The following is a 57,671-nucleotide window of genomic DNA, read 5'->3' as shown; positions in this document are numbered from 1 at the left end:
AATCTCAAGTACGCCACCTGAGACATAAATCACTTCTTCGTTACCTTCTGCGGTTTGTACACGCATTGCGCCAGGTTTGAGCAAAGTAATGAGCGGTGTGTGTCCTGCTAGCACACCAACTTCGCCTTCAGTACCCGTAGCGATCAACATGCTAATTTCCCCTGAATACAGCTCTTCACGGGCACTTACGACGCGACATTGAAACGTTGCCATCCCTAACTCCTTACAATCAAAACTGCGATGCGAATTAGCAAATAGTACATTAAACCAACCATTTGCTAATTAGCGATTACTTTTTTCGCTTATGCCGAAGCAGCTTTCATTTTTTCTGCTTTAGCCACGACTTCGTCGATACCGCCAGCCATATAGAATGCTTGCTCTGGTAAGTCATCATATTCACCAGCGATGATGGCTTTAAAGCTAGCAATGGTGTCGCGTAATGAGACATATTTACCAGGAGCGCCAGTAAATACTTCTGCTACGTGGAAAGGCTGTGATAAGAAGCGCTGAATCTTACGTGCACGATAAACAACCAGCTTATCTTCTTCTGATAGCTCATCCATACCTAGAATAGCAATAATGTCCTTTAGCTCTTTATAGCGCTGCAGAACCTCTTGCACACCACGAGCAACGTTGTAATGCTCTTCGCCAATGATTTGTGGATCTAGCTGACGTGAGGTTGAGTCTAGTGGATCTACTGCAGGATAAATACCTTGTGAGGCGATATCACGGCTAAGTACGACAGTGGCATCCAAGTGAGCAAACGTCGTTGCTGGCGATGGATCCGTCAAGTCATCCGCTGGTACATATACAGCTTGTACTGAAGTAATAGAGCCTGACTGAGTTGAGGTAATACGCTCTTGTAGCAGACCCATCTCTTCTGCTAGCGTTGGCTGGTAACCAACCGCTGATGGCATACGACCAAGTAGAGCTGATACTTCAGTACCCGCTAGTGTATAACGGTAGATGTTATCAACGAATAATAGTACGTCACGACCTTTACCCGTTTCAGGATCTTTAGTATCACGGAAATACTCGGCCATGGTTAGACCAGATAGTGCCACACGTAAACGGTTACCTGGTGGCTCATTCATCTGACCATATACCATCGCAACTTTAGACTTACTAAAGTCTTCAGTATTGACAACGCCAGCTTCTTGCATTTCGTGATAGAAGTCGTTACCTTCACGAGTACGCTCACCAACACCAGCAAACACTGACAAACCTTCGTGCTTAAGGGCGATGTTGTTAATCAATTCCATCATGTTGACGGTTTTACCAACACCGGCACCACCAAACAGACCAACTTTACCACCTTTAGCAAACGGGCAAAGTAAGTCAATAACTTTAATGCCTGTTTCTAGTAGTTCAGTACTGTTTGACTGATCGGCATAACTTGGTGCTTCACGGTGAATCGACCATTTTTCGTCAGCGACGACAGGGCCTTCTTCATCGATAGGACGACCAAGAACATCCATAATACGTCCAAGTGTACCAGTACCCACAGGTACAGTAATTGGAGCACCAGTATTGGTCACTGGAAGGTTGCGTTTTAGACCTTCAGTTGAACCCATAGCAATGGTACGAACGATACCATCACCTAACTGCTGCTGTACTTCTAAAGTGGTTTCAGTACCATCTACTTGTAGGGCATCAAAAACTTGAGGGACTTCGTCACGGTTGAATTCAACGTCAATAACCGCGCCAATAATCTGTACAATACGACCGCTACTCATTGCGCTCTCCTTGAAATTCTATATTAGGTATAGTCAATTATGAAACAGCAGCAGCACCGCCAACGATTTCCGAGATTTCTCGGGTAATCGCCGCTTGACGCAGCTTGTTATAAACCAACTGTAAATCGTTAATTAGGTCACCAGCATTATCTGTTGCTGCTTTCATAGCGACCATCCGCGATGACTGTTCAGAGGCAATATTTTCCATTACCGCTTGATAGACAATCGACTCAATGTAGCGCCCTAGCAGACCATCAACTAGTGTCTTGATGTCAGGCTCGTAGATATAATCCCAGCTAAGATCAGTACGCACACCACTGTCGTCTTCAGTCAAAGTACCTTCAGGTAAAGGAACTAACTGAGTGACTGTTGGCTGTTGCGTCATAGCGTTAACAAACTTGTTATAGACCACATAGATACGGTCAATTTTACCGCTGTCGTAGTCATCTAACATTGCTTGTACAGATGAATTCAACTGCTCAAACGTTGGATTATCACCATAATCAGTGATTGCTGATGTGACTTTACCGCCAAAGTTTTTGAAGAAGCTGACGCCTTTTGCACCAATAACAGAGAATTCAGCCTTTACAGACTGGTTTTGATAGTCTTCAATACTATTGGTCAAAGCTTTGAATAAGTTAATATTCAAACCACCTGCTAAGCCACGGTCAGAGGTGATAACGATATATCCCACAGTATTTACAGGACGCGTTACCATATATGGGTGTTTGTAATCTGATGAAGCATGCACCAAATGTGAAATAACCCGGCGCATACTATCAGCATACGGGCGACCCACGTCCATGCGCTCTTGAGCACGGCGCATCTTACTTGCTGCTACCATTTGCATAGCACGAGTAATTTTTTGGGTGCTTTTAATACTGGTGACTTTGGCACGTATTTCTTTTAAGCTTGCCATAATGATTCCAATATAAGAGGGTTAAAAAAGCATTGGCGAATGCAACAATATCTGTAGCACTACGCGGTCAAATGCCGTTGATTGTGGCTATAACGGCACGATTGTCATCAGACACCGTGCCACTATTTGACTAAAAGTTAGCCTAAAGCTACAACCAACCAAACCGGCTTAACCCGTTAACTTAGTCTTTATTAACTTAGTAACTGTGGTTTTGTTTGAAAGTCTCAACTGCTGACTTTAAACGACCTGCAATGTCGTCATTATAATTTGCAGTGTCATTAATCTCACGCATCAGCTCACTTTGCTCATCATGCATATAGCGCAAGAAAGACTCTTCAAAAGAACCGATTTTTTCGACAGGAACGTCTGCTAAGTAGCCTTCGTTTGAAGCATAGATAACGGCCGCTTGTTCTGCAATCGACATCGGCTGATACTGTTTTTGCTTCATGAGCTCTGTCACACGCTCACCGTGGTCTAGCTGTGCACGTGTAGCGTCATCTAGGTCTGAGGCAAACTGCGCAAATGCAGCAAGCTCACGGTACTGGGCAAGTGCCGTACGGATACCACCAGACAGCTTTTTGATAATCTTAGTCTGGGCCGAACCACCAACACGTGATACCGAAATACCAGCGTTAACCGCCGGACGAATACCTGAGTTGAATAGGCTTGATTCTAAGAAAATCTGACCATCAGTGATCGAGATCACGTTCGTCGGTACGAATGCCGAGACGTCACCTGCTTGAGTTTCAATAATAGGTAGTGCGGTTAATGAACCAGTTTTACCTTTTACTTCACCGTTGGTAAATCTCTCTACATAGTCTGCGTTGACACGTGAGGCACGCTCAAGAAGACGTGAATGTAGATAGAATACATCACCTGGATACGCTTCACGACCTGGTGGACGACGTAATAGTAGTGAGATCTGACGATAGGCGACGGCTTGCTTTGATAAGTCATCAAATACAATCAGCGCATCTTCACCACGATCACGGAAGTATTCGCCAATGGTACAGCCTGAGTATGGAGCAATATACTGAAGCGCTGCTGGCTCAGAAGCAGACGCAACCACAACCGTGGTGTACTCTAAAGCGCCAGTCTCTTCAAGCTTACGCACAACGTTAGCGATGGTAGAGCGTTTTTGGCCAACAGCCACATACACACACTTAATACCAGATGTTTTTTGTGCAATGATGGTATCAATCGCTAATGCCGTTTTACCTGTCTGACGGTCACCAATGATCAGCTCACGCTGGCCACGACCGATTGGAATCATGGTATCGACAGCTTTATAACCAGTCATGACTGGCTCATCAACGGATTGACGGTCGATAACGCCTGGGGCGATTTTTTCGACTTTATCCGTCATTTTGGCATCAATAGGACCTTTGCCATCAATAGGATTACCCAAAGCATCAACAACACGGCCTAATAGTTCAGGACCAACTGGTACTTCAAGAATACGACCAGTACAATAGGCTTTTTGACCTTCTTGTAATTGTAAGTAATCCCCAAGGACTACTGCACCGACAGAATCACGCTCTAAGTTAAGCGCCATTCCGTAGATTTCGCCTTCAAACTCAATCATTTCGCCGTACATGGCATCTTCAAGACCATGAATCTGCACGATACCGTCAGCTACTTTGACAATCGTGCCTTCATTCTTTGCAGTTGCACCCGCATCAAGGTCTTGAATACGCTGCTTAATCAGACTACTGATTTCCGCTGGATTCAATTGTTGCATTGCCTTGTTTCCTTTAATTTATGATAACCCGCCCACTGACTTAAATGCTCTTATTTCGCACAGACTTTATCAAGACTGAGCTTATGAATGGCATTAGGCAGTTAGCTGTGTTTTTAACTGTTGTAACTTGCCGCGCATTGAATCATCAATGACCTTGTCACCGACTTTGATCATCGCGCCTGCCAAAAGACTAGGATCGACCGACTCGTGAATCACCACACTTGCGTTCAGCGAGGCTGCAAGACGTGCTTGCAATGTCTCACGCTGTGCATCAGTCAATGGATAGGCAGTGGTCACATAAGCGTCAAGCTGCTTTAAGCTTAGCGCCTTATGACGACGATAATGCTCATAAACTTCAGGAAGCAGCGCCAGACGCTCTTGTTCTGATAGCTGATTAACGAAGTTGCTAAGCGCTGTTGATACTTTAGGGTAGCTAACGTTGGTATTGCTATGCCCACGAGTGGCACTCAATGATTGCTTAAAAGCAGAATCATTAGCGCCTGCTACTTGCGTATCATAGAGATCGACCAAAGCGGCTGACTTATGCTCAGCAGCAACGGCTGGATTGTCTAGCAATGTGTGGAACGACTTGTCATTGACAATCATACTGGCAACAAATAGGAAGTCTTCCCACTCATTGACCACTCCATTTTCATTGGCATAGTCAAACGCGGCTTTAGCGTAGGGTCGTGCTAAGGTTGATAAGTCAGCCATTATATCCTCACAATTACAGCTTAGCCGCCAGTTGGTCTAGCATACTGGCATGTTTTTGCACATCGACTTTATCTTGCAAAATCTTTTCAGCACCAAGCACAGAAAGTTCAGCGACTTGGGCACGTAACGACTCACGTGCTTGATTGATCTCTTGATCGATAGAAGCTTGTGCTTGTTGACGAATACGCTCGCCTTCTATTTGTGCTTGCGACTTGGCGTCTTCAACCAATTGGTTAGCGCTTTTATTCGCTTGCTCAATGAGTGCAGCAGCTTTAGCCTTTGCGGCATCAAGCTCTTGCTGTGCATCTTGCTCAGCGGTTGCCAAATCTGCTTTTGCTTTTTCAGCGGCATTTAAGCCATCAGCGATTTTACGCTGACGTTCATTGATGGCGCCAATAAGTGGTGGCCACACGAATTTCATGCAAAAAACCACAAATATTGCAAAAGCAATGGCTTGACCGATGATGGTAAAATTGATATTCACGTGATCACCTCTTTGTTAATGAAAAATCAGTTTCATTGATCATGTTTGGTTGTCAAAAGATGAGAACCAAACATTTATAACTGAGCTTTCTGATTAACCTGCTAGAGGGTTAGCGAATAATAGTAGCATCGCAATACCAACACCAATCATTGGAATAGCATCCAGTAGACCTGCTACGATAAACATACGAGTTTGCAACTGTGAACCAAGCTCTGGCTGACGTGCAACACTTTCTAGGAACTTGCCACCTAAAAGAGCAAAGCCAATACCAGTTGCAAGGGCGCCTGCGCCGATAAGCAATGCAACTGCGATAACTGTAGAACTACCTAATACTGGATCCATTGATGTATCCTCTTTACCTATTTATTGATGAGTGTCTAATTAATGTTCAGTTGATGAAGCTAGTGATAAGTAGATTATCGTCAGCATCATAAAGATGAACGCTTGAAGGGTAATAATTAAAATATGGAATATTGCCCATGGTACTGATAGTGCCCACTGAATCCAGAATGGCATCAAGGCAATCAGAATAAATACAAGCTCACCTGCATACATGTTTCCAAACAGACGTAAGCCAAGTGATACTGGTTTTGCAATCAAAGTCACTACTTCTAGAATGAAGTTGATAGGAATTAAAATAATTTTTAGAATAAGGTTGTTCGAGCTAAATGGATGTAGCGTCAGCTCACCAATGAAACCACCAATACCTTTTTCTTTGATGCTATAGCCGATAATCAAAGCAAATACTGAAAAAGCCATACCTAAAGTGATATTAGGATCGGTCGTTGGTACAATTTTGAAAAAGACGTGATGTGGATCACCGCCACCCGCTCCCATGGCAGCGCCGATTTTGCTAGCTAACCCTGGTATGAAGTCGATTGGCATAAGATCCATCAGGTTCATGAGCCAAATCCAAACAAAGATGGTTAGTGCTAAAGGCGCAATCAGCTTCGAGTTACCACTATAAGAATCACGAACGTTGTTATCAACAAACTCAACGATCATCTCAACTGCTGCTTGAGTCTTGGTAGGCACATCTGAAGTGACTTTTTTGCCCACCATCCAAAAGAACCAACAAAACAAGATACCGAGACCGATTGACCACAGCATGGAGTCTAGATGGATAGCATTGAAGCCCATTTGCCCCGCTTCTTCTGCAGTATAGGCAACCTTCCAGCCTTCGCCTGGCAAATAGCCATACGTCCAGTTCGTTAAATGGTGAGAGATATAATCTGTTGATGATTGTTCGGCTGCCATAATGTAAGCTTCTTATTAATCAAATATTTAATCAATTACCAAAAATATGGTTGTTATCTGATGAGTAGACCAGCATGATTATCTACATAATTTTAAATACGCTGCCTCTATAACGCCATCAGCTTAAATAGAGTTCTGTTTATTATGTAAAAGTTATAATGCTAGAATGCTCATGTCATCAATAACATCCAGCCCAATTGTGCTGTAGTACTAGCCTGAATAAATTTTGGCTACCAAAAAAGGGCTTATGAGTATTCATTACTAGCCCTTTGTACTTGCATATAACATGATATCTGAGTCTTTGCTTGTGGTTTTAGAAAACCAGCGCTCAATGCAGCGCCTATAAGCGAATTTATTAGCTGCCTATCTTAATGCAGCGTTGCATTCATGTAAAGTCTATTATAAATTTTTTATCAGCTTTATGAGTAAGTTAGTCGATTTCACGTGTGTTTATATGAATCTGATGGCTAAGATCAAATTGTAATAATTTATTTTTATAGCCATTGCGCTGGTAATTTATGATTAGCACGATGATATAGCTAGCGTACGTGCCACAGCATCCAGCTGTTACTAACCTGCATTACGATAAAACCTATGAATAGTGCTGGCGCTGATAAAGGTCGTATGGTAATAAAAATTAGGGCAAAACCAAACACTGTCAATAGCCATTTGATCACTTGACCACGATACATCTGACTGACAATATGCCGGCGGGCGCGGTAACCTGTATACCAAAAGACAAAGCTAGCAAGTATGACTTGACTGCTAAAGCTCAATAAGGCACCTAATGCAGTGCTTTTTGCGACTACCAAGCCACTATGCAGCCAAAAACTATCCAATATTGCAATACTGACTATCAATACGAACAATATCCAAGCTTGACGCCTAATGTAGGTTGCTATCTTGTCTTTTTGCGTGCGTGTAGCAGGTTTGGTCATCAGCTATCCCATGATATAGCGGTGGCATTATAGCAGTAGATTGCAAACATCATAGGCCGCAAAAATACTTCGCTATCCAGAGTCAACCTTTTTAACCAAAATAAAACGCCACTTATTATAAGGAGCAATTTGGTATTAAGCAAGCAAAATATGACCTTTGTTTGCTTTTTTGCCTTAAGCTGTCTTTTGTGCCTCGAGGACTGCTGAATGATACCTATGACTGACTCGAAATAAAGCGCTTATATCACATGAACGATATTACTGATATGACTATCACTTGCAGGCAACCTCTATGTCGATAGCGGTTGCGTAAGCTCGGTTGTTATTTTAAACAGCCAGGTGTCGCCCTTGGCGCAGTCGTTCAGGACAGCCATTTAACCTATGCAGTTGCGTATCTGCTGAGCCATAGCACGCCAGCCGCTTACAAATGTTTTGCTGCCGCTCATGTCTTCAGCTTGTATAGTCGTATTTACAGGTTTTAATTTGGCAAGCAGTCCTTTCGCAGGAGTGCCTTGAGCCACCAAACACATTGTCTTAGCAGGGCGCTTCTCGTTAAGCCATCGCAGCTGACTGGCTTTTGGAGACAGATGATGATCGGCACTTAAGCTCCCAACCATTTTTAGCCCTAAACTGGCTTCAATATACTGATAAGCATCATGGTAAGCCCAATAAGGATAAGACTTTTGATTACCTTGCTGCATTAGTTGTACTGCTTTGTCCATGCGCTGAGCGAAGCGTTTTGCATTGTCATGATATAAATTTTTGTGTTGCGGATTGGCATGGCTATGGATAACTGCCAATGCACGGGTAATGGCTTTGGCGTTTTCAGGGTCTAACCAAATGTGGGGATCTAGTGTATTCGAAACGGCCTTTCCTTTGACATCACGTAACGGATGACGATTAAACGCATTAAACTCAAATAAGGAGATGGCATTAGGCGCACTATTTAAAGTTGAGGCCAGATTATTCTCTAGCGACTCACCAAACCAGACCACAAAGGTGCTGTCCTGAATGGACTTGATGTCACCAGGACTGACACTACCGTGATGTCCCACCTCCCCTGCTTGTAGCAATTGATTGGCAGAAGGTGCACCTTCTGTCACCGCCTCGCTTAATAAAAATAGCGGATAGTTACTGACGCTGACAGTGGCTGCTTGTGCACTCATCATTATTGAGCCACATAGTATTAATGTCGCTGCTATCCAATATTTGGACCATTCAAATATCTTTGCTACAACGTCAGACGATGTAACAGCAGCAAAACCTTGTGGATTATTTCTTTTATTAAGTAAGCGGATACAGCGATGATCATTTGCATACATGCGATGTGTGTCCTGTTCGTTTTATTTTAGACCTGTTTTTTAGAAAAGCCTAACAAGTTACCAGTAGTAGTATGTTATACTATAACAATTAAAAACGCACTATTAATTTTGGGAGTGGCTGTTGTGTCAATGATCTCATCTACTTGTGAACACTTACATGATGTTCAGCACTTTACGCCGGATGATGTGGCTAAGCGTTTAGAGGCAGCAAAAAAGCAGTCTCGATTGCGTGGCGTACGTTTTACGCCACTCCGTCAGCAAATATATCAATTGGTACTAGAGGCAAACAAACCTGTAGGCGCTTATGATTTGATCACTCAGCTCCAGCAAATACGCTTAGAATCAACAGATAAGAGCGCAAATCACCAAACCTCAAAAAACGTCGCACCACCAACGGTCTATCGCAGCTTGGAGTTTTTATTGAGTGAAGGCTTGATTCATCAACTCACCTCACTCAACGCTTATGTTCCCTGCTGCCATCCGCGTACTCAACATACCGCTGCGTTTTTTATCTGTCAGCACTGTCAACGTGTGCAAGAATGTAGCAGTTTGCCTATACAAGAGATGGTGAGCTTTGCTGAACAGGATGTAGGGTTTATGGTTGAGCACAGTGTCATTGAGCTGACCGGACGCTGCTTGAGCTGCCAATAGAGTCGCTCTTTTTTTAGTGACTCTCAAAGACGACTTCTAAAAACTTACCATCTTTAAGAAAGATAGCATTATAATTTTTATTACTTCAAACAACCTATTGTGAATGTATGAGCCTTTTATTCTCTTCTTCAAATCAGCAGCCAGTCATGGGTATGAGTCATCATACGCCACTGCTCAGCCTAACGGATGTGAGCTATCATATCGGTCAACAAGGCTTGGTTACCAATATCGATATTGATATCGCAGTTAATGAGACGGTCAGCTTGATTGGGCCAAATGGCGCTGGAAAATCAACTTTGGTAAAGCTGATTTTAGGTTTGATTCAACCCACTCAAGGCCATATCACCGCTCATCAGCCGCTACAGCTCGGCTATATGCCGCAGCGTTTTACGGTAGCGCCTATACTGCCTTTAAGAGTTCAAGACCTATTGGCACAAGCAGATAAGCGGCGCCTGACCTTAGCGCAGCGTCAGTTTATTTTTGATAATTTATCCCTAAATCATCTGCTGCCTCGGCAAATGCTGCATCTCTCAGGAGGAGAGACTCAAAGGGTACTGATGGCACGTGCTCTATTAGACAAACCCAATCTGTTGATACTAGATGAGCCTATGCAAGGGTTGGATCCTAATACTGAGGTTTGGCTCTATCAGTTTATCGACGAGCTGCCAGATTTCTTACGCTGCGCCATGTTAGTAGTATCGCACGATCTACACTGGGTCATGAAAGGCAGTCGCCGAGTGATTTGTTTGAATAAGCACATCTGCTGTGAGGGACAACCTAGTGAGCTTGCGATTACCGCAGAGTTTCAAAAGCTATTTGGTCACCACTATGAGCAGCCCTATGTGCATAAGCCTCATCATTGCGAACATCAGGCTCCAAGTGACGTATTATAGCCAACTCACGCTTATCGCTTTATCGCATCACTCTACGCTAAAGCAATGACTTTTTAACTTTTAACGGATATTCGCTGTTATGACTGCTTGGTTAGCCATCATTGCTCCTGCCTGGATTGCCGGCAGTATTCTAGGGTTACTGTCAGCGCCACTTGGCTGCTTGGTATTGTGGCGTCGCATGGCGTTCTTTGCTGATGCTTTAGCGCATGGCACTTTATTGGGAGTAGGGCTCGCTGTCTGGTGGCAGCTGCCCATGGGTATGGGTATCGTAATCGTCAGCATCATGGTCGTCGCAGGACTGGTGCTGATCGATGATGAGCGCTTGCCTGTCGATGCGGTACTGGCAGTGGTCGCTGTCTCCCTACTCTGTCTAGGTCTACTGACTTTGACGCAGTTGACAGATCAACAAGCGAATGTATTGGGATTTTTGTTTGGAAACCTACTTGAGCTAGATTGGGCCGACTTGCCAGCGCTCATGGTCAGTGTGCTGATTGGTTTGGCTTTTTTAGGCTATATCTGGCCTGCACAATTAAAGCTTGCGACTCATGAAGCCTTAGCTCGTATCCAAGGCATCAACCCGACTCGCCAACGATTGTTTTTTATGGGCGTTTTGGCAGGGTTTTGTGCGATTGCCTTACAAGCAGTTGGTAGTTTACTGATTAGTGGCTTGCTGGTGCTGCCTGCGCTCACTGCTCGGCTATGGTCAACTGCTCCCAAACAAATGGTTGTAATGTCACTGATTATTGCTCAAGTAGGTGTCACTTTAGGCGTATGGGGCAGTGTATGGATCGATATACAGACCGGTCTTGCCATCGTCTTGGTATTGGCCATTTTGTTTTTTGCTGCTCTTATTGCGTCTAAGTTTTTGCAAAAACAAGCTTAGTATCAGTGTTTGTCGTACGTGCAGAGACTACAGCAACCCATAAATCAGACAGCGAACATTATTTGATAGTTTTCACTAGAGGTTTTTTATAATTTGTGCTATAAGTTCGCTTAAACGCTGCCTTATAAAGGTTTGATACTATGCCACAATATCCTGTTAGTAGTCTTCGCTCGATTGATGACTCTATTAATGTATTGCAAATAACAGACATGCATTTGGCCAGTATCGACGATGCGGATGAGCAAGCTCCTACCCTAAAGCGTCGTTGTCAACAAAGTTTTGAGGCGGTTTTGAAGCAAGCATTGAGTGATGATATCCGTTGTGACCTTATTTTGGTTACTGGGGATTTGGTCAATGAAGTTAAGACCACCATTTACGATTATATCTTTGAAGTATTAACGGCTACAAATATCCCTTTTGCCTGTATTGCTGGTAACCACGATGTCACCGACGAGATTAATAGTGACCTACCCTTTCATCAACGACGCTTCGTGGCGAAAGCGGCAGATAAGCGCCTTTTAAGTCGTCATGTCATTGATACCAAATACTGGCAGCTGCTATTGCTAGACTCATCGGTCCCTGGCAAGGTAGCAGGTGAGATTACTGACGCTGATATTGATTGGCTATGTACACAATTACAAGTTTGTAGCAAACCAACGCTGCTGGCGCTGCATCATCATGTACTGCCTATGCAATCAGAATGGATAGATGCCCATATCGCAAAAAACACTGATGAATTTTGGCAAAGAATATCCGCATATGGACACTTAAAGGTCATCGTCAGTGGTCATACACATCAAGAGCAGACTCGTCATCATGCAGGTATCGTTGTGCTTACCACGCCTTCTACCTGTTATCAGTTTAAGCCTTTTGAAGATGAGTTTGCCTTTGATAAACAAGCCCAACCCGGTTACCGTTGGTTGCAATTAGCCAACAATGGACAGGTTGCAAGCTGGGTTAATAGACTGGATACTTGACAGCCAGTTTTGGCAAGCCAGTTGACTACTATCCCAAGAGACTAAAAAAGATAGTCTACTTTTGAAAATTAACATAGAATGATCTGTTAAAAATAATACTAGGCAAGTTGGCTAAAATAACCGATACTGCAAATATACCTGTGCTATATCAATCTTTAAGGAAGTAGGAACACTAACGTAAGAAGTTAGGTAATAAAAATAAAACAATGGCTAGGACAGCTACAACAACCACCAGCCAAGTTTTCGCAATCGGCAATCATCATAAGAGTGATACCGATATAAATGTATCATGAGATCCTCTGTGTTACTTGCGTGACCACGTGGTAAAACGTTTTATAAAAGACAGAACGACCCTTGTGCTCATTGAAAGCATTGGCCTATTGTCTTTTAGAATATCGTTTTGTTGACTTAATTTGAAAAACTAGGATACCCATATGAACACTGTGACTACAAACCCAGGTGATGTTAAATTCACCCCTTATACGCCCGCTAAAGATGAAGAATATATGTCTGATGCGCAATTAGAGCATTTTAGAAATATTTTGTTAGACTGGAAAAACCAACTCATTGGTGAAGCTGATCGTACTAAGACTTATATTCAAGATGAATCAAGTGCAATGCCAGACATCAATGATCGTGCGACTCAAGAAGAAGAGTTTGCTTTAGCGCTTCGTACTCGTGACCGTGAGCGCAAACTGATTCGCAAAATTGATAAGTCTATCGCTGAGATTGAAAGTGAAGATTATGGCTTTTGTGAAACTTGCGGGGTGGAGATTGGTTTGCGTCGCCTAGAGGCACGTCCTACAGCGACCCAATGTATCGACTGCAAGACATTATCTGAGATGAAAGAGCGCCAAAACCAAGGGCACACTTAAGCTGACGCCTTATCTTTTGTTCATGTCTGCTAAAGCCTTGCACACACGCATCAGTATCAAAAAGCGACCACTAGTGTGGTCGCTTTTTGTATTTTTATATCTGGCTTTTTAGAAGCGTTTTATTTATTCTATCTATTTCTACTATCAATCGCTGCTTATTTTGACTTCATTAAACATCCATACTAAACATCCAACGGTGCCCAAGCCTATACAACCTATAGGACGCTTTGCTCCTTCTCCAACGGGAGAGTTACACCTTGGCTCCTTAACGACAGCTCTGGCCAGTTACTGTCATATTAAGTCGTTAGGAGGTAAGTGGCTACTACGTATCGAGGACACCGATACTGAGCGCTGCGATCGCCAGTTTAGTGAGCAAATATTAATAGACCTAGAGGTTCTTGGCCTGCATTGGGACAGCGACATTATCTATCAATCTGAGCGTTTAGATATATATAACGACTATCTGTCATCATACCTAGAACCGCTCATTTATGCTTGTCAGTGCTCACGTAAAAGTTTGGCACAGTACTGGTCAAAAAAAGCCGTCTTAGCAAATTCTCAATCTGACAATCCCAATAAAAACAAGCTTAATAGACAGCGCTACCCTCGCTGCTGCATAGACGCTCACCTTGACAAAGACACCCACAAGCAGCGTATACAACTGCCGAACCACACGATTGGCTTTATGGATGGCATTCAAGGCATGCAGTGGAGTAATCCACAGCACACCTTGGGTGATATGGTGGTACGTCGCCAAGATGGGATGATCAACTATATTTTGGCTGCCAGTATCGATGATGGCCTACAACAAGTAACGCATATCATGCGCGGCTTAGATATTTTACCGATGACCACGGCTCAAATCAGTGTCATGAGCGCTGCCAACTTATCTACTGTAGATTATTGGTATCATTTGCCGCTGATATGTCATGCTGATGGGCAAAAGCTCTCCAAACAAAATCTCGCTCAGCCTATCGATACTCGTGACCCAAGCAAGCTCATTGCCAAAGCTTTGAGGCTTTTGCAGCAGCCTCCCATCGCCTTAGATACCCCTGAGCGTATGCTGTTACAGGCGGTTGCACAATGGGATAATGCCCCATTAAAAAATAAGCACGCATTAAACCTGCCCTAATACAAAGCCCTCAAGGCAAATACACTCTGCCCGTGCCAGAGTTAAATGTCCAATACGCCCTAGTATGGACTAGAGTGACTAATAGTAACGGCACTGGCTTTTTTCTATATTAGGGCTTTCCTTATTGATCTTAAGTAGTAGCGCTACCATAACCAAACTTATCAGCATGGATGAACCGCCATAACTAAAAAACGGCATGGTCAGCCCTTTGGTCGGCATCGCTCCCATGTTCATTCCTGCATTAATAATGGTTTGTGCGATAAAAATAATACCGATACCAAAAGCAGTATAACTCATGCGCATTTGCCGACGTTTTAGGGCATTATAGCTGATACGCATGGCACTACCGATAATAAGAGCCTCTAGTATTAATACCATCGCTACGCCGACGAATCCTAGCTCTTCACCGGTAATGGCTAATAAAAAGTCGGTATGCGCCTCAGGTAAATGCGCCAGTTTCTGCACACTCTCACCATAGCCTACCCCAGTGAACTCCCCACGGCCAAAGGCAATCAAGCTTCGGGCTAATTGATAGTCGGTATCTTGAATATCATCAAAAGGGTCTAAAAACGACAGCGCCCTAGTCAGTCGATACTGCACCATAGTCACCGCCATTACACCAAGTACACCCACGACTGCGGCCAGTGCAATGAACTGCTTATATGGAGCACCTGCAATATAAAATATCGCAAATACCGTACCGACAATTACCACTAAGGAACCAAAGTCAGGCTGTAGTAGTAATAAAAAAGTAAGCAAGCCAATAACTAAAGAAATGCGTAAAAACCCGTCCCAGCCATTGCGCACCTCAAAAGAGCGCCGTACTACAAAATCAGCGACAAACACCACGACCACTAACTTCGCAAGCTCCGCCACCTGAAAGTTAATCACGCCTAAATCCAACCAGCGTTTTGAGCCATTAATAGGGGTGCCAAACAATGTCGCTATAAGCAGTGCGCCGGTCACTGCCAAGAGTATAAACTGAGTCTCAGTTCTGTACAGCATTTTTAGGGATACAAAATAATAAGGTATCGCTGCAACAAGCAAGCCTATACCCATATATAGCAGTTGGTTCTCAAAAAAATGCAATTCTGTCATGCCACGGCTAAGCGCAAAAGGAATAGAGGCAGAAGCAACCATCAATAGGCTGAGCACCATCATACAACCGACACTAGACAATAATATAGCGCGGGCAGACGGCCAAGACAAAACCCCATCCGAATCAAGGGTAGATCGAGTTTTTTGCGAAGAACGAGAAAGAAAAGAGAGCGCCATAATATTTTGAGTACACTAAAAAACCAGAAAACACAGCGTTTATCAAACGCCACCGTTAAGACAAAACCAAGATATTGGGTACTAACACTAGGTATCAGAGTCAGCTAAAAAATACCATCAGAAGTAAGCAAGCTCGATGCTGATTTAGAGCTGCTTGATTGTCATTGACAGTAGCAGTAATTGACAATCAAAACAATCATTTATCCTCAGTCACAGTTAATGATTCACAAATGAGTACTGCTTTGCCGATATTAAATAACAGTATCGTCACTATCACACGTCTGTAGCGAGCTGCGCTACCAACTGAGTGAAATGTTCACCACGAGCGCTATAGCTGGCGTACTGATCAAAGCTGGCACAAGCGGGTGATAACAGTACAGCTTTGACTTGTGACAAGCTGCTGGCCGTGACATCTTTAATCGTAGCAAATGCGCCTTCTAGTGTCTGACATTGATGCCGCACAACATCATCATCTAACTGTGCTGCGCTTAAATGCGCTTCAATCTGCGTGCTGTCTTCACCAATCAGCAGCACTTGGCTCACATATTGATTGATTAGGGGCACAAGCTCTCCAAACTGCTGCCCTTTACCTTGACCACCCAAAATCAATAATAGCTTACCATCTTTGGGAGCATAAACAGCGCCCAAGCCTTCAATAGCCGCCATGGTCGAACCAATATTAGTCCCTTTAGAGTCATTGAAGTAGTCGATATCTGCCACTTGTGCCACATACTGACACCGATGCTCTAGTCCTGTAAAATGCTGTAAAGTCATCAACATACGCTCTAGGGGCAGTCCAGCAAGCTCACCTAATGCCAAAGCGGCTTGAGCATTTAGCAGATTATGACGGCCTTTTACCAGTAGCTTATCAGCTGATAGCAAGCGTTCAGTACCACGTGCCAAATAAACTTGCCCATCAGGATCGGTAATCAACCCATATTGTCCTTTGTCTGGCGCATGGATGCCCGTACTGATTCGTGGCAAATTATCAGCGACCAATGGACGCGTCAGCGCGTCTTCACGGTTGATCACAACTGACTGAGCACCTTGAAAAATGCGGTGTTTGGCTTGATGATAGCCAAGCATATCGCCATGACGGTCCAGATGATCGGGGGACATGTTGAGCACGGTCGCTACCTGTGCGCCTAAATTGGTCACCGTCTCTAATTGAAAGCTCGACAACTCAAGCACAGCCAAAGCCATATCATTATTCGCAAGCAGGTTTAATGCCGGCACGCCAATATTACCGCCAACGCCCACATTGATACCAGCATCAGCAGCCATCTGCCCGACTAAGGTAGTCACAGTGCTTTTGGCATTGGAGCCTGTGATAGCGACTATAGGTACCTCACAGGCTTCACAAAATAACTGAACGTCGCTTACCACGGGAATATTTGCTTGTCGGGCGGCAACCACGGCTTCAGTTGTTAGCGGAATACCAGGACTAATGATGATACGTGTCGCTTGCAGCAATAGCTCGGTATCAATAGCGCCAAACTGACGAATATCAACCGCTGCAGGCAGCTGTGCTGCCAACGTAGGGGCTGACTGCTTATCTGTGACTGCTACTCGGTAGCCTTGTTCGGTCAGATAGCGTGCTACTGACAACCCTGACTGCCCTAATCCGACCACTACTTGTAGCCCATCGCCTTTATGGATCAGTTCTTTTGGAATTACGGTCGTCATATGCTTTCCTTTTATAGTGCTCTATAATCATCTGTCGTCAGCCATCTGCATCTCAAACTCATCTTGTGATTGGAGGGTAAGCGCAGTATTTGTATGGTAATGATGAGCATGATAACGGTATCGTTCATTTTTCGGTACTGCTTTTTTATTACTTTGTGCTATTATGCGCATAATTTTATGTTAAGTTACTGAAGTCTGAACTGGTTATTTAGTTTTGTATGCCAGCTTGGTCTGATATCTTTTATTAAGCTATAGACGCATCGCTTTTAGTAACAGCTCACAACGTCATGACAGTAGGACGTGTTGCCCATTGAACTGACAATCTACCTACCACGATAGTTTATCGTGGTCATTTATGTATCATCTTAGGTTTTTATCATACTTTACGATTAGTGAGACGGTGGTTTATTCAGTAACGCCGCTCTTGTGTCCATTGGACCATGATAGTTTTAACCTTTGAGGGTAATGCAAGTGCAAGACCGCTTAACGGTATTGGTTTGTTAAGCGACGCAGTAATGATTATTCTAATAGCTGTTATTTACTATAGACGAGGGTTGTTTGTAATAAATGCTGGCTATTCGGGCGTGTTGCATGGTTAACACACCCTAGATGACGCTTACTTTTGTTTGCCTCTAATTGTATGTAGTTTACTTATGACCTCTCTTTTTGATAGTTTATATGACGAATGGTTTTCGAATATACGTGGCGATATTTTATCAGGGCTAGTGGTAGCGCTGGCGCTGATTCCTGAAGCCATTGCTTTTTCTATCATCGCTGGTGTCGATCCAAAAGTTGGATTATACGCTTCGTTTTGTATTGCCGTCGTGATCAGTTTTGTCGGTGGTCGCCCTGGGATGATCTCAGCCGCAACTGGCGCTATGGCTTTGGTGATGGTGACTTTGGTTGCCGATCATGGTCTGCAATACTTACTGGCTGCGACGTTACTGTGTGGTGTCATTCAGTTTATCATGGGTGTTTTAAAGCTTGGTAACCTGATGCGCTTTGTGTCCCGCTCAGTAGTTATCGGCTTTGTGAACGCATTGGCCATCTTAATTTTTATGGCTCAGTTGCCTGAGCTCAATCCTGCGATAGACAGAGTGGGACTGCCGGTCTACCTTATGACGGCAGCTGGGCTTGCCATTATTTATGGCTTTCCGCATATTCCAAAAATCGGCAAAATCATTCCTTCACCGCTTATTTGTATTGTTGGTCTGACTGCTGTTGCTCTGTATATGGGCTTAGACATTCGTAATGTCGGTGATATGGGCGACTTGCCTGATACGCTGCCGATGTTTTTATTACCAGATATTCCGTTGACGTTAGAGACCTTACTCATTATTGCGCCTTATTCTATGGCACTTGCTGTGGTCGGTCTGCTTGAGTCTATGATGACTGCAACTATTGTTGACGACTTAACAGATACGCCGAGTGATAAAAACCGTGAGTGCCGTGGTCAAGGTATTGCCAACGTCGCTTCAGGGTTTTTCGGTGGTATGGCTGGCTGTGCGATGATAGGTCAGTCGGTCATCAACGTAAAATCTGGTGGGCGCACCCGTCTGTCTACTCTTATCGCTGGTGTTGTGCTCTTGATTATGGTGGTGTTTTTGAGCGAATGGGTCAGCCAGATACCGATGGCAGCGTTGGTTGCCGTGATGATTATGGTATCGATTGGTACCTTTAACTGGCAATCTATTCGTGAGTTCAAAACTCATCCAATGTCCTTTAATATCGTGATGCTAGCGACAGTATTGACCACTGTGTTTACCCATAACCTTGCCTATGGTGTTGGGGTTGGCGTGCTCTTGTCTGCTTTATCATTTGCCAATAAGATCGGTCAGTTCTTGACCATATTTAGCGAGTATGATGACAGCACCAATACCCGTTACTATTATGTACAAGGGCAAGTATTTTTTGCTTCAACGACGCAATTTTTAGACAGCTTCGATACCAAAGAAGCGCTTGATAATGTACAGATTGATGTCAGCCAAGCACACTTTTGGGATGTGACTGCGGTAGACACTTTAGACAAGCTGGTCATTCGCTTGCAACGAGAAGGGATTGATGTCAAGGTGGTTGGTCTTAATAGTGCCAGTCGCACCCTCATTGATCGCTTCTCTGTCCATGATCGCCGTGATATTGGTCTATTAGACTAACAGCGCCTGATAGCGTTAGAGTCGATTCAACCTAAACGTATTGACCTGCTGCTGGGATGCTTTCTTTTAGAGTGCCGTTGCATCGCTTTTGTCTAGCAGCACGCAAGGAAAGTGAATACCAGTAGCAGGTTGAAATCTTCATACTTTTTATGTTGAACGGACTATATATCATCTTCGTTGGGTTTGATGACTATTCAAATAATGTGGTTGCCTTATGAGTAACTTAAAGCCAGATAGTGTGATTGCTTGTCTAGACTGTCCTGATCACGTGCAAGCGGTGCTAGATGCTAGCATGTGGGCATCTAACCGCCTGCAGGCGCCCATTGGGCTACTACATGCTGTGCCAAGCTTACAACAGAAGGCAGCCATCAATTATTCAGGTTGCTTGAATATCGATGATGAAAACATACTGTTGGATAACTTTACCACTCATGAGCATCAAGGCAACTCTGAGCTTAAGGCACAAGGTCAGTTGCTACTGCATCAAGCAGCCGCATATTGTGAACAAAGTTTGCACAAACGCAAAATCTATAGCCTACATCGACATGCAAGCTTGAGTGAGAGTATCGACTATGTCGATGAAAAGTCACAGCTGATTGTCCTCGGGCATCATGTGACCTGTAAATCAACACTGAGTCAGCTGATCCGTCCCAGTCTTTGCCCCATTTTGGTGACACACACACCGTTTATGCCCCCAAAGAGTGCGTTATTTGCTTTTGACAATCGTGCCACCTCTCACAAAATGTTAAATTGGTTGTGTAAAACACCGCTTGTGCGCGCTTTGAGCATTCATATCGTGATGGTAGGTAAGGAAAACGCCGAAAACTGTGATGCGCTACGTGAGGCATATGCCCGTCTCAAACAATCCGGTATCCATTGCAAAAAGAAGCTACTAGACTGCCGTGATGTCAGAGCTGCTTTACACTATTACCAAAACGAGCATGATATCGGCCTTTTAATGTCTGGCGCATTTGGTCAATCGCGGTTACGTGAGCTTCTTCAAGGCAGTAATACTGAAAGACTCTTAGGCACGACTAAAACGCCTTATCTTCTATTCCCTAAAGCTTAACCCACTCACCCTATAGGCCTTTGTATCTCTAGATTTCAGGAGATATCGATCACTGTACCACCTTCTTGATATTTTACCTATTCTTACTCACTCTGCTTTAAGACCTGACGCTTAGAGCAGGGCTGTTTTTGTGCTGGTGTCGCCAGACGCTGAGTGCTATTTGCCTTTTATCTTATGCCAATTACTTTTTAATAATTCATCACAGGATAGCCACCCCGTAAGACGAAAAAGTTGGTTATAATAAAGCCCTCGTTAAACCTAACGTCGCAGGCAGCCTCACTATAATCTTTTACATTGGCTGCATACTTTTATGGGAGCTTGAGTCCATTATTCTGGCATTATGCCGCTATAGCAGTTGTGATTTTAGAAACAAATAAGCCCAAGTACCTCTCCCCCTTGAGTACCTCTGGCATAATTTTTGAATGATCTACTGTAAGCATGGTAAGCGCATGATGCATTGACAGTCTGCAATAACCTGCGACATCACTTAAATAAGGAAATTTCTTATGAAGCTAATCACTGCGATCCTAAAACCCTTTAAGCTCGATGATGTGCGTGAAGCCCTGTCTGACATTGGCGTTAAAGGCGTTACTGTCACTGAGGTTAAAGGATTTGGTCGTCAAAAAGGACATACTGAGCTGTATCGCGGTGCTGAATACGTGGTGGACTTTTTACCTAAGGTTAAAGTTGAGGTTGCCGTGATTGATGAGATGGTGGAGCCAGCAATCGAGGCCATTACTCGTATTGCGAGCACCGGTAAAATCGGTGATGGCAAGATCTTTGTCACACCACTAGAGCAAGTGATTCGTATTCGGACGGGCGAAACTGGTCCTGACGCTATCTGATAGTCAGCAACCCTATTAGAAAGATAAATAGCTTTGCCCACTATTGGTGCACATATGATGTAAAGACTTACCACTGCTCAAGGAAACACTGCTACAGCAAGCCAATCTAATGCATTGTCAATTCAAGGGGGAATTAAAATGCAAAGTCAGATCTTTGAGCTGCAATACGCACTCGACACGTTTTATTTTTTGGTATGTGGGGCACTGGTCATGTGGATGGCCGCTGGCTTTACAATGTTAGAAGCTGGATTGGTTCGATCAAAAAACACGGTTGAGATTCTAACTAAAAACATTTCACTCTTCGCCATAGCTTGTACCATGTACATGATTTGTGGCTACGCCATTATGTATGGTGGCGAACTTTTTCTTAGCGGGATTGCAGGCAGCGAAACCTTAACAAGCGATGCACTGACAACTTCGGCTGAAAATGGTTTCGGCGGTGATTCAGTTTACTCTGCCGCTTCTGATTTTTTCTTCCAAGTGGTGTTTGTAGCGACCTGTATGTCTATCGTCTCAGGGGCGGTGGCTGAACGTATGAAGCTGTGGGCTTTCTTATGGTTCGCCATCATTATGACCGGTTTTATTTATCCTTTAGAAGGACGCTGGACTTGGGGTGGACAAGACGTCTTTGGGCTGTATAACTTAAGCGCAATCGGGTTCTTTGACTTTGCAGGTTCTGGTATCGTCCATATGGCGGGTGCGGCTGCGGCATTATCAGCTGTCCTATTTTTAGGCGCACGTAAAGGTAAGTATGGACCTAATGGAGAGATCCGCGCTATTCCAGGAGCCAATCTACCGCTGGCTGCTCTCGGTACACTGATTTTATGGATGGGCTGGTTCGGCTTTAACGGTGGCTCCGTTCTGAAGCTCGGCGATATTGCCAGTGCCAACTCTGTTGCTATAGTTTTTGTCAATACCAATGCCGCTGCTGCTGGCGGCGCTATTGGCGCTCTATTATTGGCCCGTGTTATCTTTGGCAAAGCAGATTTGACCATGCTGTTAAATGGTGCTTTGGCAGGACTGGTAACGATTACCGCCGAGCCTTCTACTCCATCAGCATTACAAGCCACTCTGTTCGGTATATGCGCCGGTCTCCTTGTCGTGGTATCTATCTTGGCTTTAGACAGAATAAAGCTTGACGATCCAGTGGGTGCCATTTCAGTACATGGTGTAGCTGGGCTCTTTGGTTTGCTGATCGTACCTATTACTAATCCTGCAGTCAGCTTCATTGGTCAAGTTGTGGGCGCTTTGACCATCTTTACTTGGGTATTTATCGCCAGCTCTATAGTGTGGGCAATGATCAACGTCGTCATCGGCTTGCGGATCTCTGACGAAGAAGAATACGAAGGTGCTGATATTGCAGAATGCGGGATGGAGGCTTATCCTGAGTTTACCTTATAATTAAGCATACTAGATCTTAAAAGTCAGACCTTAAAAAACAATAAAACCCGCATTATCATCGATAATGCGGGTTTGTATTGATCTCGCTTTAATACAAAGTATCTATCATAAAATACCAACAGCGGCTTATTTCTTCTTCCACTCTTGGCTGCGTGAGAATGGCCCAATATAGCCTTTTAGCTTTAAAGTATTACCATTGAGCTGTGCCGTCATACGATAGTCTTTACCTTTCTCTGGATCAGTAATCGTGCCACCACTATACTTACCACCACCATCAGCTTTTAAGCCTTTAATAACGTGCATACCAACATGTTTCTTGCCTTTGGCTGAGTTGGTATCAATCAGCTTACCCGTTAATACGCCATTTGATTCAGTGATTTTAACCGTGCCTTTTGGCTTACCTTCATCATAAGTCTGCCAAGTGGTGTTATGTAGCGGATCAGCAGCAAATGCCATAGTGGCCATGCTGATACCAGCTGCTGCTAAAACAGTTTTTGATAATAACTTCATAAATCGACTCCTTTCGTACGATAATTACTCAAAACATAATCGTTTTGTGCCTGTCGTCTACCATCATTTGCAACTGCCAGTGATTCTTACTCACTCAACCTTGCAAGTGACGCTATGATTATATCCATTATAGACAAAATTTTTACTTTGCCTAGTTATTTGTTTATGGCTTGATTACTCCATAATTTATTACTATATCAAATAGTTAGAGAAAAGGATTGTCTATAACTATGTCTGATTGGTCATTTTTTTCTTTTGACGACAGTGATTTTTTAGTTTTTTTATTAGGGTCTTCAAAGACCTCTATTATCTTACTGGTGAGCTCATGCAGCTGTTTTGCTTGCTCATACCCGGATTGATTCAGATATAAATCAATATCTCCATAGATAATAATCTTATCTTCTTGGTTTTCTATCACCAGCTCGCCGATCTGCATACTTTGATGGTTATTGGCAAAGGGATCTATCACTGTCATTCTCCTTGATATAGACGTTACAGTGTCATATTGATACATAATAGTCGCTTTTTTGCACACAGGTCTAGGCGTTTCTAGACTGTAGCTGCTCGACCAGCCATTCAAGTATGGCCCAGATGAGCAGGAGCCATACTGGCTCGTCATTTGAAGATTCAGGCTCATCTATGTCATCTCCTGCCTTTAGAGGCAAAGCCAAGGCTTCTGCTTTAGTTTGGCGCTCAAGGACAGGCAAAACATCAATACCCGTCTCAGCAGCTAAGTCTTCGATACTGATGATGTCTATACGTTCTGACTCATCATTTGGGGCGTAATATACGCCTGCTTGGTTGATTGCGGGTATATAGACAGCCTTAAAAAAATGACTGGGTACCAATACTCGTCCTGATAGTTGCTTGGTTTTTTTATCATTAAAGGCGACCCCTGTCACCGTATAGACCTCACCGTATTGTTGGGTGAGATAGCGAATGGCGGATTCAATATTACGCCAGATATAGCGGTTGTTACGTGGCGACTGCGGGGCGATATTGGCCAAACTAAAACTGTCATACTGTTGGCTACGATTGGCCATGTCGCCATTGGGTGCTAAATGCCCACGATCATAACCTGAGCCCGAATAATCAGACAGCTTGGCTCGTTTGGACTCTGGTAAGCGGCTTTCTTCATGAAAGCTGTCCTCACGATCGATGGTTTTGGCTTGCTGTAAACGCTTACGGGTTAAGTGCTCAGCTGACCATAATGGCGTACGTGATACGCCAGAATACATGACGGCAAAGCCATCAAAGCATAGCGGATAAGTATCAGCACTGAGCTTGTTATTTATAAACTCAGGATATATACCTGCATAAAAAGACTGGCTACACTGAGTAAAGTTATCTGCTTGCACCGATTGTATACTACACACAACCCCTACTAGCGCAATCAATATTATAATGATACGGCTCTTAAGACAATGTACCAGCTCAGTCAGACTTATCATGCTGTTTTACCATTTATACTTGCGAATAAGAAGACGCTATCCTAGCAGGCGCTCATTAATAAAGAAAGATAAAGCGTAAGCCGTGACAATTCAAATCGTATCCGTTATACTAAGCCGTCTAAAAACGGTGAAGTGGGTGAGTGGCTGAAACCGCACGCCTGGAAAGTGTGTATACGTTCATAGCGTATCGAGGGTTCGAATCCCTCCTTCACCGCCAATCTTATAAAACACTCCTTTTCCCACCTTGTCCTAAACACTCCCATATACCTCTGCAACCCTTTATAAATAACGCGTCTAGCGTTTTTTTTATGTCTAGTGTTTTCCCAATCTATCCGAATATAACCCACCTATCCCGTGGCTTGTGTTGGTCTATCTGTTGGTCTATGATTTCATTAGACCTCAAAAAGACCAACATTTAGGCTTTATAATTCAGCTTTAGACCAACGTTATATTTGTAACGCTTGAATTACAAGGCTTGGAAGCATAGGGAGTAGACCAACATGTTAAGCGATAGCAAAATCCGCAAGCTCAAACCAAGTGAAAAATGTACGCCTTCACGTCCTGACAAATATAGTGATCAGTATGGGCTACAGCTTTTAGTCCGTAGCACAAGCACAAAAACATGGATAAGCGCTTATCGCTTTGATGGTAAGCAGACACGCCTCACACTTGGCACTTACCCCATCATGTCACTCGCTGAAGCCAGACAAGCCAATACTGAGATTAAAGCGCTACTAGCAGATGGTATCGATCCAAAAAATAAAAAGCGTCAAGATAGGCTCAATAATGTTCATGCACAAAAATTCAATGATTATGCGTTAGACTGGCTCGCTGAACGTCAGCGTAACGTCAAGCCACGTACCTATCAGCAAGACTATAACCGTATGCATAAAGACGTGTTGCCCCACTTTGAAGGCATTGCACTAAAAGATGTAAGCTTTGAGGATTGTCGATCAATGGCAGATGAGATCGAAAAGCGTGTGAACAAAGACGGTGAGCCGCCACGCGAGGTAACCAGACGCACTATCGATCTGGTGGCTAATGTCTTAAGACGTGCCAAACGCGAACGCATCATTGAGCAAAATCCAATCGATGATCTAAAAGCACTCTATCCTAAAGCCAAAAGTCAGCACATGAAGCATGTAGATATCCATGAGCTGCCTGCCCTACTCCAAGCTATTGAGAATTATCATGGTCATGACCAAACCCGCTTAGGTATGAAGTTTTTAGCGTACTCATTTTGCCGCACCATTGAACTACGTATGATGAAATGGGCGCATATCGACTTTGCCAACCGTTTATGGCGTGTTGATATCGATAACCTTAAAATTGCACGTAAGCACGTTGTACCGTTGTCAGATCAGATGCTAGCAGTACTAGAGGAGATGAAACCCATCACAGGACAATATGAATATGTGTTCTATCATACGGGTATGCATCAGCCGTATAGTGAGGAGTTTATTAATAACGCGCTAGATATTCTAGGCTATGCTGGTAAGCAGACAGGTCACGGCTTTCGTCACATCGCCTCAACCAATCTTAACGAGCTTGGCTACATGGGCGACGCGATTGAAAAACAGATGGCACATGACAAAAAAAGTAACATACGCGCGGTTTATAACCATGCTCAGCATTTAGAAGAGCGCCGTAAGATCATGCAGGTTTGGGCTGACTTTTTAGACTTACTAAGAGACAAAGGCGAAGTTGTAGACTTTCAAACAGCGCGGCAGCAGATTGAGCAGTCACTGATAAGTAAGCAACTAAACGTTTTACAAAATGCTGATAAGCAAGATCTGATTAAAGCGCTATTAGAGCGAGGCATCACAGCTGATGAGATACAAGAGTATATCGATAATGATTAGTATAAGTCTTTGCCATTTTTATCTGTATAGTCAATTTCGTAAGACATATTAATCAAATGATCAAGCATGGCTGTCTCTGACAGTCCTTCTACCTTTGCCATCTTCTCTAACCTAGCTTTGGTCTTTTTTGTCAATGGTAGATGATACGGTTTCTTTGTTTTGCCAGCATCGCGATACTTTTGCTGGCTCCAAGCTCTCTTCATTTTATCGATAATAATTGTTTTACTTGGAGAGTGCGTATAACTTTGTCCTTGCTTTATGTCTATAGCATCCAATGATGCTAATAAACGTAGCTCTCGATTGTTATTACCAACATAATTTTCTACGTCATATCTATATAAATTCTTTTCCACTAAATAATTACGTACCCAATCTAGATCAGCTTTTTTTAACCATTTAGAGTAATTATCGTTAGCTTCTAAAACATGCCATACCTTTTGAGTAACTTCAACTACGTCTTTTTTAAAGTCTAAATCGGAAATAACATTTTCTCGATTATTTAATCCTTTTATCAGATTATTTAAAATATTATGAACTGTGTCTTTAATATCTTTTTTACGACTTATACCAAAACGGCTTGGCGATATCATATTATTTTCAACCAGATAATTGTAGACAAATATCTGTTCTCTTTTGTTACCTTCTAGCCATTTAAGCTCATATTTTTCTAAATATAGCGTATTGAGATTATCAATAAAGCTAATTACTGTATCTATCTTATCGTCCTTACGTGTTCTCTTTAAAAGTTCTTCCTTGCATTTACTCGCATAGCGGTTTGGATCTTCAGATATATAACGTGATTTATCTCCGCTGTAAAATACACTTAGCAACACAAAATGTGCTTGATCTTCTGATAAGTCATCTATTTTATCTCTTAAAGGCTTTCTTCTTAATTCTTCCTTTAACATATATAATCCTTAATTTATCACGCGTGATATTATAGTTATATTCTCGTATTATTAAGATAGTATTAGATTATTATTATAGTGTATAAATGAGTACTAAAGTACAAGTATTTATTGAGCTAAGATACAAAAATTAGCATATATTTAATATATCTTCGTATTCTCACTAGATTTAACGTTGGTAATAATATCTGTTCATACTGACAGTACATTAACTTTTCTCTATCAGCTAACTCCATTCACTCAAAAAATATCAATATGACCCAAGATTCCTACAATTGAGGATAATGTATCGCCGATATCTCCGCAGTATTGGTAAGTGCCACTAACCGGTTATTGATATTATTATATAGCGCAGCGTTACCACGCTGACTATCTCCTCACTAAACCACCAGTAGTCAGAATAAAAAAATATGATGTAGCTCTACTATGTGCAAGATAAACCACATAGGAGAAATACCATGGAAAACACCAACCTCAATCAAAGTAACTTATTAACTAAAGTTCACCAACTGGTAATCGATATCATTTCTAATGAATTGAGATTTGACCTGATAATATATGAGCTGAACGATTTGTATCATCCGTTCATGTATTACTATGAGAGTGACAATGGATTGATTTACTCGATGCCCATTGAAGCTTTCTTTCGCAGTACGCAATATATCGTTGGTGATCAATATCCAGAAGATGTCATTTGGGATTACGATAAAACACAGCGTCTTATTAAAACACTGTCATACTATAAAAAAGATATTAAGCGTGAACGTAGTGTGTTTAGTTATCAGGAGTCTAAAAATAAGAGGACACTCGAAAAATATGTACGCCATCTGATTCATCATTACAAAAGACTGCTCTTTGTACGTATCGACCTAAAGTACGCCAAAGAAACAAGCCACCTTGTTAGCATTGAAGATTTTTATCATCACATGAGCAAATTCCGAGATCTTATCGGTAATGAGGAAACGTGCTTTGAAGATTTGCAGGGCTACGCTTGGGCTTTAGAGCATGGTGGCATCGAGGGCGGATTACATTGTCATTTGTTGCTGATATATGACGGTAATAAGAGACAAAATGATTGGTATATCGCAAAAGAGGTTGGTGAAAAGTGGAAGGTCATTACTGGTGGTCTAGGCGAGTGCTATAACTACCACAATAAAAAGACTAAGCAGGGGTATGAGCGAAACGGTAAATTAGGTATCGGCATGATTCATCAGGATAACGAACAGGAAGTTAACAACGCTCTTAGAACGTCGTGTTACCTGACGCAACCAAGCAAGTATGACCAAAAATTAAAAGTATGGCTTCCAAACATGAACACCTTTGCACATGGTCAATACCGCACAGAAAAGCGCCGAGGACTATAACCCATATCAAAATAATCTCAGATATATACTATTACCATGAGAGTACGTACAGCCTGTTTGTGTGTACGTGACTTCAGCCAATAAGGTCTGCTTTTTAGCAGGCCTTTTTTATGCGCAAATTTAGGAGTATATATGAAAACCCTGTGTCCTAGCTGTGAGTCATCTTTGGTCTACGAGATGACTGATAGTAGTCAAATCAACCTTATTGATCAGCTGTTATCCCCTGCGGTATTAGTCAGCCTTGGCGTTAGTCTTTGCAAAACACTTAAAGTACATCCTGCTATCGGTGTGGTTGCAGGAACAACGGTAGCAGCGCTTATTGAGATCACTCAGTCTCATCAAGCGCTGCCAATGCTGGTCAATAAGCAATATCGCTGTGATGACTGCTCGCATGTCTTCACTACCTTTCACTCATTTACTTAAACTCAATTTAATCATAATACAAAAGGAAAATTATCATGGCACATTTAGTAGAAACTATGGCATACGTTGGCGACACCCCTTGGCATGGCCTTGGCAGTGAGCTATCCCCTAAGCAGCCACTTGAGGTTTGGGCGCGTGAGGCAGGTATGGATTGGCGTATTGAGTCATCGGACGTCAATTTCATGGCTGAGAACGATCGAGGGCATAATCTTATCTTGCCCTTCGCTGAGCAAAAGGTGCTGTATCGCTCAGATACCTTTGATCCGTTATCAGTCGTCAGTCAGCGCTATCAAGAAGTACAACCTGAAGAGATCCTAGAGTTTTATCGTGATCTCACTGAGCAATCGCACTTTGAGCTTGAAACAGCAGGTGTGCTAAAGGGTGGCCGTAAGCTGTGGGCGCTTGCTCGTACAGGTCAATCAGCGTCTTTACGTGGCGGTGATGTCAGTCACGGCTATTTGTTACTAGCAACCGCTTGTGATGGTACGCTTGCAACCACGGCGCAGTTTACTAATATCCGTGTGGTGTGTAATAACACGCTCGCGGTAAGCCTCGCTGATGGTAACGGCGGTGTGGTGAAAGTACCGCACTCTACCTCGTTTGATGCTGACAAGGTTAAGCAGCAATTAGGCGTGTCCGTTAATCAGTGGGATGAGCACATCTATGAGATGAAGCAATTGTCTGAGCGCCGTGTTACTCAGGCCGAAGCCGCTAACTACCTTAGCCGTGTGTTTAACGATCAAGACAATGACATTATCTTGTTTAACAGCGCTAAGAAGGAAAAAGACGCGGTTCCTAATGCCAAAGCGATGAATAAGGTGATGACCATGTTTAACGGTCAAGGACGTGGGGCGGACTTGGATGCTGCCAAAGATACCGCTTATGGTCTGCTCTGTAGTATCACTGAGTACGTCGATCATGAACGCCGCGCGATGAACACGGACAATCGCTTAAATTCCGCTTGGTTTGGCGCTGGCGCTAAGCTTAAGCAAAAGGGCTTAGAAGAATCATTACGTATGCTGGCCTAACTGTCTTATCACCACACATTAAACCACGCTTAAAAGCGTGGTTTTTTTATGCCGTTTACTCAGATCATTAGTTATCAACGTATCAACAATTAATTTAATAAGGAATCTATCATGGAAACTATCGCATTAAACACAACCATTCAGCCAAGTCGTCGTAAGCGTAAAGCGATGCAATCTAAGCACACAAAGCCGACTGCTACTATTAAGGTTAAGACTAACGGGCTTAGCCCTAGTGAAGAGAAACCTAAGCAGACTACATCATCTCAGCCCAAGCGCCTAATCAATACCAAAGACTTAAGCCGTGAAGAGTGGTTAGCCGTTCGCAAGCAGGGCATAGGCAGTAGTGACGCTGCTGCTGCTTGCGGTATTCATCCATATTTGTCGATGCTTGAGCTATGGATGATTAAGACCGGACGCATGAGCTCAGATATCGATGAGAGCATAGAAGGCTATGCGCCACTGTATTGGGGCAATACTTTAGAACCGATGGTGGCTAAATACTATCAAGAAAAGACAGGAAACAAAGTACGCCGCGTCAATGCCATATTGCAGCACCCTGATCCTGACAAAGCCTTTATGCTTGCCAATCTTGACTATGCGGTAACAGGTAGCGATGAGGTACAAATACTGGAATGCAAAACCACTGGTGAGCATGGCGCGAAATTATGGCGAGATGGCGTACCGCTATACGTGACTTGCCAAGTGCAACATCAACTAGCCGTTACAGGTAAACAAGCCGCTCATATCTGTGTCCTGCTTTGCGGACACGAAGCAAAGATCTATAAGGTTGAGCGTGATGAGCGTTTGATTGCATCAATTATTGAGCATGAGCGTCTGTTCTGGCAGTACGTGGAGACGGATACTCCACCCACGCCTGATCACTCTGAGTCAGCCGCTCGTGCGCTTAAGCTGCTTTATCCTGAGCCTAAGCCTACAAGCAAGATAGACTTTAAGAATGATAAGGGCGCAAATAAGCTGTTCGATAAGCTGCTTAGCTATCGCGCGTCAATCGAAGATCTAGAGCAGCGCCACGATCAAGTTAAACATCAACTGCAAAGCCTCATTAAAGACAATGAGGTGGCGGTCTTTGACAAGGGCGCGATCTCATGGAAGCGCTCGAAAGACAGTGTCGGTTTAGATAGCAAAGCAGTCATTAAAGCCCATCCTGAGCTGATGGATAAATTTAGTAAAACTCGCCAAGGTAGCAGACGCTTTGTGGTGTTAAACGACTAAGTTGCCAGTCACTTAACTATTCACGCATCTATTAATCAATCAGAACCAATCAATCGAAGCAAGCATATAACAGCCCACCCTAATCGGTGGGCTTTTTTTATGTCTTATCTATTTATTAAACAAATAAGGAATACCGCTATGATTAAAGGTCTAACGATAACCCCGCCCGTACTTGGTCGTATTAGCATTGGACGCGTCATCAATAAAGACGGCAAGCGTCTGCCTGCGAAAGACGATCAATTCACTATTACCAGCCAAGTGCAGAATAAAGACGGCTGGGTCAATCATCCGCTTGATGAAAAGCTTCGCGCACGTAGTGAAGGTAAGCTCAGACAAATACCCGTACGTATGCTGTTCAATGATCCTGATTTAAACCTGCGTGCTCAGTACACGCTATTTGATCGGCAGACAGGTCGTCCGTTATGCGTAGGCGATGGCGAACACTGTCAGCGTCGTACCAATAACGGTATGGAGCAGCTGCCTTGCCCGTCGCCTGATCGCTGTCCACTCGCTCAAGGCGGCGCTTGTAAACCCTACGGTCGTTTGTACGTCAATCTATCAGAGGATGATGAGCTCGGCACGTTTATCTTTCGTACGACGGGCTTTAATAGTATTCGTACGCTTGCAGCAAGGCTGCGCTACTTTGCCGCCGTGTCCGGTAATAAGCTGTCATGTTTACCACTGCAATTAACGCTAAGAGGTAAAAGCACCACGCAAAGCTATCGCACACCCATTTACTTCGTAGATCTCACGCTACGTGATGAGGTGACGCTCAAAGACGCGGTACAACAGGCTAAGGCGATTGATCATGAGCTGAGCGAACACGGATTTGATCAAAGCGCGTTAGAGCAAGCTGCCACGCTTGGTTATGCCAATTCATGCTTTGAGGTCGATGATGAGGTAAGTGAGGTAATGGAAGAGTTTTATCCAGTAGCAGACGACAGCAATAAAATACCTAGTAAGGCAGAAAAAGCTATGCAGCCAAACACACGCAGTATCGCCCAAGGCTTACGCCAAAGCGTGACAGCGGTGAGCTAACTTGTGACAGATAAATAATGGCATAAAAAGGAGTTGATCAGATCAGCTCCTTTTTTTATTACCTGCATCAAAGGCTAACGCTCGGACTGCATGGGATGCCATAAAAAAATATGGGACTCGGTAAGTATATGAGAGGTGATGCTCTCGTTCACTTACAAGGAGATAATCATGGAAAATTTAAACGCAAATACTCAGCAAAATGTATCAGCATCAAGCATGCCACAAATACCTCGTATGCTACCCTTAAAGCAAGTTATGCACTATACAGGGCTTAGTAGTACAACTATTTACGATATGCTTGATAAAAGATCAAATCGTTACGATCCAACTTTCCCTATTCAAGTAAAGCTATCAAAGGGGCGCGTAGCATGGGTTGAAAGCGAAGTCGCTCAGTGGATTGAAGATAAGATAGCTGCTCGGTTTCATTGAGCACTATCTAAAAATAAGCCGCTTAATGCGGCTTATTTTTTTTGTCTAGAGACCATCCCAGATTCTGTGTAACTGACGTTTAGATTAAATACTTACACAAAATTTAGGAAGGTCTCTATATATATGCTACATAAAAAAAAGGGGGCTCTCAAATTAGCCTCCCTTTTTATTTTTGTTCAGACTTTACTCTAAAAAAGAGTAGAAAAAGATGGGTCTGTTACAGTCTTTTTGATTAAGTCTTGTACTGCTGGAGTTAATGCATCTGCAGTAGCATTACATGCTGTAATCGCATCGAAGCCGCTCTTAAACTCGTACTTATTATGCACATCAATTGAGTTGCCATTTGAGGAAGTTAGCTTGACAGAAATATCCCAGTATCCGTTAGTAAGCCCAGCAACTGAAGAAAAAGCGATATTTGTGATGTCACCAGATATTTTTGTACCATGTTCAGAATACACATCAGCCATCTTTAGTTCATCATTGAAGGCTTTAGCTACAAACTCAGGCATGCTTAAGTTATCGGCAGGTTGGATAGGACCCATTAGGCGACAGTTAGAGCTGTAAGCAGCAGATTGTTTAAAATCAGAAAAGGTTAATTGTGCATTTTCATATTTTTTTAAGGCTTGAACGTTATCTACTGAAACAGAATATCTCGGTGGTGTCATTGTTGAACAACCAGTTAAGATCAAAATGCTAGCCAAAGCTAGAGTTCTTTTTATCATGAGTTTTTCCTTTATATGGACAATTACATAGTTGTAATACTTACAGGTTTTTTTAATAGCGTAAAGTTATTAGGGCGTGTCCTCAATTTAACTTACAGTGAATAATAGTACAAGCTAGGTAAAGCATAGATTTAAAATTGCGTGGAAACTTAATAGTAACACAGGCTAACATTATGTCACAAATGTAAAAGTTAGGAGATATTATCCAGTAATCTCAAGTGTTTAAGATTAGTGAGGTTAATCCATTGTTTTAGTAGGGCTTGAACCGCCCCGAGATTGTCGGAGACTCAACATTCTGAGAGAATACGACAATGAAAACACGAAACTATACCCCTGAAATGAAAGAGCGAGCCGTCCGTATGCTAGTTGAAGCTAAAGACGACTACCCATCCACCTGGTCAGCCATCAAAGCCATAGCACCAAAGATAGGTTGCACGCCTGAGACCCTACGATCATGGCATAAAAAGCACATTGATAAAACCATTCCTGCAAAGATTCAAGCTCAAAGCCAAGCCGAGCGCATCAAAGAGCTTGAACGTGAGAACAAAGAATTAAAACAAGCCAATGAGATCATAAGGAAAGCAGCCGCTTTTTTCGCCCAGGCGGAAATAGACCGCAAACCTTAGTGATGGTTCAATTCATCGACGAGAATAAATCTATTTATGGCATTCCAGCTATTTGTAGAGTCTTGCCGATTGCCCCATCCACATACTATCGTACCAAAGACTTAAACGACAATCCGGAGAAGCGTTCACAGCGTAGTCAGCATGACGATTTCTATCTAAATGAAATCAAACGTATTTGGAAGGACAGCAAATGCCGTTATGGTACTCGTAAAGTCTGGCAACAGTTGAAAGCAGAGGGTATACATCCTGCACGCTGCACTGTAGAGCGGTTAATGCGGCAGCATGGCATGCAGGGTGTTTGGCGAGGTAAAGGTAAGATAACGACTAAGTCTCGTGACGATCAAAAGCGTGCTGATGATTTGGTTAATCGTAACTTTAATGCCCATCGCCCTAACCAACTATGGGTTGCTGATTTTACCTATATAAAGACACTGAGTGGCTGGGTATATACCGCCTTTATCATTGATGTGTTTGCTCGCGCTATCGTTGGCTGGAAAGTATCAGATCGTATGAACACTGATATGGTGATGGCAGCACTAAACCAAGCCATTGCAGACAGAAACCATCCTAAAGATGTCATTCATCATAGTGATCGCGGCGTTCAGTACTTATCAATTCGCTATACTGATAAGATGGCTGATTCTGGCGTCATTGCATCTGTTGGCACGACAGGTGATTCATACGATAATGCGTTGGCTGAAACGGCTAACGGACTTTATAAAACGGAGGTGATTGAATATTTAAAACAGCAGTGGCAAGGTGTGAGTGATGTTGAATTAGCAACCCTTGAATGGGTCGATTGGTTTAACAAAACTCGCATTCATAGTACGATTGGCTATGTGTCGCCTTTTGAGTTTGAGAGACGATACTATGATAGTCTTTGTGAGTCAGACAAAGCTGCCTGACTCAAGCAATCCACTCTCCGATATAGTCGGGGCGGTTCAACTTACACAAAATTTAGGAAGGTCTCAGATTTTGAGAAAAAACCGCTAGAAAATTATTTGAAATAACAGCTATTAATGGCACTCCATTAACATTTCTGTAAGTACATTACCGTTAAATGATTACCCTGCGCAGCAAGATAGCTCTTTAACGTCTTTGCTAAAGGTTTGAGCGCATAACTTCAATCCTTCAACCATCGTCAAATACGGAAATAGTTGACCTGCCAATTCTTCGACTGTCATTTTATTATGAATAGCAAGAGCCGCACTTTGAATCAGTTCTCCGCCTTCATGGGCTAAAATTTGTGCGCCTATCAGTTTTCCCGTGGATTCTTCAGCTACCAACTTGATAAAACCATCCGTTTCAAAATTTGCTAAAGCTCTTGGTACGTTTTCCATATCAAGTACACGACTTATCGTATTTATTCCTACCGCTGAAGCTTGTACTTCGGTTAGACCTACCGTAGCAACTTGTGGGTCGGTGAATATAACAGCAGGCATGGTAGATAAGTCGAGTTGCGCATTTCCACCTGTCATATTAATTCCAGCCCTACTTCCGGCAGCAGCAGCAACATAAACAAATTGTGGCATATTGGAGCAATCTCCAGCGGCATAAATGTTAGCTGTTGATGTTTCCATCATACTATTAACAACAATGGCACCACTTTTATCTGTTTCAACACCAACATTTTCTAAACCAAGCTTTCCAGTATTTGCATGGCGACCCGTAGAGATAAGCAATTTTTCAGCGATTAATGTTCCTTCGTTAGTTTCCAATGAAAAACCATTGCTATCATAAGAAACATGACTTGCTTGCGTATTATTAAGTACCCTAATACCTTCTTTTTCAAAGCACTCTGCCAGTTTTTCACCTAATAACGGATCTTCAGCATATAAAAGGGTATGTCTGGCTAGAATTGTCACACGGCTACCTAAACGGGCATAAGCTTGCGCAATTTCCAGAGCAACAACGGAGGAGCCGATGACAACTAGACTACTCGGTAACTCTTCTGCAAATAAGGCTTCTGTTGATGTCCAATAAGGTGTATCAACTAAACCCTTAATTGGCGGAATGCTTGGTGTAGAGCCTGTTGCAATTAAAATGCGATCTGCAACCAGCTCTTCTTCACTACCATCAGACTTGTGAACTAGCAAGGTATTTTGATTTTTAAAACGTGCATAACCTTTAAGTAAAGATAGCGCGGGATTACTCTCTAAAATACGTTGATATTTAGCATCGCGTAGTTCTTCGACGCGAGCGTTTTGCTGATGTGCTAATAAGGAGCGGCTAAGTTGTGGCTGAATATTTTCTAAACCATCAAACGGGTTAGTACGTTGCTGATGCGCTAATTGCGCAGCACGGATCAATATTTTTGAAGGAACACAGCCGACATTTACACAGCAACCTCCGATTACATCGGCTCCTTCAATGATAGTAACTCTTGCTCCGCCTTCTGCTGCTTTAATCGCACTGGCAAAGGCCCCTGAACCACTACCAATAATGGCTACATGTAACTGTTCTGGCTGGATGTCATTTGGCGAGCAACAACTACTCGTTGACATATTTTATTCCTCTTAAAAAGTTAAGCGGTACAAGTTTCATCATCACAGCGTTTATTCGCAGGAGAAACCATGTCCCAAATTGATACAGCAACCATTAGTCCTAGCCCCGTATAAGTAACGTATGAACTCCACCCGTACTGGAACCAAGGGTATAAAGAGAGTAAAACCAAAATGGGGCCAATTGAACCGATAAAACTACGGTGCCATTGACGATGGCTAAACCAGCCTAAGATATTCATTGCCAGCGCTAATACTGCAAACAGTGGTAACAACGTATTGATAAATACCCCTTCCCACTGACTAAGAAATCCCATCCCAATTGCCGCACCAAGACTAGCTATCGCGGGAAAACACATGGCGCATCCCATTGCCGAAACAAGTGCACCTATAGAGCCTGCTTTATCTCCGATACGCGTAACTAGTTCTAAGGGGCTAAATATTACTTATTTTCACTTTTTAAATTTGAAGGGTAGCCAGCGTTGGTAGTCGCTGCAATTAATGCATTGATGTTGGTTTTAGTGTCATCAAAAGAAACAACAGCTAGCTTAGGCTTGTAGGTAACTTTCGCATTTTCAACGCCATCAACATTTTCTAATGACTTTTTAACTGTGATTGGACATGTCGCACAGTTCATCGTTGGCACTTCCAGTGTAACTGTTTTTACTTCAGCAAAAGCACCAAAACTAGAAAGTGAAAGCAGTGCGGTTAATAATAATTTTTTCATAATTAGCTCCAAATTTTAAAATGTTATAAATTTCTTGATCTGTATATTAAGCAAACAAAAGTATCCAATAATTACTGGTCACTAAAATTGTCGCAACTATAGCGCTCAGCCAGAAAATGACTTTTCGTTGTTGCTGTTTCTTAGGAATTGCACAGGCCGTTCCCGGCTCACACTCTTCTACAGGACGGTAAATTTTCCAACCTGAGTAACCAAACAACAACACTACAAATGCGATAAATAATGGCCTATAGGGTTCAAATGCAGTTAAATTACCAATCCATGAGCCACTTACCCCAAGTAATAACAGGAGCAAAGGACCTACACAGCATACGCCTGCGCCTAATGCTGCTATGATGCCTCCTATCATTGGAAGGTTTGATTCTTTTTGATTCATATAGATACCTCATTAGATAATGCAAGTGTATTGCATGTACCTAAGTACGGAGTCAAGGGTGATTTATAAAAAATTTATCTTTGATAATCTGCTACGACAGATACGGGGAATAAGCTAACTTGAATTAAGGCGCAGAAGTAAAATTGGATATGCTGTTTTAGTGGGAAATGGTAGTTAAGTGAATCATTTACTTCGGTTGCAACGAATCAATTATTGGGCAGTGGCTATCGTCATCATTATTTTGGCATTGTCCTAAATGTTCTTCCAAAGCGTGTTCTAACAACAACAAGTCAGCCATCTTTTTTTGTACTGCGATCAGTTTTTTATTAGCTAATTCTTGTACTTTACTACATGGACTATCGTTTAACGCAAGTAACCCTTCAATCTCATTTAGCGTAAAACCTAATTCTTGAGAACGCTTGATAAAATGTATTCTATTTACCGTTTCTTTCGGGTAATGTCTATAGCCCTGCATAGGCTTTGGTGGTTGTTTAATTAAGCCTTTGCGTTCATAAAAGCGAATTGTTTCGACATTTACACTCAGTTCTTTAGCCAACATACTTATGGTTCGTTTAGACACGTTATCAATTACCTTACTGACTTTTTGTTTACTTACTTTATATCTAATTAAAGTGACCATCAATGAATACCAGTTTAAACATCGCTAATTGATTTTGTTTTTTCTTCTATTAAATAAGTAAAGTTACCGTTGTTACAACAATATTAAACCACAACAATGTATGGTTTATCCTTTTTCATTATCAAAGTCCAAATTAGTGTTATTACATGCAGTTCTACATGAGTATACCCCAAGGGAACCACTTATTTCACCCTTCAAACCTATTAACAGACCACTTATAACAGACTGGTATAATGGAACCACTTATAACAGACTATTTTAGGTGTTTATGTTTATTAGAGCGTATCTACGAGCGTCTACCAAAGAACAGGACGCTAAGCGTGCCAAAAGCGAGCTTATAGCATTTGCCGACGATCATGGCCACAAGATTGCGGCATTCTATGTCGAGAATGAATCAGGAGCAACACTGGTACACCCAAAGCTGATGCAGCTGATCGAAGATGCTCATAAGGGCGATGTTATCTTAGTTGAGCAGATTGATCGCTTAGCGCGTTTGAACCAAGCTGATTGGGACACTCTCAAAAGAATGCTATCAGAAAAGAAACTATCTATCGTATCAAAAGAGCTACCCACCTCATCTATGGCGCTTCAACCTGAAAGCAGCACTGAATTTATGAGCAGTGTATTACAGGCCATTAACTCGATGATGCTGGATATGCTTGCAGCCATTGCTCGAAAAGATTATGAGGATCGCCGTAACCGTCAAATGCAAGGTATTGCTCGAGCTAAAGCAAAAGGTAAGTATTCAGGACGTAGAAAAGATACCGAAAAGCGCAAGATTATCGCTAGTCTGCTCAAATCAGGTCATAGCTATTCTGATATTCAAAAAATGGCTAAGTGCTCACGGCATCTGATCGCTGATGTGGCTAAGAAAATACCTAAACTGATCACTACTCATTAATCCACTATAAGTAGATTAATGAGCCTTTTTAGATGGTTCCCTTGGGACATACTGTTTTAAACTGGCTAATAAACTGTTTTAAGGTGAAGCCCTCACTTAATGGACTATTATTATTGACTTGCTCAGGTGTTAAATTATCAATAAAAGGTTGCTCATTTTTTGAAGCGCCTCTACGAACAACCTCGAACCTCATAGGAATTTCACCTGATTTATTAGCACGTCTAAGTGTCAGATTTTTAGACTTAGCCAAACTGAGTAGTTCATTATAGTTATCTCCACGAGTAGTGGTTTTCTTAGTTAACATATTTATCTATAACCTAATTTTATGAGTTTTTAATGAAAGCCACTGTGTGAAATCTATATAACTGTTAATCACGCAAGTACCATTTAAACTCTTTATCTTTTGCATCCCATTCAGAGTTACTACCAAAATACTCTCTTCCATCGTACTTTATATATTTGACTATGGACGTATCCATATACTCATGATAGTAAAGTTCTAGCTTGGTTGGGTCAAAATCACTACTACTAGATATAATCATATTTTCTTCAAACTGTAGCCCTTCAGTAGTTTCCCTAGCCATGAATACAGCAGTACCTGAAGGTAAATCATTTATCATCCTAATAGAGGAGCTAATGCACGTTGTCTTAATTCCGAGCTCTTCTAAGGTATCTAAATCAAGGTCGCATTCCCAATCATCATCTCCATTCTCTAAATCTACACTCAAAATACAATAACTAGTTAATTCTGCGCCTGATATACACCACAAATTATCCACATCATACAGACAACCACCATCAACAAAATCGTGCTCTTTAGGTATTTGTAAGTTACTTGATTCAGGGTCGTCTAAATACTCAGCGTATTCCTGTAAGTAAATATCTTCATCTTCGAAATACTCATAAGTATCCTTTGCTACTGTACCAGCGTAAATAAATGTACCGTAACCTCTTAGTGCAATAATCATTACTATCTCCTCAATTAAATAGTGTATACATACGTTTGTTTTTTACCTTTGATTGAGATTACCAAAATAATTTTCTATTGCATAGTATGTAGATTTTCTTTACGACATTATATGTCGTGTCAGACATAATTTGACTATTTAAGAGACTTTGATAGGTTGTACAGCTCGCTGCATTTTTTTCATATTCACTCATGTTGTACCCATCTGTGCAAAAGACTGAGCTATTCCAGCTGAAAACCTCTTTTTATCTGCTCTTTGAAATTACATTTTATTTGTCAATTTAAGAATTTTTTAGTTAAATCCTACAGATGCGTCATTTAATGTCGCACAGGACTCTCGAGTCATTGCAATAGAAATAGATTTAGACGATAGTAATACCAAACAACTATCTATTAAGGGGTGTTATATGAAAAAAATATGTCTGACATTAATTTTGGCAATCAGCAGTACTTATAGTTTCGCAGGACTGCCTGAGATGATGAATACTTATAATAATCCAAAAACTGCACCGAATGTATCCGAATGTAAAGGTGATATCTATTGCAATGGGTTTATCGCCTTATCTAAACAATGGAGAGATATTCCTGACTCTTATCGTTATGAGGGTACCCATGACATTAAGTACTACGCCAAAAGAGGCTGGACTTATGATGATCAAGGACGAAATAGAGGGCTTTCTATGGGTTTTGGTTGGTCTGCAGATAGATCAAATCGCTTTATAGAAGGTGCAGAGTACTATACTGATAATAGAGGGTATATTCCTGACCACTATGAAGGGGGGTTAGCAGTATTGCTATATATAGAAGATAAAAATGGATGGACAAAATAATAGCCTTAACAATAAAAAACGTAGGAATATCAATGAATAAAAGTTTTTTAAAAACAGTGAGTGCTAGTCTATTAAGTTTGATGTACTGCTCAGTTGCAAATGCAGATTTGCAGCGTTTTTATGAAGAGTCAACAGACAGCTGGGATTGTGGCTACAAAAATAGTTTGGGTGAAGTGGTGGTTCCTACTGGTCTGTTTGAGGCTTGTGGAGAGTTTTCTGATGGTTTAGCTTATGTTGGAAAAATAAAAAAGGGCTACGATGAAGAAGGCAATCTAAGCTATAAAAATCTTCAGGGCTTTATTGATAACAAGGGTCGATTGGTTATTCCTGTTGAGCATGAAGCTAATGATACAGGTATGGATACTGACTATAAGAGCTTTAGTGAAGGGCTAGTGGCTGTTTATCGTAATGGTAAGTATGGATATATGAATAAGCAACGAGAACTTATCATTCCCTATCAGTATCAGTCAGCAGAAGCATTTCAAGACGGGTTGGCAGTCGTAAGCTTGAAAGAGAAATATGGAGCTATTGATCAATCAGGAAAAACTATTGTTCCTTTTAAATTTAACTTTCTTCACTCTTATTCAGATGGATTGGCTCAGTATACTGAAAGTAATCACTGGAATAATGGCAGTCAATATGGTTTTGTTGATACCAATGGCAATATCTCAATTAAAGCAAAATGGGATCGTGCTTGTAATTTTTCAGAGGGTTTAGCAGCCGTTCGAGTGGGTGACTATGAGACTGGTAAATGGGGTGTTATCGATAAATCTGGTAATTTTATCGTGGAACCTAAGTACGATGCGCCTAATATTCAAACTTGGAGCGACGCATACTACGATGATTGCTACTACAAAGAAGGTAAAATAAATATGTATCAATACACTGATGCTAGTAAACCACACGAAAGCAGTATTACAAGATATACGCTTGACAATCAAGGTAATGTCATTAGTGAAACGTTCTATGCTAATTGGGATGCTGTTATCAAAAAATATGAATTCCAAAGTTGGTAAGAGCCCATCCCGAATTCTGTGTAACTGCAATTTAGATTAAATGCTTACTAACGCGCTCATCGAACATAATCATAAAGCGATTAAGAGCAGACGTCCAGTTACGGATGGGCATCGACTACTTTTTAGAAGCCTGCTGAGTTGCTAGATAGACAACCTTAAACGCCGCCTTGTCTGATGGAAATATCTTACGCTTATTCACAGCTGTACGAATCACGCTATTTAATGATTCAATAGCATTGGTCGTATAAATGGCTTTTCTGATGTCTTTAGGATAACCAAAGAACACGGTTAAGCCCTGAGATACGAGTTTGATGCTTACTAACGAGTACAGGCTCAAAGCTGCCACCGCGGTCTCTTGGGGTGGATATCTCAAGATCGCCTGTATCACTGCGGACTGTCTTTTTAGTGTGGCCGTTGCGCTTGTTTGGTTTATCTGCTTTCTCATGCTTGGGGTAGCCGAGATGATCTTCCATCTCAGCCTCTAAGGCAGTATCGATAAAGGATTGCATGAGCTGCTTTTGGAAGTCTTTGATGTCATCAAAGCTTTTCATGCTACCAGCCATTTGCTCAGCTAGTTTCTTGATGTCAGTTTGGTTAGTCATTGCTTATTCTCCTGTTATTGGATTATAAGCAGTTACACAGTTTTTGGGAAAGGCTCTTTGTCTAACACCGACAAGAATTTTATCGCTTTAAATCAACAAATGCTCCAAAAGGCACTTCTCCCTCAAAGTCATTATGGGTTAAACCCTGCTTTGCCATTTGTTCAGTAATATCATCTTCAAGCTGTTGCTCTTCTGGTGTAAGCTCATAATAACCTTCCATATAGTCATCACCGCGAGGATCACCCATCGTACTTTCCTTATAACCTGTAATTGAATAATATTATTACGATTTCAATCGCTAAGGCATACATAGGTATCAACCAAGCAAAAATCAATATTTGCTTTATAACAAGCCAACTCCTTATACTAGACAGTTTGAACATTCCATTATTTAGACCGAGCCATTCCATGAGTCAACCCGCCCACAAGCAATTGCAAACCGTTCATAACAAACTGATCTCTTTTATCTGGTCTATCGCTGATGACTACCTGCGAGACGTTTACGTCCGAGGTAAGTATCGTGACGTTATCTTACCTATGGTGGTGCTGCGCCGCTTGGATAGCTTACTTGAGCCGACCAAAGACAAGGTACTAGAGGAGGTCGCGTTTCAAGCAGAAGCAGGTTTTGAAGAAGTAGACGAAGACGGGCTAAAGGATGCGTCAGGCTACGTGTTTTATAACACCAGCAAATGGACGCTAAAAAGTCTGAGCGAAACGGTCAGTAATACTCCATCCATTTTATTGGCAAACCTTGAAGAGTATCTATACGGCTATAGCGACAACGTCAAAGAGATTATCAGATGCTTTGATTTGTACACTCAATTTGAGCATATGGCTAAAAAAGGAGTTTTATATGGTGTGATCAAACAGTTTGTCTCCCCTTATCGCAACTTTTCACCCCATGAAAAAACCGATCCTGATGGTAACAAAATCCAAGGCTTAACCAACTTAGGCATGGGCTATGTGTTTGAAGAGCTGATCCGCAAATTCAATGAAGAGAACAACGAAGAGGCAGGCGAACACTTTACCCCGCGTGAAGTCATCGAGCTGATGACGCATCTTATCTTTGACCCACTACAAGGTAACTTACCGCCAAGCATCACTGTATATGATCCTGCCTGTGGTAGCGGCGGTATGCTCACTGAGTCACAGAACTTCATCATTGAAAAATACCCAAGCGAAGGCTTTGATCGCAGTATTTATCTCTACGGTAAAGAGATCAACGATGAGACTTATGCCATCTGCAAGTCGGATATGATGATCAAGGGCAATAACCCTGAAAACATCAAGGTCGGCTCCACCCTATCGTCTGATGAGTTTGCAGGTAAGCATTTTGACTATATGTTGTCCAACCCACCATACGGCAAAAGCTGGTCAAATGACAAAAAAGACATCATGGATGGCAAAGAGGTGGCTGATAGCCGCTTTACCGTAAAACTGGCGGACTACTGGGGCAAGGTCAACACCGATCCTGCTACGCCGCGCTCAAGCGATGGTCAGCTGTTATTCTTAATGGAAATGGTCGATAAGATGAAATCGACCGATAGCGGTAGCCAAGGCTCCCGCATTGCTTCGGTACATAACGGCTCCAGTCTATTCACAGGGGATGCAGGATCAGGCGAGAGCAATATTCGCCGCTACATTATCGAAAACGACTATTTAGAAGCCATCATTCAGATGCCTAACAATCTGTTTTATAACACGGGCATTACCACTTATATTTGGCTGTTATCAAATAACAAACCCACATCACGCCAAGGCAAGGTGCAGCTGATCGATGCCAGTCAAATGTATCGTAAGCTACGTAAAAACTTAGGCGATAAAAACTGTGAGTTTAGCCCAGACGATATTCAAGCTATCACTCAAGCTTATCTTGATATGGCAACTATTGAACGTCAGCCCGATGACTTCAACGACAAAGGCGATCCTGTCGGTATTGCAAGCCAAGTATTTGATAACCAAGACTTTGGCTATTATAAGGTCAGTATCGAGCGCCCCGACCGTCGTCATGCGCAAATGCGTGATGATCTCATCGCAAGCTTACGCTTTGATAATCAAATCCATGAGGCAATGAGCCAAGTGTACGATGAGTTTGGTGACGAGCTCTACGATAAAGCTTTCTTTACCAGTCAAAAAGACGTGCTAAAGGAGTGGTCAGAAAAAGAAGCGTTTGGACTGTCTGCCAATCAACGTAAAAAGCTGATTAACTTTAGTACATGGCAAGATCAGCTTGATATATTGAACCACGCTACCGTCATTCGTGATGCCATCAGCGATGACATAAGTACAGAGTACAGCGCCGACACGCTCTATACTGACTTTAATATTTTTACTAACTTGGTCAAAAGCACACTCAAAGCCAATGATATTAAGCTCAAAGCCAGTGAGCTAAAGCAAATCCTCAATGCAGTCAGCTGGTATGATAAGACTGGTGAAAAGGTGATCAAATCTATAAGCACCTTTAAAACTGAAAAGCTGGACGATCTGTTGGCGCACTTAGATTGTAGCGTGGACGACTTACCAGACTTTGGCTATTATCCTGCCACAAGCGTGGGGATTGAAGATGCCAAACCCAATCAGTACGTTACCTATGAATCAAACTCAGATCTGCGCGATTCTGAATCGATACCGCTTGGGGATAGCATTCATGAGTATTATCTAAATGAGGTCAAGCCGCACGTCGATGAGGCATGGATCGACGGTGATAGCGTCAAGATCGGCTATGAGATCAGCTTCAATAAATACTTTTATCAGCACAAGCCGCTACGCTCACTAAACGAGGTTGCAGGCGAGTTGGTTGAGCTAGAACAGCAGGCAGATGGCTTGATTCAAGCCATATTGACTCATCATTGATTTGCTTGACTGTTGCTTGACTGACAGGGTGTTATTTCATTCAATAGGGTTAAGAAAGCCAGTAAACATAAGGGCTTGCGCCTATCTAATTTGCTTGACCGTTGCTTGACTGACAGGGTAGTAAGTCACTAAATATTAGTGGCTAAGCCTATAAATATAAGGGCTTGTGCTTGTCTAATTTGCTTGAGCGCTGCTTGACTGACACCTATTAATAAAGAGAAAGCTATGTTTGAAAAAATTGATAAATTACAATCTTTGACGGTTGAGTTGGCAAAACTACCGAGTGAGACCGAATGGGTAGAGTTTAAGGTAAATAATGAAGATCCTGATATGATAGGGAAAAACATCTCCGCCTTATCCAATACATCAGCGCTTATCGGCAAAAAGCAGTCTTATATGGTTTGGGGGCTTGATGACAAAAGTCATGACGTCGTCGGCACACGCTTTACGCCGAGCCAAACACGAAAGAACAATCAAGAACTAGAAAGTTGGCTACTACAAAAGCTGACACCAAAACTTAATTTTCGATTTTATGAATTTGAGCTTGAAGCCAAGCCCATTGTTATTTTGGAGATCCAATCTGCCTCAACCACCCCTGTGCGTTTTGATGGAGTGGAGTACGTAAGAATAGGCTCTTACACCAAAAAGCTACGCGACTTTCCAGAAAAAGAACGGGAGCTATGGCGCGTTTTTGATAGAACGCCTTTTGAAGAGCAAATTGCGATGCACCAGCAGAGTAAAGAGCAAGTACTGAGTCTGCTCGACTATGCCAGTTACTTCCAATTGCTTGATGCGCCCTTGCCCGAAAACCATGACGCTATTATGGAAGCTCTTGCTGATGACAGTCTTATCAAAAAGACAGATTCTGGACTGTGGGATATTACCAATTTAGGCGCGGTATTATTCGCCCATAAGTTGTCTGATTTTAAATCGTTAGCTCGCAAAGCGTTACGTGTCATCGTTTATCAGGGTAGTAACAAGTTAAAAACAGTTCGTGAAATTACCTCAAATAAAGGCTATGCCATTGGTTATGAAGGAGTCATAGAAAGTCTGAAGCTTATCTTACCCAGCAACGAGATCATCAAAGATACTTTTCGTCGTGAAGCGCCCATGTATCCTGAGTTGGCATTAAGGGAACTGGTTGCCAATGCTTTAATTCATCAAGACTTTAATATTACTGGCACAAGCCCTTTAATCGAAATCTATGAACACCGTATCGAAATCATTAATCCAGGCTCTTCTTTGATTGCCATAGATCGATTGATGGACAAGCCACCACGCAGTCGCAACGAGGGCATCGCCTCATTAATGCGGCGCATTGGTATCTGTGAAGAGCGTGGTTCTGGCATTGATAAAGTCGTCGCTGAGACTGAGTTTTATCAACTGCCCGCCCCTTTGTTTGAGATGTCGGATGAATTTACTAAGATAACCTTGTTTGCCCATCGAGAGTTTAAGGATTTGGATAAAGAAGAACGTATTCGAGCCTGCTATCTGCATGCGTCATTAAAATATATCAGTCATGAAGCGATGAATAACTCTACGCTACGAGAGCGATTTGGGATTGAGGTAAAAAACAGCGCGATGATCAGTCGGGTTATCAAGCAAGCCATCGAAGCTGGCGTGATAAAAATGTATGATCCAACGGCGGGTACTCGGTCTGCCAGATATGTGCCACATTGGAGCTAAGCATAATGACAATAAAGATAACAAATGACTTAACGCAAATAGATTACCCGCGATATGACAGCTATAAAGATAGCGGTGTTGATTGGTTAGGTGAGATTCCTGAGGGATGGCGTACTGAAAAAGGAAAGTGGCTATTTAATAAAATGGATCGACCTATTAGAGAAGATGACGGAATCGTTACCTGCTTTCGTGATGGCGAAGTTACTTTAAGGTCTAACCGTAGAACTGATGGATTTACAAATGCATTAAAAGAACATGGCTACCAAGGTATCCGAAAAGGTGATTTAGTTATTCATCAAATGGATGCTTTCGCAGGTGCAATTGGCGTTTCAGATTCTGAAGGAAAGTCCACACCAGTTTATTCAGTATGCGTTCCTAAAGAACCTGATCAAATATCACCGTATTATTACATGTATTTCATGCGTAGTATGGCTTTACGTGGCTTCATACTTTCTCTTGCTAAGGGGATAAGAGAACGTTCAACGGATTTTAGATATAATGATTTTTCTAAATTAGAACTACCCCTACCACCTTACAATGATCAGGTAAAAATAACTGAATTTATTGAACATAAAACAACCCAAATCGACCAAGCCATCACCCTAAAACAACAGCAGATCGCCAAGCTTGAAGAATATAAGCAGATCGTTATTCAAAATGCAGTGACCAAAGGGCTAAACCCTGATGTGCCGATGAAAGATAGCGGTATTGATAGAGTTGGCTCACTACCCGAACATTGGATCATCAATAAGTTTAGATTTTCTTTCAAGTTCCAAAGAGGGCTAAACATCACTAAAGATGACTTACGCGATAAAGGTGTGCTTTGTTTGAACTACGGTGAAATTCATTCAAAATACGGCTTTGAGTTGCTTCCAGAACATACGCTTAAATATGTTGATTACAAATATACAGAAACAAATCATAAGTCATTGTTAAATAATGGCGATTTTGTATTTGCTGATACCTCTGAGGACATCGCAGGATCAGGCAATTTTAGTTATATTAACGGGATGATGCAGGTTTTTGCAGGCTACCACACACTTATCGCAAAACCTATTATTGATTTTGACTCTAGATTTGTTGCCTACCTATTAGACTCAAGAGCTTTTCGTGGACAGGTGCAACAGAGAGTTAAAGGCGTAAAGGTTTATAGCATCACACAATCTATTCTAAAAAGCACTTATATTTGGCTACCTCCTATAGATGAGCAAGTAAAAATAGTACAAGAGCTGGATTTAAAAATGAAGCTAATCAACGAAACTATTCAAAGCTATAAAACCCAAATCGACCGCCTAAAAGAATATAAAACCATCCTAATCAACCAAGCGGTGACAGGTAAGATAAAGGTCAACTAATCTTATTATCACCAACACAAATAGCCAAGTGACCCTCATGCCCAATGCCATCAACCAATTAGCCGAGCTGCTTGAGACCAACGAAAACGAAGTCGTTGAGTTCAAAGAAGCCAAGACGCAGTATGACTTTAAGAAGTTATGCACATATTTCTCAGCGCTCAGCAACGAAGCCAACCTAAAGGCTAAGGATTGCGCGTGGCTGGTATTTGGCGTCAATGATGATAAACACATCGTCGGCACACAAGCTTATTCTGATGACGCTGCTATAGATAAGCTAAAAAAAGACGTGGCGGATCGCATGACAGGGCGTGTGACGTTTATTGACGTCCATGAAGTCGCCCACCCTAATGGCAGAGTGCTGCTGTTACAGATACCTGCCGCGCCGCAAGGCATGCCCATTGCCTTCGACGGGCATTACTACGGGCGCGATGGCTCATCGCTTGGCGCGTTAAATCTCAATGAGCTTGAGACCATGCGCGCACCATCGCAGGTTGATTGGAGTCGGCACACCATCTTGGACGCCAGCATTGATGATCTCGACCCTGATGCTATTGCCTTTGCACGTCTCAGATTTGCTGACAAGAATCCCAAGCTTAAAGAAGACATGAAAGATTGGGATGATCGTAAGTTCTTGGATAAAGCCAAGCTGACCATCAAAGGACAAATCACCCGCGCCGCTATTTTATTACTAGGCAAGAGCGAATCTGAGTATTTAATTAACCCCGCTTCTGCAAAAGTCACTTGGATACTGAAAGATAAAGACGGCGTTGAGAAGGATTATGAACACTTTAGCTGTCCGCTATTGCTGGCCGTCGATGAAGTATTCGGTAAAGTTCGTAATCTCAAGTATCGCTATATGCAAGGCAATACCTTGTTTCCTGAAGAAGTGGATCAGTATGCCCCCTACCTAATCAGGGAGTCCTTGAACAATGCCATCGCCCACCAAGACTACACGCGCGGCGGTCGCGTGAGCTTAGTGGAGTTTGAGGACGGCAGGCTAGTCATAAAAAATGAAGGTCGATTTATCCCTATCAGTGTTGAAGCGGTGGTCAAAGATGACGCGCCTGAGCATCGTTATCGCAATAAGTTCTTGGTTGATGCGATGGTCAACCTAAACATGATCGACACCATCGGTAGCGGCATCAAAAAGATGTTTATGATTCAGCGCAACAAGTTCTTTCCGTTGCCTGAGTACGACTTGACTAACAACAAGGTTGAGGTGACCATTTACGGTAAAGTGCTAGATCCCGCTTATGCGCAAAAGCTGGCACAATCGCCTGATCTATCGCTTGAGGATATTATCCTACTCGATAAAGTACAAAAGGGTAAGCTTTTAGATGATCATGAGTTTAAGTATCTTAAAAACCGTCAGCTGATTGAAGGTAGAAAACCAAACCTTCATATCGCCAAGCATATAGCAAAACAAACTGACGACATGGCAAGCTACATTAAAAACAAAGGGTTTGATAATCAGTATTATAAAGATATTATCTTGCAATGCCTTGAAGACTTCGGTGAAGTGAAACGGGCAGTATTTGATGAGATACTTTTTGAAAAGCTACCAGACGTGTTATCCGAGCAGCAAAAAAAAGCCAAAGTACGAAACCTACTACAAAGTTTACGCAGAGAGAATAAGATCACAGCACGAGGTAAGACTTGGAAGCTAACAGATAGGTGAAAAGGCTTGGTATTATTTAGACATTCAGGCAGATTTTTAAACATTCAGGCAGATTTTTAAACATTCAGGCAGATTTTTAAACATTTAAGCTTAATTTTAGACATTCAGGTGTGATTTTAGACATTGAGATATAGTTTTAGACATTCGTGATCATGCTCTACCCAATCACATTGATAATAATAAAGAAGGATCTGACATGGCAAACCAACCGTCTACGTTTAGCGAACGTGAGCTTGAAGACCATATTGTGAATAGCATGGTAAGCATGGGTTATATCCAAGGCGCATCCAATGACTTCGATAAACGCTTTGCTATTGATAAGGTTTTGTTTTGGCAGTTTCTGCAAGACACCCAGCAAGATGAGCTGGATAAAATAATCAAGTTTAGCCCAAATGACTGGCAAGATAAGATCTTGCATAGGCTTGATCGTATCATCAAAAAAAACGGTATTCTACATATCTTAAAACACGGCTTATCTGTCGATGATGCCGCCTTTAATTTGCTCTACCCTGCTCCGCTTGCCAGTAGTAGTCAAAAAGTCAAAGACAACTACCAAACCAATCTATTTAGCATTACCCGCCAAGTGCATTATTCAACCAATGAGCCGCGCAAATCTATTGACCTTGTACTGTTTATCAATGGTCTAGCCCTGATCACCTTTGAGCTAAAAAGCACCCATAAGAGCCAAACGGCACGGTTTAACGCCCTCAAGCAATACCAAAACGATCGTGACCCAAAAGAGCCGTTATTTAACTTCGCGCGCTGCGCGGTACACTTTGCTTTAGACAATCAAGAAGTCTATATGACCACACGTCTAGCTGGTGCTAAGACGTTTTTTTTGCCGTTTAATAAAGGCAATAATGGCGGCAGTGGTAACCCGCTTAATCCTGATGGCTTTAAGACCGCTTACTTATGGCAAGAGGTATTGGCGCAGGACAGCTTGGTAAATTTACTCAGCCACTTCATACGCTTAGGCTGTGATGACCCTGACATCAAAAACCCTAAGCTTAATGACAAAACGCTGTACTTCCCTCGCTATCATCAAATGAATGTGGTCAGACGACTTATGACTGACGTGCAAGAAAACGGTGTCGGTAAGCGTTACCTGATCCAGCACTCAGCAGGTTCAGGCAAATCCAACTCAATCACATGGCTTGCCTATCAGCTGATCGAAGCGTACCAAAATCCAAGTCATGATGACCAATACCATACTACACAGATTCAAAAGCCGCTCTATGACTCCGTCATCGTGGTCACCGACCGTAGGCTATTGGACAAACAAATCCGCGATAATATCAACCAGTTTAGCGAAGTCAAAGGCATTATCGCTCATGCCGAGCGATCAGCTGACCTACGTGACGCGCTAGAATCTGGCAAAAAAATCATTATCACTACCATCTTTAAGTTCCCATGGATACTTGATGAGATCAGCGAAATGGCAGATAAAAAGTTTGCTATCTTAATCGATGAAGCTCACAGCTCACAAGGCGGTACAGTCAGCGATGATATGAATAAAGCGCTTGGAGTAAAAGATGACAACGATACTGATCAATCTAACGACGCAGAGGCGCACGAGGACAGCCAAGATAGAATTAATAAGGCCATTGAAGCTAGAAAGATGCAAGGGCATGTCAGCTATTTTGGTTTTACCGCTACACCAAAAGACAGCACGCTTGAAAAATTTGGCATCAAGCAAGCCGATGGCAGCTTTGAGCCGTTTGATTTGTACTCGATGAAGCAAGCCATTCAAGAAGGCTTTATTCTTGATGTGATCAGTAATTACACCACGTTCCAGTCGTATTATCAGATTCAAAAAACCATTACAGAAGATCCTAAGTTTGACACCAACAAAGCGCAAAAGGCGCTAAAAGCGTATGCTGAGCATACTGAGCAAACCATCACTACCAAAGCTGAAATTATGCTTGATCACTTTATTGATAACGTCTATGGCAAAAACCGTCTGAATGGTCATGCCAAGGGCATGATCGTCACGCAAAATATCCCAATGGCGATACGTTACTACAAAGCCCTAAACAAACACCTCAAAGAAAAAGGCAATCCGTTTAAAATCCTCATTGCTTTCTCTGGCAGCAAAAAGGTAGACGGTATTGAATATACTGAATCTGGTATGAATGGCTTTGAAGAGTCTAAAACCAAAGACGCCTTTGATACCGATGAATATCGCTTACTCGTGGTGGCGAATAAATACTTAACTGGATTTGATCAGCCAAAGCTCAGCGCCATGTATGTCGATAAAAAACTGGCAGGCGTACAAGCGGTACAGACGCTCTCACGTCTCAACCGCTCCGCGCCAAAGTATGGCAAAAAGACTGAGGACTTATTTGTACTCGACTTTTATAACACCACCTCAGATATCAAAGCTGCATTTGATCGATACTACACAGCGACTACCTTGTCTGAAGCCACTGACATTAATGTCTTGCATGAGATCAAAGACAATCTAGATAGCAAAGGCGTGTACGAGGCACATGAAGTTATAGAGTATGCCGACCTGTTCTTTGGTAACGAGCCTATGGAAGTGCTGGAGCCAAAGATAGATATTTTTGCCGATCGCTTTAACGATGAGCTCAATCTAGCAGATGAAACTAAGATCGAATTTAAGATGCAAGCCAAACAGTTCGTTAAGCTCTATGGCAGAATCGCAGCAATCATCCCATTTAACATGGTCGATTGGGAGCGCCTATATTGGGTACTAAAACCATTGATCCCGAAGCTAAACGTACAAACTACGGAAGATAAAGCGTTAGATGAGCTATTAGAATCGGTCAACCTCAATACCTACGCGATTGAGCGAACGGCATTAGGGCAAAAAATCACCCTCACCGATGATGAGGGTGAGCTGACACCATCTAACACCAATCCACTAGGCGTTTATGATCCTGAGACTACAGAGGATATATTAGATAAGATAGTAGAAGAGTTTAATGAGCGCTGGTTTGAAAACTGGCATGCAACCCCTGAAGAGCAACGCTTTAAGCTTGTAAACTTGGTTAAGCGTATTCAAGAGCATCAGGACTTTAAATATAAATATAATAATCTCGAAGATGAGCAAGCACGTAAAATGGAATTTTTCAACATCGTTGATCAGCTTGTTATTTCAGATAGACGTAGAGAGGTAGATTTCTACAAAAAATATAAAAGTGATAAGAACTTCCAAATGGCATTTATGCATAGCTTGCGGATGCTGGTTGATCAAGATGTTAGTGAGAGGAAGTAATAATAAGAAATTTTTTACCTGTTTATTACTGTTATGTTGAAATTTGTTATAAGTATAATGTAATATAAGAAAAAATGACTACTAGTGTATTGTTAACTTCTAAGAATACACTATCAAAACAGGTTTTAATCGTATGATCAATATACTTTTTTTTGGTGGCTTCTTGGTTCTTCTTATATTAGGGAAAAAAGATATTGCGATAAAAATCGTCCAGTCTTACTTTAAAACTCTATTCACAAAAGCATTTGACTTTAAAACCAGAACATCGAATGCTTGGTTATACATATTTAGTGTTATAAATATGTTTGTGATAATCAAAACTTCTAGTGTCATTATTACTATGTCTGATGTTGCTTCAGCTTCACCAGTAGAGATAGTAAAACTAATTATATTATCATTCGCTGTAGTGTCTAGCTTTAGTATATTGGCACGACGATTACACGATATAAATAGAACCGCATGGCTCTTAGTACCAGGTATTGTGTTCCCACCATTTCTTATTATATTAGGTTTTATGTTTCTCTTACCTGGTAGTGAGGGTGCAAATAAATACGGCTCAGACCCCAGGAGCAAAGCTTATTGGTACTTGAATTAAGTGTTGTTGAGAAAACTATATAGATTACTTAGATTGCTTATGAGGATAGGTGGGGTCTAAGCCACTATAAATAGCTCAGTTAGTTGGTAATATATGACAAGATCAAAAACTGATTTTTTGGTGATAATATATACTTCAGCTGAGTTTACAACGACACCTTGTATATATATAAATTCTAAGTAATATTTAGTTACGATTAAACCTGAGATAAATCCCGTTATTTACCTTGCATCCAATACTACAAGCCTGTTGGTCTATTTGATGGTCTAATACTTCGCTGCAATATATTAATTACAACTATATCAATAACTTAAAAACGTAGTTAGACTTCCTCCTTCACCGCCAATCTTATAAAACATCACCAAGTCTTAGCGTTTCAAGCTTGCTCCATCCTCTCCTATATACTACTTTAACGCCTTTTATAAAGTTTTTGACTTATGTACTGTATCAGTACCTATGTGGCTTGGCTGCGTTTGATAAAGGGCCACCTCTTCATATTCTAAAATTAAAATAAAGCATTTAAAGTATCCTAGGGCGTGTCCTCATTTTAAGAATGGAGATAAAAATGAGATAAATTGCCGTCAAACAAGGAAAATAGCGCAGATAATATCGGGATATTACCTAGCTATTTAACGCTGTTTGGCAAGATTTAGCCATTTTTAGCCCATTTAGGTATCCTTCGATTGAATTAAGGACACGCCCTAGTAACGATATTAGATTTTTAAAAGGATGAAACCTTATGGATTGGGCGAGCATCTTTATCCATGACACTACCTTAAGCTTTGCTTTTGAGGTAGCCCTGCGTGCTGCGATCATGTTTGTTATGATCATCGTATTTTTGCGTTTCACGGGTAAGCGTGGCGTGCGTCAGCTGTCTATCTTTGAGCTGACTATTATTTTATCGTTAGGCTCTATCGCCGGTGACCCCATGTTCACCGAGGACTTACCGATTATTCAAGCCATCATCATCATGAGTGTGGTCATAGGGCTGTATCGCCTATCTACTTGGTTTATGATGAAGTATCAGCCTTTTGAGTATTTACTAGAAGGTCAACCAGTCTATATCGTCGAAAACGGCTTATTGGTGCTCGAAAAAATCAAACAAGGCAAGATGTCACACGATGAATTTTTTAGTGAAATGCGGCGACAAGGTGTGGAGCATTTGGGTCAAGTGCGGGTAGGCTTACTTGAGACAGATGGAAACTTTAGCTTGCTGTTATACCCTCTTGATGACACTCGTTATGGCATGCCACTATTCCCCAAGCAATACAGTGCGGTTACGCAAGTACAAGCCAACCATTACTATGCCTGTATGTATTGTGGCAATGTCAGCCATCTGGCACAGCCTAATGAGCTGTGTTCTCGCTGCCATAATAAACAAAGACGCTGGACCAAAGCTATCAACAATGAGGTCGTCGTATAAATCCTAGCAGGTAATCAGTGTAGGCATTATGTAGCGCTGTCACAAAGACTTACTAGACGGGCGCATCGTTCACGTATGATGCACTCTTGTTACTTTTATTAATATTTCATTGAGGTTCTTAAGCGCTATTTCTTTTACACTAGTAATATATAGCTCGTACAAGGTCAATGATGACCTCCGAGGCCATGCTTATCAGAATTATGGACTCATATATTAAAGTGAGTGAAACAAAACATATGAGCCAATACAAATCTCTAAAGCAAATAAGGACCACATGATGAAAAACATAATAATGGGCTCAGTAGTTGCGGTATCTAGCTTACTGGCAATAACAGCCTGTGCAAATGTCGATACCGCAACAAGCAACACGCCAAGCCATAATGCTATGCCACAAGGACAAATGCAGCCGCAAAGACACAATATGATGGCCGGTATCAACCTGACTCCCACTCAGCAGGCTCAGATACAAGCAATTAGACAAAACAATCGTGGTACAGGGGTAAAAAATCACGATGCGATCCTACAAGTACTGACACCTGAGCAGCGTCAAAAACTACAGCAAATGCAGGCGCAGCATATGAGTCAAGGTGGTCATATGACAAAACAGGGCCGTAACCAGCACCATATGAATAAAGGCCGTGGCAATCATCATATGAGTCAAGGCAGTGGTGGTCGTATGATGCATCAAAGTCCGTGGAATCAGCTGAATCTAACTGCCGACCAACAGGCTAAAATACAGGCCATTCGACAAAACAATCGTGGTACAGGGGTAAAAAATCACGATGCGATCCTACAAGTACTGACACCTGAGCAACGCCAGAAACTACAGCAAATGCAGTCGCAGCATATGAACCAAGGTGGCCATATGATGAAACAAGGTCAGAACTGAGGTTTATTGTATAGTCCGCTCAAAGTAAAACTGCCATAAGTTCAAACTGAGGCTGCTATATCAACCGTGAACGGCATTTCATTCATTTAAGGCGCATTAATATAAGACTGATGCGCCTTGTTTTTTGAAGAAATCCTATTTGAGGTGCTAGTAGTTAAGGCCTCATTGGCCTTGCTTGAGTACGACAGACAAGCACGTTGATGTTAAGGCTAGCGCTCAGTAGCCTCGATTGTGGGCAACGATTTGATGACTGTTAAAGATTCAATGTCTTGACATGTTGACTTCCTCCCCTCGCTAAACCGAGGGGATTCCTACCGCTAGACGGTCAAGCCCGACCGCAAGGATGTTCTTAGCGGCATTGATATCTCTATCATGCCATGTGCCACACTCAGCACACCTCCATCCTCTTATTCCAAGACCTGCTCTACCTTTTGGACTACTGTCACCTATTTTGTGACAGTGCGAGCAGGTCTGGGTAGTGTAACTCTCACTTACCATCTCAAAATGACAACCTGCATGCTTGCATTTATATTCCAGTTGTCGTTTAAGTTCAAACCATCCTGCATCGTATGTTGATTTAGCCAGTTTGGTTTTTTTATTGGTAAATGAGCGTGATTTAACATCACCGACCACAATCAAGGCATTGCTCTGCACTAGCTTGGTGGTAAATTTATGAATTAAGTCTAATCTTGTGTTTTTAATTTTGGCGTGAATTGCTTTAACACGTTTTTTATTGTTAGCACGTTGAGCGATAGCAAGCTTTTTCGCCCATTTTTGCGTTTGCTTAATAGTTAGCTTGTCACCATTTGAGGTGGTAGCAGACTCTGTTAA

55 protein-coding genes, 1 tRNA gene, 2 pseudogenes and 1 other annotated feature (1 of these 59 running past the window's edge) are annotated in these 57,671 nt (G+C 42.1%); of the genes and pseudogenes, 30 read left to right on the top strand and 28 right to left on the bottom strand.

Going from position 1 to position 57,671, the window contains the following annotated elements; all coding sequences use genetic code 11:
• From J3492_RS05535 to J3492_RS05490, 10 genes are all read right to left on the bottom strand, one after another.
• A protein-coding gene (locus J3492_RS05535) for a F0F1 ATP synthase subunit epsilon (protein WP_207990725.1) crosses the window boundary here: on the bottom strand, positions 1–213 show its 5' portion. It extends 204 nt beyond the left edge of the window; only the first 213 of its 417 coding nucleotides appear in the window; its start codon is at positions 211–213; its stop codon lies off the left edge, out of view.
• Positions 214–302: 89 nt separating this feature from the next.
• Positions 303–1,736 (bottom strand): F0F1 ATP synthase subunit beta, encoded by a 1,434-nt coding sequence (atpD, locus tag J3492_RS05530; RefSeq protein WP_207990723.1) that lies wholly within the window; start codon positions 1,734–1,736, stop codon positions 303–305.
• A gap of 37 nt (positions 1,737–1,773) precedes the next feature.
• Positions 1,774–2,655, bottom strand: coding sequence for a F0F1 ATP synthase subunit gamma (atpG, locus tag J3492_RS05525; protein WP_207990721.1), 882 nt, complete (start codon positions 2,653–2,655; stop codon positions 1,774–1,776).
• A gap of 196 nt (positions 2,656–2,851) precedes the next feature.
• On the bottom strand, positions 2,852–4,396 hold the full coding sequence (atpA, locus tag J3492_RS05520) for a F0F1 ATP synthase subunit alpha (protein WP_207990719.1): 1,545 nt from the start codon (positions 4,394–4,396) through the stop codon (positions 2,852–2,854).
• Positions 4,397–4,489: 93 nt separating this feature from the next.
• Entirely contained in the window at positions 4,490–5,110 is a 621-nt protein-coding gene (locus J3492_RS05515) for a F0F1 ATP synthase subunit delta (RefSeq protein ID WP_207990717.1), read from the bottom strand.
• A gap of 13 nt (positions 5,111–5,123) precedes the next feature.
• Complete coding sequence (locus J3492_RS05510) at positions 5,124–5,594, bottom strand: F0F1 ATP synthase subunit B (protein ID WP_207990715.1); 471 nt, start codon at positions 5,592–5,594, stop codon at positions 5,124–5,126.
• 93 nt (positions 5,595–5,687) lie between these two features.
• Positions 5,688–5,936, bottom strand: coding sequence for a F0F1 ATP synthase subunit C (atpE, locus tag J3492_RS05505; protein ID WP_207990713.1), 249 nt, complete (start codon positions 5,934–5,936; stop codon positions 5,688–5,690).
• A 39-nt stretch (positions 5,937–5,975) separates the two neighbouring features.
• Positions 5,976–6,851 carry a F0F1 ATP synthase subunit A gene (gene atpB / locus J3492_RS05500; protein ID WP_207990711.1) on the bottom strand — a complete coding sequence of 292 codons (876 nt, stop codon included), beginning with the start codon at positions 6,849–6,851 and terminating at the stop codon, positions 5,976–5,978.
• 539 nt (positions 6,852–7,390) lie between these two features.
• Entirely contained in the window at positions 7,391–7,789 is a 399-nt protein-coding gene (locus J3492_RS05495) for an ATP synthase subunit I (RefSeq protein WP_207990709.1), read from the bottom strand.
• A 374-nt stretch (positions 7,790–8,163) separates the two neighbouring features.
• Positions 8,164–9,111: a metal ABC transporter solute-binding protein, Zn/Mn family gene (locus J3492_RS05490; RefSeq protein WP_207990707.1), complete on the bottom strand. Its 948-nt coding sequence runs from the start codon at positions 9,109–9,111 to the stop codon at positions 8,164–8,166.
• A 129-nt stretch (positions 9,112–9,240) separates the two neighbouring features.
• Here J3492_RS05490 and J3492_RS05485 point away from each other — a divergent pair, with 129 nt between their 5' ends.
• From J3492_RS05485 to gluQRS, 6 genes are all read left to right on the top strand, one after another.
• Positions 9,241–9,762 (top strand): transcriptional repressor, encoded by a 522-nt coding sequence (locus J3492_RS05485; protein WP_207990859.1) that lies wholly within the window; start codon positions 9,241–9,243, stop codon positions 9,760–9,762.
• A 146-nt stretch (positions 9,763–9,908) separates the two neighbouring features.
• Positions 9,909–10,655, top strand: coding sequence for a metal ABC transporter ATP-binding protein (locus tag J3492_RS05480; protein ID WP_424108388.1), 747 nt, complete (start codon positions 9,909–9,911; stop codon positions 10,653–10,655).
• Between the two features lie 79 nt (positions 10,656–10,734).
• On the top strand, positions 10,735–11,538 hold the full coding sequence (locus J3492_RS05475; protein WP_207990705.1) for a metal ABC transporter permease: 804 nt from the start codon (positions 10,735–10,737) through the stop codon (positions 11,536–11,538).
• A 140-nt stretch (positions 11,539–11,678) separates the two neighbouring features.
• Positions 11,679–12,515: a metallophosphoesterase gene (locus J3492_RS05470; RefSeq protein WP_207990703.1), complete on the top strand. Its 837-nt coding sequence runs from the start codon at positions 11,679–11,681 to the stop codon at positions 12,513–12,515.
• Between the two features lie 434 nt (positions 12,516–12,949).
• Complete coding sequence (gene dksA, locus J3492_RS05465) at positions 12,950–13,390, top strand: RNA polymerase-binding protein DksA (RefSeq protein WP_207990701.1); 441 nt, start codon at positions 12,950–12,952, stop codon at positions 13,388–13,390.
• A gap of 160 nt (positions 13,391–13,550) precedes the next feature.
• Positions 13,551–14,522, top strand: a complete 972-nt coding sequence (gene gluQRS / locus J3492_RS05460; RefSeq protein ID WP_243453124.1) for a tRNA glutamyl-Q(34) synthetase GluQRS — start codon at positions 13,551–13,553, stop codon at positions 14,520–14,522.
• Positions 14,523–14,600: 78 nt separating this feature from the next.
• Here the strand turns inward: gluQRS and ftsW are convergent, their stop codons facing one another.
• A complete protein-coding gene (gene ftsW / locus J3492_RS05455; protein ID WP_207990699.1) occupies positions 14,601–15,797 on the bottom strand; it encodes a putative lipid II flippase FtsW in 1,197 nt (398 codons plus the stop codon).
• A gap of 273 nt (positions 15,798–16,070) precedes the next feature.
• On the bottom strand, positions 16,071–17,483 hold the full coding sequence (gene murD, locus J3492_RS05450; RefSeq protein ID WP_207990697.1) for a UDP-N-acetylmuramoyl-L-alanine--D-glutamate ligase: 1,413 nt from the start codon (positions 17,481–17,483) through the stop codon (positions 16,071–16,073).
• A gap of 653 nt (positions 17,484–18,136) precedes the next feature.
• On the opposite strand from murD, the gene J3492_RS05445 reads away from it, so the two are divergent.
• From J3492_RS05445 to J3492_RS05430, 4 genes are all read left to right on the top strand, one after another.
• Positions 18,137–19,636 carry a SulP family inorganic anion transporter gene (locus tag J3492_RS05445; RefSeq protein WP_207990695.1) on the top strand — a complete coding sequence of 500 codons (1,500 nt, stop codon included), beginning with the start codon at positions 18,137–18,139 and terminating at the stop codon, positions 19,634–19,636.
• Positions 19,637–19,850: 214 nt separating this feature from the next.
• Positions 19,851–20,705, top strand: a complete 855-nt coding sequence (locus J3492_RS05440) for a universal stress protein (protein ID WP_207990693.1) — start codon at positions 19,851–19,853, stop codon at positions 20,703–20,705.
• Positions 20,706–21,211: 506 nt separating this feature from the next.
• Complete coding sequence (locus J3492_RS05435) at positions 21,212–21,550, top strand: P-II family nitrogen regulator (RefSeq protein ID WP_201573059.1); 339 nt, start codon at positions 21,212–21,214, stop codon at positions 21,548–21,550.
• A 138-nt stretch (positions 21,551–21,688) separates the two neighbouring features.
• Positions 21,689–22,951 carry an ammonium transporter gene (locus J3492_RS05430; RefSeq protein ID WP_207990691.1) on the top strand — a complete coding sequence of 421 codons (1,263 nt, stop codon included), beginning with the start codon at positions 21,689–21,691 and terminating at the stop codon, positions 22,949–22,951.
• 126 nt (positions 22,952–23,077) lie between these two features.
• Here the strand turns inward: J3492_RS05430 and J3492_RS05425 are convergent, their stop codons facing one another.
• The 3 genes from J3492_RS05425 to J3492_RS05415 form a co-directional block, all read right to left on the bottom strand.
• Positions 23,078–23,461 carry a DUF2147 domain-containing protein gene (locus J3492_RS05425; RefSeq protein ID WP_207990689.1) on the bottom strand — a complete coding sequence of 128 codons (384 nt, stop codon included), beginning with the start codon at positions 23,459–23,461 and terminating at the stop codon, positions 23,078–23,080.
• Between the two features lie 205 nt (positions 23,462–23,666).
• Positions 23,667–23,936: a hypothetical protein gene (locus J3492_RS05420; RefSeq protein ID WP_243453123.1), complete on the bottom strand. Its 270-nt coding sequence runs from the start codon at positions 23,934–23,936 to the stop codon at positions 23,667–23,669.
• Between the two features lie 64 nt (positions 23,937–24,000).
• Positions 24,001–24,912, bottom strand: a complete 912-nt coding sequence (locus J3492_RS05415) for a DNA/RNA non-specific endonuclease (protein ID WP_207990685.1) — start codon at positions 24,910–24,912, stop codon at positions 24,001–24,003.
• Between the two features lie 126 nt (positions 24,913–25,038).
• On the opposite strand from J3492_RS05415, the gene J3492_RS05410 reads away from it, so the two are divergent.
• Together J3492_RS05410 and J3492_RS05405 are read left to right on the top strand one after the other, a co-directional pair.
• A tRNA-Ser gene (locus J3492_RS05410) sits at positions 25,039–25,129 on the top strand.
• Between the two features lie 283 nt (positions 25,130–25,412).
• Entirely contained in the window at positions 25,413–26,774 is a 1,362-nt protein-coding gene (locus tag J3492_RS05405; RefSeq protein WP_207990683.1) for a tyrosine-type recombinase/integrase, read from the top strand.
• Here J3492_RS05405 and J3492_RS05400 read toward each other — a convergent pair.
• Positions 26,771–27,682 (bottom strand): hypothetical protein, encoded by a 912-nt coding sequence (locus J3492_RS05400; RefSeq protein ID WP_207990681.1) that lies wholly within the window; start codon positions 27,680–27,682, stop codon positions 26,771–26,773. The two genes, J3492_RS05405 and J3492_RS05400, sit on opposite strands and share 4 nt — an antisense overlap.
• A gap of 458 nt (positions 27,683–28,140) precedes the next feature.
• On the opposite strand from J3492_RS05400, the gene J3492_RS05395 reads away from it, so the two are divergent.
• The 6 genes from J3492_RS05395 to J3492_RS05370 all read left to right on the top strand — a co-directional run bounded on the left by J3492_RS05395 (position 28,141) and on the right by J3492_RS05370 (position 33,197).
• On the top strand, positions 28,141–29,046 hold the full coding sequence (locus tag J3492_RS05395; RefSeq protein WP_207990679.1) for a YagK/YfjJ domain-containing protein: 906 nt from the start codon (positions 28,141–28,143) through the stop codon (positions 29,044–29,046).
• 132 nt (positions 29,047–29,178) lie between these two features.
• Entirely contained in the window at positions 29,179–29,469 is a 291-nt protein-coding gene (locus J3492_RS05390) for a hypothetical protein (RefSeq protein ID WP_207990677.1), read from the top strand.
• Positions 29,470–29,504: 35 nt separating this feature from the next.
• Entirely contained in the window at positions 29,505–30,497 is a 993-nt protein-coding gene (locus tag J3492_RS05385) for a DUF932 domain-containing protein (RefSeq protein ID WP_207990675.1), read from the top strand.
• A 168-nt stretch (positions 30,498–30,665) separates the two neighbouring features.
• On the top strand, positions 30,666–31,730 hold the full coding sequence (locus tag J3492_RS05380; RefSeq protein WP_424108387.1) for a YqaJ viral recombinase family nuclease: 1,065 nt from the start codon (positions 30,666–30,668) through the stop codon (positions 31,728–31,730).
• A gap of 138 nt (positions 31,731–31,868) precedes the next feature.
• Positions 31,869–32,768 (top strand): recombination directionality factor, encoded by a 900-nt coding sequence (locus tag J3492_RS05375; RefSeq protein WP_207990671.1) that lies wholly within the window; start codon positions 31,869–31,871, stop codon positions 32,766–32,768.
• A 168-nt stretch (positions 32,769–32,936) separates the two neighbouring features.
• Entirely contained in the window at positions 32,937–33,197 is a 261-nt protein-coding gene (locus tag J3492_RS05370) for a helix-turn-helix transcriptional regulator (protein ID WP_243453122.1), read from the top strand.
• 188 nt (positions 33,198–33,385) lie between these two features.
• Here J3492_RS05370 and J3492_RS05365 read toward each other — a convergent pair whose 3' ends face one another.
• The gene (locus J3492_RS05365) at positions 33,386–33,919 is read right to left on the bottom strand and encodes a hypothetical protein (RefSeq protein ID WP_207990667.1); all 534 of its coding nucleotides are present in this window, start codon (positions 33,917–33,919) and stop codon (positions 33,386–33,388) included.
• Positions 33,920–34,230: 311 nt separating this feature from the next.
• Between J3492_RS05365 and J3492_RS05360 the strand changes: the two genes are divergently transcribed.
• Positions 34,231–35,450 (top strand): IS3 family transposase gene (locus J3492_RS05360; RefSeq protein WP_207990666.1). Its coding sequence is split into 2 segments (ribosomal slippage): positions 34,231–34,516 and positions 34,516–35,450, totalling 1,221 coding nucleotides; the frame shifts between segments, so codons are not numbered across the junction.
• Positions 34,506–34,622 (top strand) — a sequence feature (AL1L pseudoknot). (Overlaps the previous gene by 117 nt.)
• 159 nt (positions 35,451–35,609) lie before the next feature.
• On the opposite strand, the pseudogene merA reads toward J3492_RS05360, so the two are convergent.
• The 5 genes and pseudogenes from merA to merR form a co-directional block, all read right to left on the bottom strand.
• Positions 35,610–37,001, bottom strand: a pseudogene (gene merA / locus J3492_RS05355) (mercury(II) reductase); the annotation flags it as partial.
• Positions 37,002–37,069: 68 nt separating this feature from the next.
• Positions 37,070–37,489: an organomercurial transporter MerC gene (merC, locus tag J3492_RS05350; RefSeq protein WP_008467331.1), complete on the bottom strand. Its 420-nt coding sequence runs from the start codon at positions 37,487–37,489 to the stop codon at positions 37,070–37,072.
• A complete protein-coding gene (gene merP / locus J3492_RS05345) occupies positions 37,489–37,773 on the bottom strand; it encodes a mercury resistance system periplasmic binding protein MerP (RefSeq protein ID WP_008110847.1) in 285 nt (94 codons plus the stop codon). Before merP ends, merC begins: the two co-directional genes overlap by 1 nt.
• Before the next feature lie 46 nt (positions 37,774–37,819).
• On the bottom strand, positions 37,820–38,167 hold the full coding sequence (locus J3492_RS05340) for a mercuric transporter MerT family protein (RefSeq protein WP_016899520.1): 348 nt from the start codon (positions 38,165–38,167) through the stop codon (positions 37,820–37,822).
• A 187-nt stretch (positions 38,168–38,354) separates the two neighbouring features.
• Entirely contained in the window at positions 38,355–38,747 is a 393-nt protein-coding gene (gene merR, locus J3492_RS05335; protein ID WP_286130766.1) for an Hg(II)-responsive transcriptional regulator, read from the bottom strand.
• 328 nt (positions 38,748–39,075) lie between these two features.
• Between merR and J3492_RS05330 the strand changes: the two genes are divergently transcribed.
• Positions 39,076–39,708 (top strand): recombinase family protein, encoded by a 633-nt coding sequence (locus J3492_RS05330; protein ID WP_207990664.1) that lies wholly within the window; start codon positions 39,076–39,078, stop codon positions 39,706–39,708.
• A gap of 28 nt (positions 39,709–39,736) precedes the next feature.
• Here J3492_RS05330 and J3492_RS05325 read toward each other — a convergent pair whose 3' ends face one another.
• Positions 39,737–40,012, bottom strand: a complete 276-nt coding sequence (locus J3492_RS05325; protein WP_207990662.1) for a hypothetical protein — start codon at positions 40,010–40,012, stop codon at positions 39,737–39,739.
• A gap of 64 nt (positions 40,013–40,076) precedes the next feature.
• Positions 40,077–40,676 (bottom strand): hypothetical protein, encoded by a 600-nt coding sequence (locus J3492_RS05320; RefSeq protein WP_207990660.1) that lies wholly within the window; start codon positions 40,674–40,676, stop codon positions 40,077–40,079.
• 406 nt (positions 40,677–41,082) lie between these two features.
• Between J3492_RS05320 and J3492_RS05315 the strand changes: the two genes are divergently transcribed.
• Both J3492_RS05315 and J3492_RS05310 read left to right on the top strand, forming a co-directional pair.
• Positions 41,083–41,505 (top strand): hypothetical protein, encoded by a 423-nt coding sequence (locus J3492_RS05315; RefSeq protein WP_207990658.1) that lies wholly within the window; start codon positions 41,083–41,085, stop codon positions 41,503–41,505.
• Positions 41,506–41,537: 32 nt separating this feature from the next.
• A complete protein-coding gene (locus J3492_RS05310; RefSeq protein ID WP_198335622.1) occupies positions 41,538–42,521 on the top strand; it encodes a WG repeat-containing protein in 984 nt (327 codons plus the stop codon).
• Between the two features lie 31 nt (positions 42,522–42,552).
• Here the strand turns inward: J3492_RS05310 and J3492_RS13495 are convergent.
• The 3 genes and pseudogenes from J3492_RS13495 to J3492_RS05300 form a co-directional block, all read right to left on the bottom strand.
• A pseudogene (locus J3492_RS13495) lies at positions 42,553–42,813 on the bottom strand (transposase); the annotation flags it as partial.
• Positions 42,788–43,072, bottom strand: coding sequence for a transposase (locus J3492_RS13490; RefSeq protein WP_424108386.1), 285 nt, complete (start codon positions 43,070–43,072; stop codon positions 42,788–42,790). The pseudogene J3492_RS13495 and the gene J3492_RS13490, both read right to left, overlap by 26 nt.
• A 130-nt stretch (positions 43,073–43,202) precedes the next feature.
• The gene (locus J3492_RS05300; RefSeq protein WP_207990656.1) at positions 43,203–43,370 is read right to left on the bottom strand and encodes a hypothetical protein; all 168 of its coding nucleotides are present in this window, start codon (positions 43,368–43,370) and stop codon (positions 43,203–43,205) included.
• Between the two features lie 161 nt (positions 43,371–43,531).
• On the opposite strand from J3492_RS05300, the gene J3492_RS05295 reads away from it, so the two are divergent.
• The 8 genes from J3492_RS05295 to J3492_RS05260 all read left to right on the top strand — a co-directional run bounded on the left by J3492_RS05295 (position 43,532) and on the right by J3492_RS05260 (position 56,840).
• Positions 43,532–45,976: a type I restriction-modification system subunit M gene (locus J3492_RS05295; RefSeq protein ID WP_207990654.1), complete on the top strand. Its 2,445-nt coding sequence runs from the start codon at positions 43,532–43,534 to the stop codon at positions 45,974–45,976.
• Positions 45,977–46,201: 225 nt separating this feature from the next.
• Complete coding sequence (locus J3492_RS05290) at positions 46,202–47,662, top strand: ATP-binding protein (protein ID WP_207990652.1); 1,461 nt, start codon at positions 46,202–46,204, stop codon at positions 47,660–47,662.
• A 5-nt stretch (positions 47,663–47,667) separates the two neighbouring features.
• Entirely contained in the window at positions 47,668–49,017 is a 1,350-nt protein-coding gene (locus J3492_RS05285) for a restriction endonuclease subunit S (RefSeq protein ID WP_207990650.1), read from the top strand.
• A 37-nt stretch (positions 49,018–49,054) separates the two neighbouring features.
• Positions 49,055–50,695 (top strand): RNA-binding domain-containing protein, encoded by a 1,641-nt coding sequence (locus J3492_RS05280; RefSeq protein ID WP_207990648.1) that lies wholly within the window; start codon positions 49,055–49,057, stop codon positions 50,693–50,695.
• Between the two features lie 196 nt (positions 50,696–50,891).
• Complete coding sequence (locus tag J3492_RS05275; RefSeq protein ID WP_207990646.1) at positions 50,892–53,933, top strand: type I restriction endonuclease subunit R; 3,042 nt, start codon at positions 50,892–50,894, stop codon at positions 53,931–53,933.
• A 133-nt stretch (positions 53,934–54,066) separates the two neighbouring features.
• Complete coding sequence (locus J3492_RS13485) at positions 54,067–54,528, top strand: DUF805 domain-containing protein (protein ID WP_207990644.1); 462 nt, start codon at positions 54,067–54,069, stop codon at positions 54,526–54,528.
• Between the two features lie 739 nt (positions 54,529–55,267).
• Positions 55,268–55,951, top strand: a complete 684-nt coding sequence (locus tag J3492_RS05265; protein ID WP_207990641.1) for a DUF421 domain-containing protein — start codon at positions 55,268–55,270, stop codon at positions 55,949–55,951.
• Positions 55,952–56,228: 277 nt separating this feature from the next.
• Positions 56,229–56,840 carry a hypothetical protein gene (locus J3492_RS05260; RefSeq protein ID WP_207990639.1) on the top strand — a complete coding sequence of 204 codons (612 nt, stop codon included), beginning with the start codon at positions 56,229–56,231 and terminating at the stop codon, positions 56,838–56,840.
• A gap of 294 nt (positions 56,841–57,134) precedes the next feature.
• On the opposite strand, the gene J3492_RS05255 is transcribed toward J3492_RS05260, so the two are convergent.
• Positions 57,135–57,671, bottom strand: a 537-nt coding sequence (locus J3492_RS05255; RefSeq protein WP_207990637.1) for an RNA-guided endonuclease InsQ/TnpB family protein, incomplete at its 5' end; no start/stop codon positions are given.

The sequence above is a fragment of the Psychrobacter coccoides genome, assembly GCF_017498085.1.
Lineage (GTDB): Bacteria > Pseudomonadota > Gammaproteobacteria > Pseudomonadales > Moraxellaceae > Psychrobacter > Psychrobacter coccoides.
Note: the sequence above shows the minus strand (reverse complement) of the source record. Positions and strands in the feature narration are given on the sequence as shown.

Bases quoted from the DNA above. Each gene is read 5' to 3' on its own strand.
- atpD (WP_207990723.1), bottom strand. From the start codon at position 1,736: ATGAGTAGCGGTCGTATTGTACAGATTATTGGCGCGGTTATTGACGTT.
- atpG (WP_207990721.1), bottom strand. From the start codon at position 2,655: ATGGCAAGCTTAAAAGAAATACGTGCCAAAGTCACCAGTATTAAAAGC.
- atpA (WP_207990719.1), bottom strand. From the start codon at position 4,396: ATGCAACAATTGAATCCAGCGGAAATCAGTAGTCTGATTAAGCAGCGT.
- J3492_RS05515 (WP_207990717.1), bottom strand. From the start codon at position 5,110: ATGGCTGACTTATCAACCTTAGCACGACCCTACGCTAAAGCCGCGTTT.
- atpE (WP_207990713.1), bottom strand. From the start codon at position 5,936: ATGGATCCAGTATTAGGTAGTTCTACAGTTATCGCAGTTGCATTGCTT.
- atpB (WP_207990711.1), bottom strand. From the start codon at position 6,851: ATGGCAGCCGAACAATCATCAACAGATTATATCTCTCACCATTTAACG.
- J3492_RS05495 (WP_207990709.1), bottom strand. From the start codon at position 7,789: ATGACCAAACCTGCTACACGCACGCAAAAAGACAAGATAGCAACCTAC.
- J3492_RS05490 (WP_207990707.1), bottom strand. From the start codon at position 9,111: ATGTATGCAAATGATCATCGCTGTATCCGCTTACTTAATAAAAGAAAT.
- J3492_RS05485 (WP_207990859.1), top strand. From the start codon at position 9,241: ATGATCTCATCTACTTGTGAACACTTACATGATGTTCAGCACTTTACG.
- J3492_RS05480 (WP_424108388.1), top strand. From the start codon at position 9,909: ATGGGTATGAGTCATCATACGCCACTGCTCAGCCTAACGGATGTGAGC.
- J3492_RS05475 (WP_207990705.1), top strand. From the start codon at position 10,735: ATGACTGCTTGGTTAGCCATCATTGCTCCTGCCTGGATTGCCGGCAGT.
- J3492_RS05470 (WP_207990703.1), top strand. From the start codon at position 11,679: ATGCCACAATATCCTGTTAGTAGTCTTCGCTCGATTGATGACTCTATT.
- dksA (WP_207990701.1), top strand. From the start codon at position 12,950: ATGAACACTGTGACTACAAACCCAGGTGATGTTAAATTCACCCCTTAT.
- ftsW (WP_207990699.1), bottom strand. From the start codon at position 15,797: ATGGCGCTCTCTTTTCTTTCTCGTTCTTCGCAAAAAACTCGATCTACC.
- murD (WP_207990697.1), bottom strand. From the start codon at position 17,483: ATGACGACCGTAATTCCAAAAGAACTGATCCATAAAGGCGATGGGCTA.
- J3492_RS05445 (WP_207990695.1), top strand. From the start codon at position 18,137: ATGACCTCTCTTTTTGATAGTTTATATGACGAATGGTTTTCGAATATA.
- J3492_RS05440 (WP_207990693.1), top strand. From the start codon at position 19,851: ATGAGTAACTTAAAGCCAGATAGTGTGATTGCTTGTCTAGACTGTCCT.
- J3492_RS05435 (WP_201573059.1), top strand. From the start codon at position 21,212: ATGAAGCTAATCACTGCGATCCTAAAACCCTTTAAGCTCGATGATGTG.
- J3492_RS05430 (WP_207990691.1), top strand. From the start codon at position 21,689: ATGCAAAGTCAGATCTTTGAGCTGCAATACGCACTCGACACGTTTTAT.
- J3492_RS05425 (WP_207990689.1), bottom strand. From the start codon at position 23,461: ATGAAGTTATTATCAAAAACTGTTTTAGCAGCAGCTGGTATCAGCATG.
- J3492_RS05420 (WP_243453123.1), bottom strand. From the start codon at position 23,936: ATGACAGTGATAGATCCCTTTGCCAATAACCATCAAAGTATGCAGATC.
- J3492_RS05415 (WP_207990685.1), bottom strand. From the start codon at position 24,912: ATGATAAGTCTGACTGAGCTGGTACATTGTCTTAAGAGCCGTATCATT.
- J3492_RS05405 (WP_207990683.1), top strand. From the start codon at position 25,413: ATGTTAAGCGATAGCAAAATCCGCAAGCTCAAACCAAGTGAAAAATGT.
- J3492_RS05400 (WP_207990681.1), bottom strand. From the start codon at position 27,682: ATGTTAAAGGAAGAATTAAGAAGAAAGCCTTTAAGAGATAAAATAGAT.
- J3492_RS05395 (WP_207990679.1), top strand. From the start codon at position 28,141: ATGGAAAACACCAACCTCAATCAAAGTAACTTATTAACTAAAGTTCAC.
- J3492_RS05390 (WP_207990677.1), top strand. From the start codon at position 29,179: ATGAAAACCCTGTGTCCTAGCTGTGAGTCATCTTTGGTCTACGAGATG.
- J3492_RS05385 (WP_207990675.1), top strand. From the start codon at position 29,505: ATGGCACATTTAGTAGAAACTATGGCATACGTTGGCGACACCCCTTGG.
- J3492_RS05380 (WP_424108387.1), top strand. From the start codon at position 30,666: ATGCAATCTAAGCACACAAAGCCGACTGCTACTATTAAGGTTAAGACT.
- J3492_RS05375 (WP_207990671.1), top strand. From the start codon at position 31,869: ATGATTAAAGGTCTAACGATAACCCCGCCCGTACTTGGTCGTATTAGC.
- J3492_RS05370 (WP_243453122.1), top strand. From the start codon at position 32,937: ATGGAAAATTTAAACGCAAATACTCAGCAAAATGTATCAGCATCAAGC.
- J3492_RS05365 (WP_207990667.1), bottom strand. From the start codon at position 33,919: ATGATAAAAAGAACTCTAGCTTTGGCTAGCATTTTGATCTTAACTGGT.
- merP (WP_008110847.1), bottom strand. From the start codon at position 37,773: ATGAAAAAATTATTATTAACCGCACTGCTTTCACTTTCTAGTTTTGGT.
- J3492_RS05340 (WP_016899520.1), bottom strand. From the start codon at position 38,167: ATGAATCAAAAAGAATCAAACCTTCCAATGATAGGAGGCATCATAGCA.
- J3492_RS05330 (WP_207990664.1), top strand. From the start codon at position 39,076: ATGTTTATTAGAGCGTATCTACGAGCGTCTACCAAAGAACAGGACGCT.
- J3492_RS05325 (WP_207990662.1), bottom strand. From the start codon at position 40,012: ATGTTAACTAAGAAAACCACTACTCGTGGAGATAACTATAATGAACTA.
- J3492_RS05320 (WP_207990660.1), bottom strand. From the start codon at position 40,676: ATGATTATTGCACTAAGAGGTTACGGTACATTTATTTACGCTGGTACA.
- J3492_RS05315 (WP_207990658.1), top strand. From the start codon at position 41,083: ATGAAAAAAATATGTCTGACATTAATTTTGGCAATCAGCAGTACTTAT.
- J3492_RS05310 (WP_198335622.1), top strand. From the start codon at position 41,538: ATGAATAAAAGTTTTTTAAAAACAGTGAGTGCTAGTCTATTAAGTTTG.
- J3492_RS13490 (WP_424108386.1), bottom strand. From the start codon at position 43,072: ATGAAAAGCTTTGATGACATCAAAGACTTCCAAAAGCAGCTCATGCAA.
- J3492_RS05300 (WP_207990656.1), bottom strand. From the start codon at position 43,370: ATGGGTGATCCTCGCGGTGATGACTATATGGAAGGTTATTATGAGCTT.
- J3492_RS05295 (WP_207990654.1), top strand. From the start codon at position 43,532: ATGAGTCAACCCGCCCACAAGCAATTGCAAACCGTTCATAACAAACTG.
- J3492_RS05290 (WP_207990652.1), top strand. From the start codon at position 46,202: ATGTTTGAAAAAATTGATAAATTACAATCTTTGACGGTTGAGTTGGCA.
- J3492_RS05285 (WP_207990650.1), top strand. From the start codon at position 47,668: ATGACAATAAAGATAACAAATGACTTAACGCAAATAGATTACCCGCGA.
- J3492_RS05280 (WP_207990648.1), top strand. From the start codon at position 49,055: ATGCCCAATGCCATCAACCAATTAGCCGAGCTGCTTGAGACCAACGAA.
- J3492_RS05275 (WP_207990646.1), top strand. From the start codon at position 50,892: ATGGCAAACCAACCGTCTACGTTTAGCGAACGTGAGCTTGAAGACCAT.
- J3492_RS13485 (WP_207990644.1), top strand. From the start codon at position 54,067: ATGATCAATATACTTTTTTTTGGTGGCTTCTTGGTTCTTCTTATATTA.
- J3492_RS05265 (WP_207990641.1), top strand. From the start codon at position 55,268: ATGGATTGGGCGAGCATCTTTATCCATGACACTACCTTAAGCTTTGCT.
- J3492_RS05260 (WP_207990639.1), top strand. From the start codon at position 56,229: ATGAAAAACATAATAATGGGCTCAGTAGTTGCGGTATCTAGCTTACTG.